We start from the raw sequence: 45,651 nt of genomic DNA, 5'->3' as shown, positions 1-45,651 counted from the left end.
CGGCTCAGTCTCCTGAACCTTCAACCCGTTTCCCGTTGCCGGTGTGCCGTGTCGATGGAGGCGCATTATAGGGAGTTTCCGCGGGCTGACAAGTGTTTCTTTGAATTAATTTGCTGAGCGCATCTTTTTTAAACGAACGGGTTAAAAACAGACGTTTCGCGCCTGAATAACGCACAAAAACCGCCATTAAACGTTGTAAAGAGACCTGCCGTGGCGGATTGCGGGTGCTATTATTTTGCTTCTTGTCGCAGGATAACCCCAGAAGGACACTCAATGATAAGATCCGCGCGCAGCATGGCCGGTTTGCCATGGATAGCTGCCATGGCCTTTTTCATGCAGTCACTCGACGCCACCATACTGAATACTGCACTGCCCGCCATCGCCTCCAGCCTCGATCGTTCTCCCCTGGCCATGCAATCCGCCGTTATCAGCTACACCCTGACTGTTGCTATGTTGATTCCGGTCAGCGGCTGGCTTGCCGATCGTTTCGGCACGCGTAAGGTGTTTATCGTTGCCGTGTCACTGTTTACCCTTGGCTCACTGGCCTGTGCGCTTTCGCCTACGCTGTCGGTGCTGGTTATGTCACGCATCGTGCAGGGCGTCGGCGGCGCCATGATGATGCCGGTTGCCCGGCTGGCGCTGTTGCGTGCCTATCCGCGCAGTGAGCTGCTGCCGGTGCTCAACTTTGTCACCATGCCGGGATTAGTGGGTCCGATACTGGGACCGATGCTGGGCGGCGTTCTGGTCACCTACGCCACCTGGCACTGGATTTTCCTGATCAACATTCCAATAGGCATTCTCGGTATTGTCTTTGCACGCAAATATATGCCGGACTTCACCACGCCCAAGCGCCGCTTCGACTTTGCAGGCTTCTTATTATTCGGGGCCGGACTGGTGATGATCTCAATCGGTATTGAGCTGTTTGGCGAGCGGATTGTCTCAGCCTGGCTGGCGGGCGGGATATTACTGGGCGGGATTGTGCTGTTGCTCCTCTATATAGTGCATGCCCGGCGTCACCCTTCACCGCTGATCAGCCTGCCGATGTTTAAAACCCGCACCTTCTCAGTCGGCATCGGTGGCAACATCGCGTCACGTCTCGGCACGGGCTGCGTGCCCTTTTTAATGCCACTGATGTTGCAGGTCGGTTTTGGCTATTCAGCGATTATCGCAGGCTGCATGATGGCTCCCACCGCGATAGGCTCTATCCTGGCGAAATCCACGGTGACCCAGCTGCTGCGCTGGCTGGGATACCGCCGCCTGCTGGTCGGCATTACCGCCATCATTGGCATTCTGATCGCCAGCTTCTCCCTGCAGTCGCCTGCTGAGAGCATTATTGTGCTGTTACTGCCGCTGTTTATTCTCGGCATGGCCATGTCGACACAGTTCACGGCCATGAACACGATCACGCTGGCCGATCTGGATGATGACAACGCCAGCGGCGGCAACAGCGTGCTGGCCGTGACGCAGCAGTTAGCGATCAGTTTTGGTGTGGCCGTCAGCGCCGCGGTACTGCGCTTCTATCAGGAGTTTGAAACCAGCACCATTTCACAGTTTCACGCCACGTTTCTGACTATGGGCGTGATAACCGTCTTCTCCGGGCTGACCTTTATGCTGCTGAAAAACGGGGATGGACGTAACCTGATCACCAATCGCGACAGGAAGAAAAAGGCTTAAGCCGACCCACGCACCACGAGCTCCGGCGTCAGCACCAGCGTCTGCTGGCTGGCGTCGGGATCGCTGAGACGATGGATCAAGGTGTCTATCGCCAGTTCGCCCAAGGCATCTTTTGGCTGATGAACGGTACTCAGTGGCGGAGAAAGATAGCGCGCCAGTTCGATATCGTCATAGCCCATGACCGCCATCTGCTGCGGAACCTGCAGTCCCGCCTGATAGAGCGCATGGTAAACGCCGACCGCCATGGCGTCGTTGCTGGTGAACACCGCATCCGGTGGCGTGTCCAGTGCCAGCAGCTCTACCATCCCGTTGTAACCGCCCTGAAATTCAAAGTCACCGCTCACCACGTAGCCCGGCAGGATCTCAAGGCCGCTTTTTGTCATGGCGTTGCGATACCCCTGCAGACGCATGCGGGCTGGAGTCTTATCCTGCGGGCCGGCGATGCAGGCGATGCGGGTATAGCCGCTGTCGATAAGATGCTGAGTTGCCAGTTCGCCTCCCAGCAGGGCGTTATCCTGAATAATGTCGCCCCGCCCTTCAAATGGCGCCCAGTCCATCATGACGGCCGGGATAGAGGGGTAGCGATTCAGAATGTCTGCGGAAGGAAGGTGACTTTCGGTGCACATAATCAGTAAGCCATCGACGCGCTTTTGCATCAGCGTCTCAAGGCTGCGGTTCATCCGCTCCTCATCCCCGGCGGTGTTACAGAGGATCAGGCTGTAGCCACGCTGATAGCAGCTCTCTTCTACGCCCCGCACCACCTCCGCATAGAACGGGTTACTACTGGTGGTCAGCAACATGCCTATCGTGTGGGTCTGGTTGATCTTCAGACTGCGCGCCAGTGCCGAGGGGGCGTAATTCAGATGACGTATCGCCTGCTCGACTTTTTCCCGCACGCCTTCACTGACAAAGCGATTGTTGTTGATGACGTGCGAGACGGTGGAAGTAGAGACGCCCGCCAGGCGAGCGACATCTTTCATGGTACTCAAGCGCTTAGCCCTGCTGCTGCAAAAATTCATCGATCTCCGCGCGCCACGGCACGGAGGGCTGTGCACCCGAGCGGGTCACGGCAATCGCGGCGGCGGCGTGGGCAAATCGTACGGCCTCATAAATCGGCTTCTGCTCCAGTCGCGCGGTAATAAACGCACCATTAAAGGTATCGCCCGCCGCGATAGTATCGATCGCCTTCACGCTGAAGCCTGCAATGCGCTGGCCCTCACCCTGTTCGCTCAGCCAGACGCCGCGGCGCCCCAGCGTAATTAACACCGTGCCGATGCCCTTTGCATGTAACGCTGCCGCGGCGCGGGCAGCATCTTCATCGCTGTTGACGGCGATGCCGGTCAGGATCTCCGCTTCGGTCTCATTCGGCGTAATAATGTCGACCAGCGCCAGCAGGTCGTCAGAGAGCGGGGTGGCCGGGGCCGGATTGAGAATCACCTGGGTCTGATGCTGTCGGGCAAACGTGGCCGCGGCCAGAACGCTCTCCAGCGGTGACTCCAGCTGCATAAGAAGCGCATCGGCTGCAGCGATGACCGGCTGATGACGCGCCACACAGGCAGGCGTTAACGCCGCGTTGGCACCGGCGTAGATACCGATACTGTTTTCGCCGTCACCGTTAACGAAAATCATCGCCACGCCGGTGGACTCACCCGCAACCACTTCAACCGGGGTGGTATCAATATTGTCCTGCGCCAGCTGCTGACGAATCCGTTCACCCATGTCGTCAGCGCCCACACAGGCGATAAAGGCGATATCGGCGCCTGCGCGACCGGCGGCAACCGCCTGATTCGCACCTTTACCGCCAAACGCAATCTGATAATTCTGCCCGATCACCGTTTCACCGGGACGAGGAAAGTGCGCCAGATTAAGGATGTGGTCAGCGTTAATGCTGCCAAGAACGGCCAGTTTTGCGTTTTTGCTCATTAGGGGAGTCCGGAATAAGTGCGCCACCGGAAGGGTGGCGCGGTGCCCTGCTTTTCTTTGAGTTATTGAGTGACCAGCTTCAGGTCGACCGGATTGATCGCCTGCACTTTTTCACCCTTCAGCACTTTATCAGCGGTATCCACGCCGATCATGCCAATTTTGTCCGGCATCTGTGCCACGGTCGCGGACAGTTTGCCACTTTCAACCGCTTTCACGCCATCCGCCGTGCCGTCAAAACCGACCACGATCACACCGGTTTTACCGGCGGTCTGCAGCGCGCGCAGAGCACCCAGAGCCATTTCATCGTTCTGCGCGAAGACGGCCTGCACATCCGGGTGGGCCTGCAGCAGGTTCTGCATAACGTTCAGCCCTTTGGTGCGGTCAAAGTCAGCGGGCTGGCTGGCGAGGATCTGGAACTTATGCGCATCGGCCGCCTGTTTGAAACCTTCGCCACGTTCACGGGCCGCGGAGGTCCCGGCAATGCCCTGCAGCTCAATAATTTTCGCGTTTTCACCGACTTTTTTGGCGATGAAGTCACCGGCCATTTTACCGCCGAACCGGTTATCGGAGGCGACATGGCTGACAACTTTGCCCTGTGACGCGACGCGATCCAGTGTGATGACCGGGATGTTCGCCTGATTAGCCATCTTCACGGCATTGCCTACAGCATCCGAGTCGGTAGGGTTGATCAGCAGCAGTTTAGTGCCGCGCACCGTCAGATCCTGCACGTTTGCCAGCTCTTTCGCCGGATTGTTTTGTGAATCCAGCACCACCAGGTTGTAGCCCAGCTTATCGGCTTCTTTCTGCGCACCCTCTTTCAGCGAAACGAAGAAGGGGTTATTCAGGGTCGAAACCACCAGGGCGATGGTCTCTTTTGCCATAGCGCTGGTACTGAGGGTTGCGCCAAGGATGATGGCCAGTGCGGTTAACTTTTTCATCTTATTATCCTGTGTAAGGTCAGAGTTATTTACTGCTTTTATTATCCACCAGCACCGCCAGCAGGATGACTACCGCTTTAACGATCATCTGGTAGTAAGAAGAGACGCCCATCAGGTTCAGGCCGTTGTTCAGGAAGCCGAGGATCAGCGCACCGATCAGCGTGCCGAAAATACGCCCTTTACCGCCCGCCAGGCTGGTGCCACCCAGCACCACCGCGGCAATCGCATCCAGCTCATAGCCGGTGCCCGCAGTAGGCTGTGCCGAAGAGAGACGGGCCACTTCAATCGTGCCCGCCAGCGCCGCCAGCATGCCACTCAGTGAATAGACGATGATTTTGACGCGATTCACATTGATGCCGGAGAGACGGGTAGCCGCTTCGTTACCGCCCAGCGCATAGATATAACGGCCCAGGCGGGTATGCTGCAGCATGTACCAGGCGGCGATAAAGACCAGCGCCATCAGCCAGACCGGTGCAGGCACACCCAGCGGGCGACCAATACCAAACCAGCCCAGCAAATCGGCATTGGCGCTGAATCCGGTGTTAATCGGGCTACCGTCGGTATAGACCATAGTGACGCCGCGTAACAGCAGCATCATGACCAGCGTGGCAATAAACGCCTGTACCCTGCCGCGCGCCACGATGGTGCCGGTCAGGGCACCGATTGCCGCCCCCAGCGCCAGCGAGGCCGCCACCGCCACCAGGGCATTGACCTCCATACCCACCAGCGACGCGCCTACCGCACCGGTCAGCGCCAGTAGCGATCCCACAGAGAGGTCGATACCGGAAGTCAGGATCACCAGCGTCATCCCGACCGCCATAATGGCATTCACCGAGGTCTGCTGCAGGATGTTGAACAGGTTCGCGACGGTAAAGAAGTTCGGACTCTGACTGGCGACCACGGCTATCAGCACCATCAGCGCAATCAGCGACTTCTGCTCCAGTAACCAGCTTTTGCTAAACCAGCGGCGGCTGGCAGGTAACGTTTGGGTTGTCATACCACTAAATCCTCGCTGTGTTGCTTGCCTACGGCGGCGGCCATCAGACGTTCCTGAGTGGCGTCTTCCCGGGTAAATTCGCCGCTGATACGGCCTTCATGCATCACCAGAATCCGGTCGCTCATGCCCAGCACTTCCGGCATTTCCGAGGAAACGAGGATGATGCTCAGCCCTTCGGCCTTGAACTGGTTAATCAGTTGATAGATCTCTTTCTTCGCGCCGACATCCACACCGCGGGTCGGTTCGTCCAGAATCAGTACGTTGGGCCGGGTCATCAGTCCGCGGGCAATCGCCACTTTCTGCTGGTTGCCCCCGGAAAGCAGGCCAATCGGCTGCTCCATTGAGGGCGTTTTCACATTGAACAGCCGGATAAAATCGCCGACCGCCAGCTGCTCTGCCGCGTGCTTCAGCGACCCGTTGCCGCGACTGAAATAACGTAACGCCGTCAGCGACATGTTCTCTTTTACCGACATGCCCAGCACCAGGCCGTCGCGCTTACGATCCTCGGAGATATAGACGATGCCGTTAGCCAGCCCATCCTGTGGCGAACGCGTTACCACTTCGCGGCCGCTGAGCCACAGTTTGCCTTCATGGCGCGGCAGCGCGCCGTAAAGCACCTTCATCAGTTCGGTACGGCCCGCGCCCATCAGGCCGGAGATACCCAGAATTTCGCCTTTGCGCAGGCTGAAGCTGACCTTATCCACGCCCGGTCCGCTGACGTTTTCCACTTTCAGGCGCACGTCGCCGGGCGCCTGATCCAGACGGGGATATTGATCTTCCAGTTTGCGCCCGACCATCATCTCGATCAGGCTCTCTTCGGTCAGCGCGCTGACCGGACGCTCCGCAATAAACTGCCCGTCACGGAACACCGTGACGTCATCGCAGATCTCAAAGATCTCTTTCATGCGATGCGAGATGTAGACGATGCCGCAGCCCTGCGCTTTCAGCTCATTGATCACCCGGAACAGCGACAGCGTTTCGGTGTCGGTCAGCGCGTCGGTCGGCTCATCCATGATGATCACCTGCGATTCAAAGCTCAGCACTTTGGCGATTTCGACCATTTGCTGATCGCCAATCGACAGCTCGCCCACCAGCTTGTGGCTGCTGAAGCGCAGATTGAGGCGTTTGAGCAGCGCGTCGGCTTCGGCATACATGCGTTGCCACTGAATGCGGCCAAACCGGCTGACATATTCGCGACCAAGAAAAATGTTCTCCGCCACGGTTAACTGCGGGATCAGGTTCAGTTCCTGATGGATGATGCCAATGCCCGCTTCCTGCGACGCTTTCGGCCCACTGAAGCGGGTCTCTTTGCCGAGCCAGCGCAGCGTACCGGCATCATACTGGTAGATCCCGGTCAGGACTTTCATCATGGTGGACTTGCCTGCGCCGTTCTCTCCGACCAGCGCCATCACGCGACCTGCGCGGACATTCAGCGAAGCACCCTTAAGGGCTTTCACCCCTGGAAAGGATTTTTCAATGCCGTCGAGTTGCAGTAAAGGTTGCATAGCGGCCTCAGAAGGTCACACCGGCGCTGAGGATGACATTGGCAAACGGAGAGCACTCCCCGCTGCGAATGACCGCCTGGCTACGCTGCGTGTGTTGTTTGAACTGTTCATGCGAGAGGTAGCGGATGGTGATGACGTTCCCCTGCTGCTGCTGCAGGGCTTCGAGTGCGGCAATCAGCGCACGGTGAAGAGGCGGATTGTGCTGCTGAATCTCCTCCGCCATCAGGGCGCTTTCTACCTGCATCTCCAGGGCAACCGCATTCACCACCTGCATAAAATCGGGCGTACCCGGTGTGAGCGCCAGATCAATACGCTGCGGACCGGCTGGAATCGGCAGGCCAGCATCCGCAATCGTCAGCGTATCCGTGTGTCCCAGGCGGGCAATCACATGAGAGAGTTCAGCGTTTAACAGGCGACCTTTTTTCATCTTTTCACTCCACAGCGAAACGTTTCGCTGACAGGAGTGTATGAAATGCCGCCATCAACTCAACCGGCAAAGAAGAAATCTGTGATCGCTATCGAAACGTTTCGCTTACGCGGGCGAGAATTTGAATCAGGGCAGGAGAGGGGCTGAAAAAAGGATCGTGAAGGCAGTCTCAGGCGGCTGGCAAACTTAACGCCGGAAAAAACGGGCAGCAAGGGTTCAGCACCAGACAGAGAGGAGATGGACAGAGGAGGAAAGCGTCCCGCGCCGGGAGAGGCGCGGGCCTGAAAAAAAGATTAAGGCAGTTTCTTAACCTGTTTGACGTCCATCTCAATGCTGTTGAAATCTTTATCCAGCTCACCCGTCAGCTCAACATTGTCTTTCGGTGAGATGGTCTGGCCGTTCCAGTGCTTGTGGTCGATTTCGACTTTCATCGTGCCGGTCTGGTCGCGGAACAGATAATCTTCATCGCCGATCTGTTTCTCCAGCTTGCCGCGCACGGTGATCCAGCTGTCATCTTTCATCTCTTCCGCCTGCTTCACCGTCACCACACTGGTCTGGTCGGCACGAAAACCGCCCTGGCCAGCGGCAGCCTTCGTCTGTGCGGCGGGCGCACTGGGATCAACAAATCCGCCCTGCTGTGCAGCAAAAACCGGCGCGGAAGCCAGCATAACGACGGTCAGAATAGCAGCGTGCTTTTTCATGGTGTACCCCTTTTTTAGTGGTCGGTCCGGGTGGAACAGGCCCAGTTGACCACAGAGTTCTTAACAGCTTCTTAAGCATTAAAAATAGACGATATTTGCCGGAATCCGCTGTACAAGCAGGAGGGGGCTTCGTATAAAACGCTATCGGAACAGGGAGACATCATGCGTATTTTACTGATTGAAGACGATCGCTTAATTGGTGACGGTATTAAGGCAGGGCTGAGCAGGCTGGGCTTCAGCGTTGACTGGTTTACCTCCGGTGAGGCGGGCTTTAACGCGCTGGACGCGGCCCCCTGGGATGCGGTGATTCTGGATCTCTCTCTGCCCGAACGCGACGGGCTCGATATTCTGCGACAGTGGCGGCAGCAGGGCAAAGATGTTCCGGTGTTAATCCTGACCGCGCGCGATGCACTCGACCAGCGGGTCGAAGGGCTGCAGCAGGGCGCCGATGACTATCTGTGTAAACCTTTTGCCCTGACCGAGGTGGCCGCGCGCCTGCAGGCGTTGATTCGCCGCCGGCACGGCCAGCTTCAGCCTGAACTTCGTCACGGCAATGTGGTGCTGATCCCCGGCGGTCACAGTGTGATGCGCGAGGGGGAAACCATTGCGCTGAAAAGCCGGGAGCTGGCGCTGCTGGAGCTGTTTATGCGAAATCCTGGCCGGGTGCTGACGCGCAGCCAGCTGGAGGAGAAGCTCTACAGCTGGGATGCCGATGTCTCCAGCAATGCGGTGGAGGTGCATATCCATCATCTGCGTAAAAAACTGGGCAGTCAGTTCATCCGCACGCTGCACGGCGTCGGCTATACCCTGGGAGCCGCCGAATGCGATCAATGAGCCTGTTTCTGCGGCTTGGCATCGGTTTTGTGCTGCTGGTCGCTCTCTGCTGGGTCAGCGCCAGCCTCAGTGCCTGGCATCAGACGCGTGAAACCCTGGATGAACTCTTCGATACCCAGCAGATGCTGCTGGCAAAGCGTCTGCTGACACTGAATTTTTCGACGCTGGAGAACACCACGCTGCCAAAAACCAAAGCGATCCTGCGCCACCATCGCGGCGAACAGGATGACGACGCCCTGGCGTTTGCCGTCTTCACGCATGACGGCAGGCAGGTGATGAACGATGGGGATAATGGCCGCTATCTGCCGTTCGACGCAGCGTCTCAGGGATTCCATGAAGGTCAGCTCACGAATGATGATGATCGCTGGCGATTTGTCTGGCTCACCACTCCCGACAAGCAGTTTCGCGTGGTGGTCGGCCAGGAGCTGGAATATCGGGATGACATGACACAGGACGTAATGAAAGCGAGCGTGCTGCCCTGGTTGATCGCGCTGCCGTTTATGTTGCTGCTGCTGATGGGGCTGATCTGGTCTGAACTGCGCCCGCTGAAGAGGCTGGCGAAGCAGCTGGCGCAGCGCGCGCCCGATGATGATACGCCGCTGCAGGCCGGGCGGGTGCCGAAAGAGGTCCAGCCGCTGATGGTGGCGCTGAATGGCCTCTTCCGCCGCATCAGCGCCATGATGCAGCGCGAACGGCGCTTTACCGCCGATGCGGCGCACGAGCTGCGCAGTCCGCTGGCTGCACTGCAGGTGCAAAGTGAGGTCATTCAGCTGACGGCGGATGATGAGGTGATGCGCACCCATGCGCTGCAGCAGCTGGATGCCGGGATCCTGCGCGCCACGCGGCTGGTGGATCAGCTGCTGACGCTCTCGCGGGTGGAAGCTGACGATGCGCGCAGTGCCTTCGGGCCGGTGGCGCTGAAGCGCACGGTTCAGGAGACGCTGGCCGCCCAGCTGCCGCTGGCGGATAAAGCGGGCGTGACGCTGCGGCTGCATGCCGACGCCGATCCGCAGATTCAGGGGCATGCGCTGCTGCTGTCACTGCTGGTGCGTAATCTGCTGGATAACGCCATTCGTTATACGCCAGCAGGCAGTGAAGTTGATGTGCGGTTACAGGCGAACAGCCTGGCGGTGGAGGATAACGGCGAGGGATTGAGTGAAGCCGACCGCCAGCGTCTTGGTGAACGTTTCTGGCGACCGCCCGGTCAGGAGAAGAGTGGCAGCGGACTGGGACTCTCGATTGTGCGTAATATTGCCCAGCTGCACGGGATGCAGGTGAGCTTCAGCCAGCGTCCCGGCAGCGGCCTGTGCGTCACGCTGCGCTGGTCCGCGCCCACCCCGTAAGGCGGGCGCGACCCGTCAAATCTCGACCTGGGTGCCCAGCTCGATAACCCGGTTTGGCGGGATCTCGAACTGGTCGGGTGCGCGCAGTGCGTTGCGCTGCAGCGCCAGGAAGAGTTTGCCGCGCAGGCGCAGATACCAGGGGCGTTTGCCGATGATCAGCGACTCGTGCGACATAAAGAACGACGTCTCCATCATGCGGCAGTTCAGCCCTTCCAGCCCGCAGCGATGGAAAATCTCCTCAACGTTAGGCGTTTCACGCCAGCCGTAACTGGCGACCACCCGCCAGAAGGTCGGTGAGAGCTGCTCAATCGTCACACGCCGCACGTTGTGAACGTAGGGCGCATCTTCCGTTCTCAGCGTCAGCAGCACCACGCGCTCATGCAATACCTTGTTGTGCTTGAGGTTATGCAGCATGGCGAACGGAATCACATTCAGCGCACGCGACATATAGACCGCGGTGCCCGGCACGCGAACCGGCGGCGACTTCTCCAGCGAGGCGATCATCGCCTCCAGGGAGTTACCGTGCTCATGCATGCGACGCAGCAGGCGGAAACGCTCGCTTTTCCACGTCGTCATAATGATAAACATCACCAGACCGAGGCAGAGTGGCAGCCAGCCACCGGAGAAGATTTTCACCAGGTTGGCGGTAAACAGCGGCACGTCGATAAAGAGCAGCAGCACCAGGATGAGGCCGACGGCCAGCTTTTGCCAGTGCCAGTTTTTAATGGCCACGGTGCAGACGAGGATCGAGGTCAGGACCATGGTGCCGGTCACGGCGATACCGTAGGCCGCCGCCAGGTTACTCGAATGCTCAAAGCTGATAATCACAATCAGCACGGCGAAATAGAGCACCCAGTTGATGGCCGGAATATAGATCTGACCCGACTCGCGCTCAGAGGTGTGGATGATACGCATCCCAGGCAGATAGCCCAGTCGCACCGCCTGACGCGTCAGCGAGAAGACGCCAGAGATAACCGCCTGTGAGGCGATCACGGTGGCCAGCGTCGCCAGAATCAGCATCGGGATTAGCGCCCAGTCCGGGGCCAGCAGGAAGAAGGGGTTTTTAATCGCTTTCGGATCGCTGAGCAGCAGCGCGCCCTGACCAAAGTAGTTCAGCACCAGCGACGGCAGCACCACCGAGAACCAGGCCAGCCGGATCGGCACTTTGCCGAAGTGGCCCATATCCGCATAGAGTGCCTCCACGCCGGTAATCGCCAGCACGACAGCGCCCAGCGCGAAGAACGAGACCGACTTGTAGTGCAGGAAGAACTCAATGGCATAGGCGGGATTGAGTGCGTGCAGCACTTCCGGGTTTTTCATGATGCCGCAGGCCCCCAGGACCGCCAGCACCAGGAACCAGATCAGCATCACGGGCGCGAACAGTTTGCCCACCATACCGGTGCCATGTTTCTGAATCACAAACAGCAGCGTCAGCACCGCAATCGACATCGGCACAATAAAAGGATCCAGTGACGGCGCGGCAATCTCCAGGCCCTCAATCGCGGACATCACCGAAATGGCCGGAGTGATCACCACCTCCCCATAGAAGAAGCTGCCGCCAATCAGTCCCATGATCACCAGCACCGCCGTGGCGCGCGCACCGGTGTGGCGGCCCGCCAGCGACATCAGGGTCAGAATACCGCCCTCTCCGGCGTTGTCGGCGCGCATCACATAACTGATATATTTGAGTGAGACCACCAGCACCAGCAGCCAGAAAATCAGCGACAGAAAGCCAAACACTGCTTCCCGTTCAACGCCGAAACCAAACTGTCCGGAGAGACATTCACGCAGGGTATAGAGCGGACTGGTGCCGATATCCCCGTAAACAACACCAATCGCGGCCAGCGTTAATCCGGGAAGGGACTGCTTATTATCTGAGCTCATAGAGTTATCTTTTGTTGGAGTCTGAGAGGCGCAAACACCCCTCGCTCAGGCCATCAAAAAGCGCACAGTATGCACGTATTGGTGAAAATTCCTATACCCGCTTCGCCTTGCTCGCCGGATAACGGGGGCGCTTCAGGCGGTAAAATGTCAGTGGATACCGCGTGATAGCAGGCAAACCTTCTGATACAAAAAAGCTGACAGCTATCAACGCTTTCACGCATGATGATCTATAGAGTAAGGCGCTTGCTTAAGCGCGGCGGCCCGTCGATCGTAAGGACATTGAAGTGATTATGGCTCAACCCCATCTTTTGGCAGAAAGAATTTCTCGCCTGAGCAATGCGTTAGAAAAAGGATTGTATGAGCGGCATCATGCCATTCGCCTTTGCCTGCTGGCGGCGCTGAGCGGTGAAAGCGTGTTCCTGCTGGGCCCGCCCGGCATCGCCAAGAGCCTGATAGCACGCCGCCTCAAATATGCCTTTCAGCACGCCCGCGCCTTTGAATATCTGATGACCCGTTTCTCGACGCCGGAAGAGGTGTTTGGCCCGCTCTCCATTCAGGCGCTGAAGGATGAAGGGCGCTATCAGCGCCTCACTAAAGGGTATCTGCCCGACGCAGAGATTGTGTTTCTGGATGAGATCTGGAAAGCCGGCCCGGCGATTCTGAATACCCTGCTGACCGCCATCAACGAACGCCGCTTCCGCAATGGTGACAGCGAAGAGACCATCCCGATGCGTCTGCTGGTCACCGCCTCCAATGAACTCCCGGAAGCGGACAGCGGTCTTGAGGCGCTCTATGACCGGATGCTGATCCGCCTGTGGCTGGATAACGTGCATGAGAAGCAGAACTTCCGCAGCATGCTGACTCACCAGCAGGATGAACACGCCAATCCGGTGGCGGAATCTCTGCGCATCAGCGATGAGGAGTATGCGCAGTGGCAGCTCAGCATCAGCCAGGTGGGGCTGCCGGATGCCGTTTTCGAGCTGATCTATCAGCTGCGTCAGCAGCTGGAGAGCCAGCCTGCCGCCCCCTACATTTCCGATCGTCGCTGGAAAAAAGCCATTCACCTGTTACAGGCCAGCGCCTTTTACAGCGGACGCAGCGCGATTGCGCCGATAGACCTGATCCTGCTGAAAGATTGCCTCTGGCACGACGTGGCGTCCATGCAGCTGCTGGAACGCGAAATCGACCATCTGATGACACAACACGCCTGGCAGCAGCAGCCGATGCTGCTGAAACTGCATCAGATCAAAGCCCGTCGTCTGGCGCTGCAGCAACAGCAGAGCGTGGCGCAGGCCATCACGCTGGAGAAGCACAGCGGCATGTTCAGCCGCAAGCCGCACTACGATATGCCCGAAAGCCTCACCGACGAGCAGCTGACGCTGATGCTGCAAAAGCCGCTGATGCTGCACGATATGCAGGTTACCCACCTGGTGATCGCGCGTGATGCGCTGAACCAGTGGCTGCAGAAAGGGGGCGAGGTGCGCGGCAAACTCAACGGCATCGGCTTTGCTCAGAGTCTGGATCTTCAGGTGGATGCGCAGCACTGCCTGGCGATCCGCGATGTCAGTCTGCAGTCGTCGCGGCTGACCCTGCCCGGCGTCAGCAACAGCGAGCCGCTGCCCGGTGAGATTACCGAGGCACTGGATGCACTGGAGAGTGAACTGCGCACCCAGCGGCATCTCTTCAGTCAGCATCAGCGCTGCCTGTTTATCAGCGACGACTGGCTGGCGCGGGTCGAAACCAGCCTGCAGGATGTGGCAGAGCAGATGAAACAGGCGCGTAAATGATCTCCGTGGAGACGCTCAGCACCCTGCTCTCGGTGGGTGAGACCGAACTGATTGAAGAGCTGATCGTCGCCCTGCTGGCCTCCCCACAGCTTGCGCTGTTTTTTGAAAAGTTTCCCGGGCTGAAAAAAGCGCTGCTACGCGATGTGCCGCGCTGGCGGGCCGAGATCAACGCGGAACTCAAAGCCACCCCGGTTCCGGCCACGCTGGCAGAGGAGTTTCAGCTCTTTCAGCGGGTTCAGCTCCTCAGCGATCGTGAATTCATCCACCAGCTGGATGCGACGCTTCAGGCGCTGCAAAGCCTGCCTTCGCCCTTCCTGGATGAAGCGAACCGGCTGTTGCAGCACACCGATATCCACCATCTCAGCAGCGCGCAGCACCAGCTTTTTCTGCAGCGCTGGCGGCTGAGTCTGACCTTACAGACCCTGACCCTGAATCAGCAGCTGCTGGAGCAGCAGCGCGAACGCCTGCTGGCGGAGCTGCAGCAGCGCATGGCGCTGAGCGGTCAGCTGGCCCCGATCCTGGGGGACGATGATGAAGCGGCGGCAGGCCGGTTATGGGACATGAGCAAAGCGTCACTGCAGCCCGGCGACTATCAGCTGATGCTGCAATATGGTGATTTTCTCGCGCAGCAACCGGAGCTGCTGAAGCTGGCACAGCAGCTGGGCCGCAGTCGGGAGGCTAAATCGGTGCCGTCACAGGATGCCCCGATGGAGGCCTTTCACCATCTGGTGCAGGAGCCCGCTTCCGTGCCGGAAGAGGTGAGCGGCATTCATCAGAGCGATGACGTACTGCGTCTGCTGCCGCCGGAGTTAGCCGCGCTGAGCATCAGCGAACTGGAGCTGGAGTTTTACCGGCGCCTGGTTGAGAAACGGCTGCTGACATATCGTCTGCAGGGCGAGGCCTGGCACGAAAAAGTGACGATGCGGCCGGCCAGCCATCAGCAGCATGAGGAGCAGCCCCGCGGGCCGTTTATCGTCTGCGTGGATACCTCCGGCTCCATGGGGGGCTTCAACGAGCGCTGCGCAAAAGCGTTTTGTCTGGCGCTGCTGAAAGTCGCGCTGGCTGACCGGCGTCGCTGCTACATCATGCTGTTTGCCCATGAAGTCATCGGCTACGAGCTGACCGGGGAAGATGGGCTGGAACAGGCGATTCGCTTTCTCAGCCAGCGCTTTCGTGGCGGCACCGATCTGGCCGCCTGCCTCTCCTCGGTGGTGAACCGGATGGAGGGCGCACTGTGGCAGGAAGCGGATGCGGTCATCGTCTCCGATTTCATCGGCCAGCGTCTGCCGGAAGAGGTGATCGGGGCGATAAAACAGCGCCAGCGACACAATCAGCAACGTTTTCACGCGGTGGCCATGTCGGCCCACGGGAAACCCGGTATTCTGCGCATCTTCGACCATATCTGGCGTTTCGATACCGGCATGAAAAGCCGCCTTCTGCGCCACTGGCGCCGTTAAAAGCCTGTCCCGACAGGCGTAATTGTTGCAGGCAGTCTGGACACGGACAGCGCGGAACAACCGGAGCGTACACGGAGTACGTGAGGATTGTGAGCACTGCCCAGGTTCAGAGTGGCAAATAAAATAGCCTGACGGGCAGGCTCTAAGTCATCTGGCAGAAAAGCTTCTTTGCTATAGTGAATTACCGTTTCACTTACTCAGCAATCTGGAGCTTCCTGTGACGCTTGCTCAACCCCACCGCGATCTGCCTGCACCTACGCGGACGTTATTGCTCTCCGGCCAGAATAGCGAACAAAAACGTGCCGATTTGCTGGCCTATTTCCATCAGACCTGGGACCAGTATGAGAGTCTGTTTACCTGTCTGGCGGATCCGCAGGCCTGGTTCACCAAAGCCATTCCGCTGCGCCACCCCCTGATTTTCTATTTCGGTCACACGGCGACCTTCTACATTAATAAGCTGATGGCCGGACGTCTCATCGACGCGCGTCTGAACGATCGCATCGAAGCGATGATGGCGATTGGGGTGGATGAGATGAGCTGGGACGATCTCAACGACAGTCACTACGACTGGCCCACCGTCGATGAAGTGCGTGAATACCGGGGACGCGTGAAAGCCCTGGTCAGCGATCTCATCCAGACCATGCCGCTCACTCTGCCGATCGACTGGGAAAGTCCGGCCTGGGTGATCCTGATGGGCATCGAGCATGAGCGCATCCATCTGGAAACCTCCAGCGTGTTGATCCGCCAGCTTCCGATTGAGTGGGTTAAGCCGCAGTCCGCATGGCCCATCTGTCCGCTGGCGCGCCACCAGCGTCAGGCTGTTCCGGCCAACGCCCTGCTGCCGATGCCTGGCGGCACGGTCACGCTGGGTAAAACTGACGACACCTACGGCTGGGATAATGAGTATGGCCGCCAGCAGATTACGCTGCAGCCGTTCCAGGCGAGCAAAATGCTGGTCAGCAACGCAGAATTTCTGGCCTTCGTCGAGGCGGGAGGATATCAGGATCGTCGCTGGTGGGATGATGAAGGCTGGGGCTGGTGTCAGTTTGCCAAAGCAGAGATGCCCACTTTCTGGGTTGGCACACCTGCGATGCCCGATCAGCTGAAACTGCGTCTGATGTGTGAAGAGGTGGCGATGCCCTGGGACTGGCCTGCCGAGGTCAATCAGCTGGAAGCCGCCGCCTTCTGCCGCTGGAAAGCAGAGCAGACGGGGCTGGCGATACAGCTTCCCTGCGAAGCGGAGTGGACTCAGCTGCGCGAACAGGTTGCCGGCGACCAGCCGCACTGGGAGCAGGCACCGGGCAACATTAACCTGGCTTACTGGGCCTCTTCGTCACCGGTCGATCTGTTCGCCCAGGGCGACTTCTTCGATATCGTCGGCAACGTCTGGCAGTGGACCACCACGCCAATTAACGGCTTCGAAGGCTTCCGGGTCCATCCGCTTTACGACGATTTCTCGACGCCGACGTTTGATGGCAAACACTCGCTGATCAAAGGGGGCAGCTGGATATCCACCGGCAACGAAGCCCTGAAATCGGCACGCTATGCGTTTCGCCGCCACTTCTTCCAGCATGCCGGTTTCCGCTATGTGGTGTCCGGGCACAGGGAGAGCATGGCGCTGAATCCGTATGAGTCTGACGCCATGGTGTCGCAGTATCTCGACTTCCAGTATGGCCCGCGCTATTTCGGCGTGGAAAACTATGCCGAAAGCCTGGTGAAGCTGGCGCTGAATTACACCCGCGCCCGGGGCGACGCCCTGGATATCGGCTGCGCGACCGGACGCGCCAGTTTCGAACTGGCCCGCCACTTCGAACGCGTCACCGGCATGGACTACTCGGCGCGCTTCATCGATGTGGCGCTGCAGCTGACCAGCGGTGAAGATTTCCGCTATCTCCTGCCTCAGGAGGGCGATCTGGTCGAGTATCGTCAGGTTCGCCTGAAAGATTTCGATCTGGAGAGCGATCTGGCGCAGCGAATCCGCTTTGTGCAGGGGGACGCCTGCAACCTGAAGCCGCAACCGGCCGGTTACGATCTGGTGCTTGCCTCCAATCTGATCGATCGTCTGCGTCAGCCCGCGCGCTTCCTGCAGGATGTGACGCCGATGCTGCGTCCGGGCGGCATTCTGCTGCTCTCATCGCCTTACACCTGGCTGGAAGATTTCACGCCGAAAGAGAACTGGCTGGGCGGCGTGCGGGAAAACGGAGAGGCCCTGACGACCCTGCAGGCGCTGCAACGGCTGCTGGCCGCCGACTTCGAGCTGATCGATGAACCGCAGGATGTGCCGTTCGTGATCCGCGAAACGGCCCGCAAGTTCCAGCATACGCTGGCGCAGGTCACCGTCTGGCGCAAACGCTAAGCAACCCGGCAGCGGCGCCCGTCGCTGCCGGGAGTTGCCTGAACCACTATTTTGCTGCACATTCACCCTTGTTCACTTAAGCAGACCCACAACGAGGATGGCCATGGCCGAACATCTGCAGCTCGACAATCTGGATCGCGGCATTCTGAATGCCCTGCTGGAGAATGCGCGCACCGCTTACGCCGAGCTGGCAAAGCAGTTTAATGTCAGTCCCGGCACCATTCATGTGCGCGTAGAGAAGATGAAGCAGGCGGGTATTATCCTGGGCACGCGGGTGGATATCGATCCGCGCCAGCTGGGGTTTGATGTCTGCTGCTTTATCGGCATTATCCTGAAGAGCGCGCGTGACTATCCGGCGGCGCTGAGCAAACTGGATGCGCTGGATGAGGTGGTTGAAGCCTGGTACACCACCGGTCACTACAGCATCTTTATTAAAGTGATGTGCCGGTCAATCGATGCCCTGCAGCAGGTGCTGATCAACAAGATCCAGACCATTGATGAAATTCAGTCAACCGAAACCCTGATCTCGCTGCAAAACCCGATCATGCGTACCATCAAGCCCTGATCGTTCCTTTCCCTGTGCATAATCTTATCCCTGACGAATGTGGCGGCTGACAACGGCTGCGTTCGCCTTTCCCGATCCATTAACCCTGTTGTCCACAGGTGGATCACCGCTTGATCACAGCGTACAATGCTCGCCTTACTGTCCGGGAGAGCAAGATGGCCGATATTACCTTAATCAGTGGCAGTACTCTGGGAAGCGCCGAGTATGTGGCTGAACATCTGGAAGAAAAATTACAGGACGCAGGCTTCTCCACGCAGCTGCTGCATGGCCCGGAGATGGATGAGGTGCCGCAGACCGGTATCTGGCTGGTGGTCTGCTCAACGCATGGTGCCGGCGATATTCCTGACAATCTGCTGCCACTCGCTGAAGCCATCCGCGACAGCCAGCCCGATCTTTCTCAGGTTCGCTTTGGCGCTGTCGGACTCGGCAACCATGAGTACGATCTCTTTTGCGGCGCGATCCGCCAGATTGATGCGCTGCTGACCGCACAGGGGGCGCAGCGGATAGGCGATCGTCTGGAGATTGACGTGCTGGAGCATGAGATCCCTGAAGATCCGGCAGAGGCCTGGCTGGAAACGTGGAAAAACGCGATCTGAATCGTGGACGGGGATCGCGAAATAGTGACGATCCCCAGTGGAAGATGCTGATTTTATCCTTTTCCGCTCGTTTATTTTGTGGATAACTACCCTCTTTTACTGCGTATAACCGGTAGTTATCCAAAGAACAACTGATGCATGTTTTTTGAGCTGTGTATAACCTAAGGTTTTGATCCCAGCTTATACGGATCAGGATCACCGATCACTCACAGCTAGTGATCCTGCCCATCCTGTTGTTTATGCAATGCTTCTGGCACATATCCACAGGAGGCCGGGATCCTAATAAGAGATCTAACAGAAAGATCATATACAGATCTAAGATCCTTTCTTTTAAAACCGGACGATCCCGCGGCTTTCACCCCAGACGGAATTTGAGTAGAATCCACGCCCCAGGACGACGATCCTGCACGTTCATCAACCGAGGTACCACTTCATGTTTTATCAGGATCCTTTTGACGTCATCGTAATTGGTGGTGGTCATGCGGGCACCGAAGCCGCAATGGCGGCAGCCCGAATGGGTCAGCAAACCCTGTTACTCACCCATAACATTGATACGCTTGGACAAATGTCCTGCAACCCGGCGATCGGTGGCATTGGCAAAGGACATTTGGTGAAGGAAGTGGATGCCCTGGGGGGTCTGATGGCCCATGCGATCGACCAGGCCGGTATCCAGTTTAGGATACTAAACGCCAGCAAAGGGCCGGCGGTGCGGGCCACCCGTGCTCAGGCCGATCGCGTGCTCTATCGCCAGGCGGTGCGCACTGCCCTGGAGAACCAGCCCAACCTGATGATCTTCCAGCAGGCGGTCGACGATCTCATCGTTGAAAACGATCGTGTGGTGGGTGCCGTGACTCAGATGGGACTGAAGTTCCGCGCGAAAACCGTGGTACTGACCGTAGGAACCTTCCTGGACGGCAAAATTCATATCGGTCTGGACAACTACAGTGGCGGTCGCGCAGGTGATCCCCCGTCCATTCCGCTGGCAAAACGACTTCGCGCGCTGCCGCTGCGGGTAAACCGCCTCAAAACCGGCACGCCGCCGCGCATTGACGCTCGCACCATCGATTTTTCAGTGCTGAGCCCGCAGCATGGGGATAACCCGATGCCGGTCTTCTCGTTTATGGGCAGTACCGCTCAGCATCCGCAGCAGGTGCCGTGCTGGATCACTCATACCAATGAGAAAACCCACAACGTGATCCGCGAAAACCTGGATCGCAGCCCGATGTACGCCGGGATCATCGAAGGGATCGGCCCGCGCTACTGCCCGTCGATCGAAGACAAAGTCATGCGCTTTGCCGATCGTAACTCGCATCAGATCTTCCTGGAGCCGGAAGGGCTGACCAGTAATGAGATCTACCCGAACGGTATCTCTACCAGCCTGCCGTTTGACGTGCAGATGCAGATCGTCCGCTCAATGAAGGGGATGGAGAATGCGAAGATCGTGCGTCCGGGTTATGCCATCGAGTATGACTTCTTCGATCCGCGCGATCTCAAACCGACGCTGGAGAGTAAGTTTATCGACGGCCTCTTCTTTGCCGGACAGATCAACGGCACAACCGGTTATGAAGAAGCCGCTGCGCAGGGGATGCTGGCCGGTCTGAACGCCGCGCGTCAGTCTGCTGACAAAGAAGGCTGGGCACCGCGTCGCGATCAAGCTTATCTGGGCGTGCTGGTTGATGACCTCTGTACGCTCGGCACCAAAGAGCCGTACCGGATGTTCACCTCCCGTGCCGAATACCGTCTGATGCTGCGCGAAGACAATGCCGATCTGCGTCTGACCGAAACCGGCCGTGAACTGGGTCTGGTCGATGATGCACGCTGGGCGCGCTTCAATCAGAAGCTGGAAGCGATTGAGCAGGAGCGTCAGCGTCTGCGCGATATCTGGGTTCATCCAAAATCCGAACACGTTTCCGACGTCAATACGGTGCTCAGCGCACCGCTGACCAAAGAAGCGAGTGGTGAAGATCTGCTGCGTCGTCCAGAGATGACCTATCTGAAGCTGATGGCGCTGGAGGCCTTCGGCCCGGCACTGGCTGATGAGCAGGCCGCTGAGCAGGTTGAGATTCAGGTGAAGTATGAAGGCTACATCGCGCGTCAGCAGGAAGAGATCGATCGTCAGTTGCGTAATGAGAACACGCTGCTGCCGGTTGAGCTCGACTATCGCCAGGTGAATGGACTCTCCAATGAGGTGATCGCCAAGCTGAACGATCACAAGCCGACGTCGATCGGGCAGGCGACGCGCATTTCCGGTATTACCCCGGCGGCCATCTCGATTCTGCTTATTTACCTGAAAAAACAGGGTCTGATGCGCAAAAGCGCCTGATCTTAAACGGGGCGAGGAGACTCGCCCCCGCTGAATGGACTTATGCTGTGATTAACACACTCACGTCGCTGCTCAATGCAGCCGGTATTTCCCTCTCCGATCAACAAAAACAGCAGCTGGTTGCCTATGTCGGCCTGCTGGATAAGTGGAACAAAGCCTACAACCTGACCTCCGTCCGCGATCCGCAGCAGATGCTGGTGCGTCATATCCTCGACAGTATCGTGGTGGCGCCGCATCTTCAGGGCGCACGCTTTATTGATGTTGGCACCGGACCGGGTCTGCCAGGCATTCCGCTGGCTATCGTCATGCCGGAGGCGCACTTTACGCTGCTCGACAGTCTGGGCAAGCGGGTCCGGTTCCTGCGTCAGGTTCAGCATGAGTTAGGACTTACTAACATCACGCCGGTCCAGAGCCGGGTAGAGACCTTCCCGGCGGAACCCCCGTTCGACGGGGTGATCAGCCGTGCTTTTGCCTCCCTGACCGATATGGTGACCTGGTGTCATCATCTGCCGGGAAGGGAAGGGCGCTTCTTTGCGCTGAAAGGGGTGCGACCAGACGATGAAATTGCCGCTTTACCGGCGGGCTTTGGGGTAGATTCCGTCATCAGACTGCAGGTGCCTCAGCTGGACGGTGACCGCCACCTGGTCATTCTGCGTCACCAGTAACCTTATCGTCAGCAGGGTCTTAGCGCGTTTCAGCCTCAGGCCCTCTCAGGCGGCTGATTAAAAAAAACGCAGACGAGATCGGTGTGATAAAAGTTTTTGATTAAACGCGCGCGGTAAGAAGGTTAAAAAGGCCGATGGAAATTATCCGAAAAGCTCTGTTACATTTAACCTTTAATTCACATTTGGTTATCAGAAATATCACTTGTATAGCCGGGTAGCGGAATAAAAATAGTCACGTCAGAAAATATATCGCGGTAATAACCTGCCGTGCGTAATATCAGTTTCACGATTCTCAGGCACAGTTCGATGTCAATAGCCTGTTTTCCGGGAAATTACGCTTTCCGCTACAGCGATCTAATTTTAAGTGGCTGATTCAACTAGCCTTAACCGATGCAGGCCGGGCGCTGAAATAGCGCCCCGATAAAACTCATTCTGGCGCAGGTGCTTATTATGTGATCTAAAGCACGCTTTAAAAGCAAGACGCCAGTGAATTTTCAGTCCGATTCAGATGAATTCCGGCAGGGTAATCTTTGGAAAAATAGCCCTCCGGAAAGAAATTTAAATAATTGTTCACCTTTTCGCTACTTACCGATTGAAATCGCAGGTGCGGCCCGTATAATTTGCACGGCTTTTGCTGCTTGACTCAACTGCGCAAAGGCAGTCTTATACGACACGCGACATACCCCTGATGGGGCAGGAGAGTATCAGCGTCATGTCAGTGTCTCTTTACAGTGTGAAATTCGCCCGAACGGTGCTGATGATTCAGCTGGTGACGATAGTCATCATCGGCGCACTCTTTGCTGTTAAAGATGTCACGTGGGGTGTCTCTGCTCTTGCTGGCGGAGCGGCAGCCTGGCTGCCAAACGTATTGTTTTTGTTTTTAGCCTGGCGCCTGCAGGGGCAATCCCCCGCTTCGGGGCGAGTCGCGTGGAGCTTCGCTTTAGGTGAAATAGCCAAAGTGTTTGCGACCATCATTTTGCTCATTGTGGCGTTGGGTCTATTCGGCGCGGTCTTCTGGCCGGTCGGAATAACCTGGTTATCGGTGCTGGTGGTACACATGCTGGCACCGGCGGTAATTAACAACAAAGGGTAAGAGGCATCATGGCTGCAGGAGAAATCTCTACTCCGCAAGAGTACATTGGTCACCACCTGACTCATCTTCAGTTGGACCTGCGTACCTTCGAGTTAGTGAATCCGCACGACGCTCCCGCGACGTTCTGGGTATTAAATATCGATTCCATGTTTTTCTCTCTGGTGCTGGGAGTTATCTTCCTGGTGTTGTTCCGTAGCGTGGCGAAGTCTGTCACCAGCGGTGTGCCAGGGAAAATGCAGGCGGCTATCGAACTGGTTGTCGGCTTCGTTGATAGTAACGTGCGCGACATGTATCACGGTAAGAGCAAACTTATCGCCCCGCTGGCTCTGACAATCTTTGTCTGGGTCTTCCTGATGAACTTCATGGATCTGCTGCCTATCGACCTGCTGCCGACAATCGCTGAGAAAGGTTTAGGCCTGCCGGCGCTGCGCGTCGTACCGTCTGCAGACGTGAACATCACGCTCTCTATGGCGTTGGGCGTATTTATTTTGATTCTGTTCTACAGCGTCAAAATGAAAGGCATTGGCGGCTTCACGAAAGAGCTGACGCTGCAGCCTTTTAACCACCCGATCTTCATCCCGATCAACCTGATTCTGGAAGGTGTAAGCCTGCTGTCTAAGCCTGTTTCACTGGGTTTACGACTGTTCGGTAACATGTATGCGGGTGAACTGATCTTTATCCTTATTGCCGGTCTGTTGCCGTGGTGGTCACAGTGGGTGCTGAATGTGCCGTGGGCCATTTTCCACATCCTGATCATTTCGCTACAGGCTTTCATTTTCATGGTCCTCACGATCGTCTATCTGTCGATGGCATCTGAAGAGCATTGATTTTTTTCTCAACACTACTTTCCCTCCTGATTCCGGGTGGCAGCGCACGCCGCTGAAGCCCGGAAGATGAAGGGAGCATTTAACTGAAACAAACTGGAGACTGTCATGGAAAACCTGAATATGGATCTGCTGTACATGGCTGCCGCTGTGATGATGGGCCTGGCGGCAATCGGTGCTGCGATCGGTATCGGCATCCTCGGAGGAAAATTCCTGGAAGGCGCTGCTCGTCAGCCTGACCTGATTCCTCTGCTGCGTACGCAGTTCTTTGTTGTAATGGGTCTGGTGGATGCAATCCCGATGATCGCTGTTGGTCTGGGTCTGTACGTGATGTTTGCTGTCGCCTAAAGCCCTGTGTTCACTCAGCGCACAATGTGCAGGGGTGAACGGATTCTGCCGCTTATCGCTGATAACGGCAGAAAAGTTAAATACTCAATCTAGAGGCATTGTGCTGTGAACATTAATGCAACAATCCTCGGCCAGGCTATCGCGTTCATCCTGTTTGTCGCGTTCTGCATGAAGTACGTATGGCCGCCGATTATGGCTGCCATCGAAAAGCGCCAGAAAGAAATTGCTGAAGGCCTTGCTTCTGCTGAACGTGCGAAGAAAGATTTGGATCTCGCGCAGGCTAATGCGACCGACCAGCTGAAAAAAGCCAAAGAAGACGCTCAGGTCATTATCGAGCAGGCGAACAAGCGTCGCACGCAGATTCTGGACGAAGCCAAAACCGAAGCTGAAAACGAACGTAATCGTATCGTGGCACAAGCGCAGGCGGAAATTGACGCCGAACGTAAACGTGCACGTGAAGAACTGCGTAAGCAAGTCGCGTTGCTGGCTATGGCTGGCGCCGAGAAGATCATCGAACGCTCCGTGGATGAAGCTGCTAACAGCGACATCGTTGATAAACTGGTCGCTGAACTGTAAGGAGGGAGGGGCTGATGTCTGATCTGATTACTGTAGCTCGCCCCTACGCCAAAGCAGCTTTTGACTTTGCTGTTGAGCATCAAAGTATTGAACGCTGGCAACAGATGCTGGCGTTCGCCGCAGAAGTGGCTCGCAATGAACAGATGGCTGATCTTCTCTCTGGTGCGTTAGCACCGGAAGCGCTGGCAGCGTCGTTTAACGCAGTCTGTGGTGATCAACTGGATGAACCCGCGCAGAACCTGATTAAGGTGATGGCGGAAAACGGACGTTTGACAGCGCTTCCGGCTGTACTGGCCCAATACATCGAACTGCGTGACGCTCATGAAGCCACCGCTGAAGTTGATGTTATCTCCGCCAGTACGCTGAGTGACGACCAGCTGAATAAAATCAGCGCCGCGATGGAAAAACGTCTGTCACGCAAAGTTAAGCTGAATTGCAAAATTGATAAGTCTGTGATGGCAGGCGTGATCATCCGTGCGGGTGATCTGGTTATTGATGGCAGCGTACGCGGCCGTCTTGACCGTCTGGCTGACGTCTTGCAGTCTTAAGGGGACTGGAGCATATGCAACTGAATTCCACCGAAATCAGCGAACTGATCAAGCAGCGCATTGCTCAGTTCAATGTCGTGAGCGAAGCTCACAACGAAGGTACGATTGTTTCTGTAAGTGACGGTATCATCCGCGTACACGGCCTGGCCGATGTCATGCAGGGTGAGATGATTGCCCTGCCGGGTAACCGTTACGCTATCGCCCTGAACCTCGAGCGTGACTCGGTTGGTGCTGTGGTGATGGGTCCTTACGCTGACCTCGCCGAAGGCATGAAGGTTAAGTGTACTGGCCGTATTCTTGAAGTACCGGTAGGCCGTGGCCTGCTGGGCCGCGTCGTGAACACCCTGGGTGCTCCTATCGACGGTAAAGGCGCAATCGACAACGACGGTTTCTCACCGGTTGAAGTGATTGCTCCTGGCGTTATCGATCGTCAGTCAGTCGACCAGCCGGTTCAGACCGGTTATAAGTCGGTCGATGCGATGATTCCAATCGGCCGTGGCCAGCGTGAGCTGATCATCGGTGACCGTCAGACCGGTAAAACCGCGATGGCGATCGATGCGATCATCAACCAGCGCGACTCAGGCATCAAGTGTGTCTACGTTGCGATTGGTCAGAAAGCCTCAACCATCTCTAACGTGGTTCGTAAGCTGGAAGAGCATGGCGCACTGCAGAACACCATCGTTGTTGTGGCGTCTGCATCTGAATCTGCTGCACTGCAGTATCTCTCTCCGTACGCAGGTTGTGCGATGGGCGAATACTTCCGTGACCGCGGTGAAGATGCGCTGATCGTCTATGATGACCTCTCCAAGCAGGCTATCGCATACCGTCAGATCTCTCTGCTGCTGCGTCGTCCACCAGGTCGTGAAGCATTCCCTGGCGACGTGTTCTATCTCCACTCTCGTCTGCTGGAACGTGCATCACGCGTAAGCGCTGAATATGTTGAGCGTTTCACCAATGGCGCGGTGACAGGTAAAACCGGTTCACTGACTGCACTGCCGATCATCGAAACTCAGGCGGGCGACGTTTCTGCGTTCGTTCCGACCAACGTAATCTCGATTACTGACGGTCAGATCTTCCTGGAATCGAACCTGTTCAACTCCGGTATTCGTCCGGCGGTTAACCCAGGTATTTCGGTATCCCGTGTTGGTGGTGCTGCACAGACCAAGATCATCAAGAAACTGTCCGGTGGTATCCGTACCGCGCTGGCACAGTATCGTGAACTGGCGGCGTTCTCGCAGTTCGCTTCTGATCTGGATGATGCAACCCGTAAACAGCTGAGCCACGGTCAGAAAGTGACCGAGCTGCTGAAGCAGAAACAGTATGCGCCGATGTCTGTCGCGCAGCAGGGTCTGGTTCTGTTCGCTGCCGAGCGTGGCTACCTGAACGACGTTGAACTGGCAAAAATTGGTAGCTTTGAAGCTGCACTGCTAGCCTTCGCCGATCGCGACCACGCTGAGCTGATGGCTGAAATCAACCAGTCGGGCAACTTTAACAACGATATCGAAGCGAAGCTGAAAGGCCTGATCGATACGTTTAAAGCAACCCAGTCCTGGTAATGTCTGGCGGCTTGTCTGAAAAGGCAGGCCGCAAGGCTTTGAGGAGAAGCTAATGGCCGGCGCAAAAGAGATACGAAGCAAGATTGGAAGCGTGAAAAACACGCAGAAAATCACCAAAGCGATGGAAATGGTCGCCGCCTCCAAGATGCGTAAAACGCAGGAACGCATGGCGGCCAGCCGTCCGTATGCAGACACCATGCGCAAAGTGATTGGTCACCTTGCGTTGGGTAATCTGGAATACAAGCACCCTTACCTGGAACAGCGCGACGTCAAGCGCGTCGGCTACCTGGTCGTTTCAACAGACCGCGGGCTTTGTGGTGGTTTGAACATTAACCTGTTCAAAAAATTACTGGCGGATATGAAGTCCTGGTCCGATAAAGGCGTGCAGAGCGATCTGTCGATTATCGGTTCAAAAGGGGCGTCATTCTTCAGTGCTGTGGGTGGCAACATCGTGGCGCAAGTCAGCGGCATGGGCGATAAACCTGCCCTGTCTGACCTGATTGGCCCGGTAAAAGTGATGTTGCAGGCTTATGATGAAGGCCGCATCGACAAACTGATGATCGTCAGTAACAAGTTCAATAACACCATGTCTCAGACTCCGACCATCACCCAACTGCTGCCGTTAGCGCCAGCGGAAGGTGAAGAAGAGATGAAGGCGAAGACCTGGGATTACCTGTACGAACCCGATCCGAAAGCGCTGCTGGATACCCTGCTGCGTCGTTATGTCGAATCGCAGGTTTATCAGGGTGTGGTGGAAAATCTGGCCAGTGAGCAGGCCGCACGTATGGTGGCGATGAAAGCCGCAACCGATAACGGCGGAAATCTGATCAAAGAGCTGCAGTTGGTGTACAACAAAGCTCGTCAGGCCAGCATCACCCAGGAACTTACCGAGATCGTCTCGGGGGCCTCCGCGGTTTAACCAGGTTTGGAATTAGGTAGAGGATTCAAGATGGCAACTGGAAAGATTGTCCAGATTATCGGCGCCGTTGTTGACGTCGAATTCCCTCAGGACGCGGTACCGCAAGTGTACAGCGCCCTCGAGGTGATGAATGGTGATGCACGTCTGGTGCTGGAAGTTCAGCAGCAGCTGGGCGGCGGCGTTGTGCGTACCATCGCAATGGGTACGTCTGACGGCCTGAAGCGTGGTCTGAGCGTCAACGACCTGCAGAAACCGATTCAGGTTCCAGTCGGTAAAGCGACCCTGGGCCGTATCATGAACGTTCTCGGCGAGCCAATCGATATGAAAGGCGAGCTGAAAGAAGAAGATGGCAGCGCAGTAGAGATCGCCTCTATTCACCGCGCGGCACCTTCTTATGAAGATCAGTCTAACTCGCAGGAACTGCTGGAAACCGGCATCAAGGTTATCGACCTGATGTGTCCGTTTGCGAAAGGCGGTAAAGTCGGTCTGTTCGGTGGTGCGGGTGTGGGTAAAACCGTCAACATGATGGAACTGATCCGTAACATCGCGGCTGAGCACTCAGGTTACTCTGTGTTTGCCGGTGTGGGTGAGCGTACTCGTGAGGGTAACGACTTCTACCACGAAATGACCGACTCTAACGTTATCGATAAAGTTGCGCTGGTCTATGGCCAGATGAACGAGCCGCCGGGTAACCGTCTGCGCGTTGCACTGACCGGTCTGACCATGGCGGAAAAATTCCGTGATGAAGGCCGCGACGTTCTGCTGTTCATCGATAACATCTACCGTTATACCCTGGCCGGTACAGAAGTTTCTGCACTGCTGGGTCGTATGCCATCTGCGGTAGGTTACCAGCCAACGCTGGCAGAAGAGATGGGTGTGTTGCAGGAGCGTATTACCTCCACCAAGACCGGTTCAATCACCTCCGTACAGGCTGTTTACGTTCCTGCGGATGACCTGACTGACCCGTCACCAGCGACCACCTTCGCGCACCTGGACTCAACCGTTACGCTGAGCCGTCAGATCGCCTCTCTAGGTATCTACCCGGCCGTTGACCCGCTGGATTCTACCAGCCGTCAGCTGGATCCGCTGGTTGTGGGTCAGGAGCACTATGATGTTGCACGTGGCGTTCAGTCACTGCTGCAGCGTTATCAGGAGCTGAAAGACATCATCGCCATCCTCGGTATGGATGAGCTGTCTGAAGAAGACAAACTGCTGGTGGCACGTGCGCGTAAGATTCAGCGCTTCCTGTCTCAGCCGTTCTTCGTTGCGGAAGTATTCACCGGTTCACCGGGTAAATACGTTTCCCTGAAAGACACTATCCGTGGCTTTAAAGGCATCATGGAAGGTGAGTTTGACCACCTGCCAGAGCAGGCCTTCTACATGGTTGGTGCCATCGAAGAAGCCGTGGAAAAAGCGAAGAAACTGTAATAACGGTTTCCCGGGAGGAAGATTATGGCTATGACTTATCACCTGGATGTGGTCAGCGCAGAGGAGCAGTTGTTCTCTGGTCTGGTACAGAAAATTCAGGTGTCAGGTAGCGAAGGTGAACTGGGGATTTTCCCTGGCCATGCGCCGCTGCTGACTGCCATTAAGCCTGGAATGATCCGTATCGTGAAACAGCACGGCGAAGAGGAGTATATCTACCTCTCTGGCGGCGTGCTGGAAGTGCAACCGGGCAGCAGCACCGTTCTGGCCGATACCGCGATTCGCGGTACCGATCTGGATGAAGCGCGTGCTCTGGAAGCAAAACGCAAAGCAGAAGAGCACATGAACAGCAGCCACGGCGACGTGGACTATGCTCAGGCCTCTGCCGAGCTGGCGAAAGCCATTGCTAAACTGCGCGTGATCGAACTGACCAAAAAAGCGATGTAATCCAGCTTTATGCGTCACGAAATGCCAGCCCTCGGGCTGGCATTTTTTTTGTCTGCTATGGCAAATCGGCCTCTTCGCCTAATTTCGGCCTGAGAAAAATGTAGTAATCTCCCCCCTAAACCGTTTTACTTTCACCCGTAAAAATTCACCCAGGATAGTTATGTCTAACAGTGCGATGAGTGTGGTGATCCTTGCTGCTGGCAAGGGCACCCGTATGTATTCCGATCTGCCGAAAGTTCTGCATACGCTGGCAGGCAAACCGATGGTTCAGCATGTCATTGACGCCGCCAAAGGGCTGGGCGCACAGCACATCCATCTGGTTTATGGTCACGGCGGCGACCGCCTGAAAGCAACCCTCACTGATAGTGCACTCAACTGGGTGCTGCAGGCTGAACAGCTTGGCACCGGCCACGCGATGCAGCAGGCTGCGCCTGCGTTTGCCGATGATGAAGAGATCATGATGCTGTATGGTGACGTGCCGCTGATCTCCCAGGAGACCCTGAAGCGGCTGCGCGAAGCCAGACCGCAGGGCGGTATCGGGTTACTCACCGTGGTGCTGGACGACCCCACCGGATACGGGCGCATTGTGCGTGAGAACGGCACCATCACCGGCATCATCGAACAGAAAGATGCCAGCCCGGCACAGCTTGCCATTACCGAAATCAACACCGGTATCCTGATCGCCAACGGCGGCGATTTAAAACGCTGGCTGGCGCAGCTCACCAACAATAATGCGCAGGGCGAATATTACATCACCGACATTATTGCGCTGGCGCATCAGGAAGGGCGGACGATCAATGCCGTTCATCCGGCGCGTATCAGTGAAACCGACGGGGTGAACAACCGGCTGCAGCTGGCAACCTTAGAACGCACTTATCAGGCGGAACAGGCGGAAAAACTGCTGCTGGCGGGCGTGATGCTGCGCGATCCGGCCCGTTTTGACCTGCGCGGAACGCTGACGCATGGACGGGATGTGGAGATCGACACCAACGTCATTATTGAAGGCCAGGTGACGCTGGGCGCACGCGTGAAAATCGGTGCGGGCTGCATCATCAGAAACAGCGTAATCGGCGACGATTGCGAAATCAGCCCCTATAGCGTGATCGAGGATGCCACCCTCGCGACCGCCGTTACCGTCGGGCCGTTTGCCCGTCTGCGTCCCGGCAGCGATCTGGCGCACGCCGCCCATGTGGGTAACTTCGTCGAAATGAAAAAAGCGCGTCTGGGCAGAGGATCGAAAGCGGGTCACCTCTCCTATCTCGGCGATGCGGAGATCGGCGACAACGTAAATATCGGTGCAGGCACCATCACCTGTAACTATGACGGCGCGAACAAATTCAAAACCGTGATTGGCGATGACGTCTTTGTCGGCTCAGATACCCAGCTGGTGGCCCCGGTCAGCGTGGCAGCAGGCACCACTATCGCGGCAGGCACCACCATCATGAAGGATGTGACCGAAGCCGGGCTGGTCTACAACCGCAAAGAGCAGAATCACAAAGCGGACTGGCAGCGTCCGGTGAAGAAAAAATAAATTTTTAACGGCCCGCTTTATGCGGGCCGGTACAGTGCAGTGCCAAAACTATAATCCCCACTCTCTACAAGGCTCGGGGAACCGGCAAAGCCGGATATCAGGTCGCATGACAACGAAAGTGGCGAAAAGCCATGTAGTCAGGAAAACATCATTATGTGTGGAATTGTTGGTGCAGTAGCACAGCGCGATATCGCAGAGATTCTGCTGGAAGGTCTGCGTCGTCTTGAATATCGCGGATATGATTCGGCCGGTCTGGCCGTGGTTGATCGTCAGGGGCACGTTACGCGCCTGCGGCGTTTAGGGAAGGTGCAGAAACTGGCGGAAGCTGCTGAACAGCAGCCGCTGATTGGGGGCACCGGCATCGCGCACACGCGCTGGGCAACCCATGGCGAGCCGTCGGAAGCGAATGCGCATCCGCACGTCTCAGAACACATCATCATCGTGCACAACGGCATTATCGAAAACCATGAGCCGCTGCGCGCGGAGCTGATCGAACGCGGCTACGTTTTTGTTTCTGAAACCGACACGGAAGTGGTGGCGCATCTGGTTCACTGGGAGCAGAAGCAGGGTGGATCGCTGCGTGACGTGGTGCTGCGCGTGATCCCGCAGCTGCGCGGTGCCTATGGCATGGTCATCATGGACAGCCGCGATCCTTCACGGCTGGTGGCGGCCCGTTCCGGCAGCCCGCTGGTCATCGGTCGCGGCGTGGGTGAAAACTTTATCGCCTCCGATCAGCTGGCGCTACTGCCGGTCACCCGTCGCTTCATCTATCTGGAAGAGGGCGATATCGCCGAGATCAGCCGCCGCGACGTGACGGTAATCGATCGTGAAGGCAACAGCGTGACGCGCGCCGAAATTGAGTCGAACCTGCAATATGATGCCGGTGACAAAGGCATTTACCGTCACTACATGCAGAAAGAGATCTATGAACAGCCGATGGCGCTGAAAAGTACCCTGAGCGGTCGCTTCAGCCAGGGGCAGGTGGATCTCAGCGAGCTGGGTGCGGGTGCCGAGGCGCTGCTGAGCCAGGTCGAGCATATCCAGATTATCGCCTGCGGCACCTCCTATAACTCTGGCATGGTGTCACGCTACTGGTTTGAGTCGCTGGCCAACATCCCCTGTGATGTTGAGATCGCCTCGGAGTTCCGCTACCGCAAGTCAGCGGTGCGCAAAAACAGCCTGCTGATCACCCTGTCGCAGTCGGGCGAGACCGCCGACACCCTGGCGGCGCTGCGCCTCTCGAAAGAGCTGGGCTACCTGGGATCGCTGGCGGTCTGCAACGTGGCCGGTTCGTCGCTGGTGCGCGAGTCGGACCTGGCGCTGATGACCAAAGCGGGCACGGAAATCGGCGTCGCGTCGACCAAGGCGTTCACCACGCAGCTCGCCGTCCTGCTGATGCTGGTGGCGAAACTGGGCCGTCTGAAAGGGATGTCCGCCGACACCGAGCATGAGATCGTGCACGCGCTGCAGGCGCTGCCCAGCCGGATTGAGCAGATGCTGGCGCAGGATAAGCTGATTGAGAATCTGGCCGAAGGCTTCTCTGACAAGCATCACGCGCTGTTCCTGGGACGTGGCGATCAGTATCCGATCGCTATGGAAGGGGCGCTGAAGCTCAAAGAGATCTCCTACATCCATGCGGAAGCTTACGCCGCTGGCGAACTGAAGCATGGCCCGCTGGCGCTGATTGATGCCGATATGCCGGTAATCGTTGTGGCACCCAACAACGAACTGCTGGAGAAGCTCAAATCCAACATCGAAGAGGTGCGCGCCCGTGGCGGCCTGCTCTATGTCTTTGCCGACCAGGATGCCGGCTTCAGCGACAGTGACGGGATGAAGATTATCCCGCTGCCGCATGTCGAAGAGGTGATTGCGCCGATCTTCTACACCGTGCCGTTGCAGTTACTTTCCTATCACGTCGCCCTGATCAAAGGCACCGACGTCGACCAGCCCCGTAACCTGGCCAAATCGGTTACCGTGGAATAATCAGGTGGGCCCCAGAGTGGGCCCACTTCATTTTTGCGCACTGTCATATAACTGTCATATTTCGTACATTTCACTGTCATCAAACTGTCCTATTTTCCCTCCTGCAGCAATCACTGACTCTTACTAAAACGGCCCCGAGCCTGACTTTTCTCCCCTGGAGGGAACATGACACTGATGCGTAGCACCGTAGCCCGAATTCTTGCCACCACCTTCGCCGTCAGCGCGGTATCTGCTTTTGCGGCCACCGATCTCACGGGCGCTGGCGGGACATTCCCGGCACCGGTTTATGCCAAGTGGGCAGCAGAATATCAGCAAGCCACCGGTAGCAAAATTAACTACCAGGGCATCGGTTCATCCGGTGGTGTCAAACAGATCATCGCCAAAACCGTAGATTTCGGTGCGTCCGATGCGCCTATGAAAGAGGAAGATCTGCAGAAAAATGGCCTGTTCCAGTTCCCGACCGTCATCGGTGGCGTGGTACTGGCGGTTAACCTGCCAGGCATCAAGTCAGGCCAGCTGACGCTGGATGGCAAAACCGTCGGTGATATCTACCTCGGCACCATTAAAAAGTGGAACGACCCGGCGATTGCCAGACTTAACCCGGGCGTAAAACTGCCAGAGACCAACATCAACGTGGTGCGCCGCGCTGATGGTTCAGGCACCTCGTTCGTCTTCACCAGCTATCTGGCGAAGGTGAACCCGGAGTGGAACAGCAAAATCGGTAAAGGGAACACCGTTAACTGGCCGGTCGGTCTGGGCGGGAAAGGCAACGACGGTGTCGCCGCCTTTGTTCAGCGTCTGCCGGGTTCAATCGGCTACGTGGAATATGCCTACGCCAAACAGAATAACCTGACCTACACCAAACTGATGGATGCCGATGGCAAAGCGGTCGCGCCAGACGAAACCAGCTTCAGCAATGCTGCGAAAGGCGCTGACTGGAGCAAATCGTTTGCCCAGGATCTGACCTTCCAGAAGGGTGCAGATGCCTGGCCTATCTCCTCCACCACCTTCATTCTGATCTACAAGGATCAGGCGAATGCGGCCAAAGGCGCTGAAGTGCTGAAGTTCTTCGACTGGGCTTACAAAAGCGGCGGCAAAACGGCTAACGCGCTGGATTATGCGGCGCTGCCTGCGAGCGTAACCGAACAGATCCGTGCCGCATGGAAAGCCAACATCAAAGACAGTTCTGGTAAAGCGCTTTATCAGTAATTGAACGACCCTGACCGGACGGTAGTCCGGTCAGACCCAGCGGGCGGCGTCATGCCGCCCCGATAACCTCTGAAGACTGAGACTTCTATGGCTGCAACGAAGCCGGCTTTCAAAGCCCCAGGCAAACAGGGTGACAAAATTTTCGGTGCACTGGTCCGGCTGGCTGCGCTGATTGTCCTGTTACTGATGGGCGGCATTATCGTCTCCCTGATCATCTCCTCATGGCCCAGCATCCAGAAGTTTGGTTTCGCCTTTTTGTGGACCAAAACCTGGGATGCGCCCAATGAAGAATTTGGTGCTCTGGTGCCGATCTACGGCACGCTGGTGACCTCCCTTATCGCGCTGATTATCGCCGTGCCGGTCAGTTTTGGTATCGCGCTGTTCCTGACTGAACTCGCACCCGGCTGGCTGCGTCGTCCGCTGGGCACCGCTATTGAGCTGCTGGCGGCGATTCCGAGCATCGTTTATGGCATGTGGGGCCTGTTTGTTTTCGCCCCGCTGTTTGCCGAATATTTTCAGACGCCGGTCAACGACGTCATGTCAGGCATTCCGATTGTCGGCGCGCTCTTCTCCGGCCCCGCTTTCGGTATCGGTATTCTCGCGGCGGGGGTGATTCTGGCCATCATGATCATCCCTTACATCGCCTCCGTGATGCGCGACGTCTTTGAGCAGACGCCGGTCATGATGAAAGAGTCCGCCTACGGCATCGGCTGCACCACCTGGGAAGTGATCTGGCGCATCGTCCTGCCGTTTACCAAAAACGGCGTGATTGGCGGCATCATGCTGGGACTGGGGCGTGCACTGGGTGAGACCATGGCGGTCACCTTTATTATCGGCAACACCTACCAGCTCGACAGCCCGTCACTGTTTATGCCGGGTAACAGCATTACCTCGGCACTGGCCAACGAGTTTGCGGAGGCGGAGTCGGGCGTGCATGTTGCCGCGCTGATGGAGCTGGGGCTGATCCTGTTTGTGATTACCTTTATCGTTCTGGCGATTTCCAAGCTGATGATTATGCGCCTGGCGAAAAGTGAAGGAGCGCGCTCATGACCACGATTGAAATTCAGGCGCGTGCCGAACTGGACGCTTCACGCCGTAAAATGCAGTCCTGGCGCAGCACCAAAAATAAGATCGCGCTGACGCTGTCGCTGCTGACCATGGCGTTTGGCCTGTTCTGGCTGGTGTGGATCCTCTTCACCACGGTTTCCCGCGGCGTGGATGGCCTCTCCTGGTCCCTGTTTACCGAATCGACCCCGCCACCGAACACCGCGGGCGGCGGGCTGGCGAATGCCCTGGCCGGGAGTGGATTACTGATTTTCTGGTCGACCTTCTTTGGCACGCCGCTGGGCATTCTGGCCGGTATCTATCTGGCGGAATATGGACGCAAGTCGGCCCTGTCAGAGGTGATCCGCTTCATTAACGACATTCTGCTGTCGGCACCGTCGATTGTGGTCGGCCTGTTCGTCTACACCCTTGTGGTGTCGCAGATGCAGCACTTCTCCGGCTGGGCCGGGGTGATAGCGCTGGCGCTGCTGCAGGTGCCGATTGTGATCCGTACCACCGAAAACATGCTGCGTCTGGTGCCAGACAGCATGCGTGAAGCGGCTTACGCCCTGGGCACGCCGAAGTGGAAGATGATCTCGGCCATCACCCTGAAGGCGTCCGTCTCCGGCATCATCACCGGCGTACTGCTGGCCATCGCCCGCATCGCCGGGGAAACGGCTCCGCTGCTGTTTACCGCGCTCTCGAATCAGTTCTGGAGCACCGACATGATGCAGCCGCTGGCCAACCTGCCGGTCACCATCTTTAAGTTCGCCATGAGCCCGTTCGCCGAATGGCAGAGCCTGGCCTGGGCGGGCGTGCTGATTATTACCCTGTGCGTGCTGCTGCTGAACATTGTCGCGCGGGTGATTTTCGCCAAAGGCAAACACGGTTAACTTCCGGCGCGGCCCGCTGCGGCGCCGTATAAGAGAGATGAATGATGAGTATCGCGACGGCATCAGCCGATAAAATTCAGGTCCGTAATCTGAACTTCTATTACGGTAAGTTTCATGCGCTGAAGAACATCAACCTGGATATCGCTAAGAATCAGGTGACGGCATTTATCGGGCCATCGGGCTGCGGTAAATCGACCCTGCTGCGTACCTTTAACAAAATGTACTCCCTCTATCCTGAGCAGCGGGCCGAAGGGGACATTCTGCTGGATGGCGAAAATATTCTGACGGCCCAGCAGGATATTGCGCTGCTGCGCGCCCGCGTCGGCATGGTCTTTCAGAAGCCGACCCCGTTCCCGATGTCGATCTATGACAACATCGCCTTTGGCGTGCGCCTGTTTGAAAAGCTGTCACGTGCCGATATGGATGAGCGCGTGCAGTGGGCGCTGACCAAAGCGGCACTGTGGAATGAAACCAAAGACAAGCTGCATCAGAGCGGTTACAGTCTCTCCGGCGGTCAGCAGCAGCGTCTCTGCATTGCGCGCGGCATCGCGATTCGCCCGGAAGTGTTACTGCTCGATGAGCCCTGCTCGGCGCTGGACCCGATCTCGACGGGGCGTATCGAGGAGCTGATCACCGAGCTGAAGCAGGACTACACCGTGGTGATCGTGACGCACAACATGCAGCAGGCGGCGCGTTGCTCTGACCATACGGCCTTTATGTATCTGGGCGAGCTGATTGAGTTCAGCGACACCGACACGCTGTTTACCAAACCGGCGCAGAAGCAGACTGAAGACTACATTACCGGCCGCTACGGCTGATCTGACAGGAGATCGACATGGATAATCTGAATCTGAACAAACACATCTCCGGTCAGTTCAATGCCGAGCTGGAGCATATCCGCACTCAGGTGATGATCATGGGCGGGATGGTCGAGCAGCAGCTGACCGACGCGATTACCGCGATGCACAACCTGGACGGCGAGCTGGCGCAGCGGGTGATCGACGGTGACCAGAAGGTCAACATGATGGAGGTGGAGATTGATGAAGCCTGCGTGCGCATCATCGCCAAACGTCAGCCAACCGCAATCGATCTGCGGCTGGTGATGGCGATCATCAAAACCATCTCTGAGCTGGAGCGCATTGGCGATGTGGCAGAGAAGATCAGCCGCACGGCGCTGGAGAAGTTTGGTCAGCAGCATCTGCCGCTGCTGGTCAGCCTGGAGTCGCTGGGCCGCCACACCGTACAGATGCTGCATGATGTGCTGGACGCCTTTGCCCGCATGGATCTCAATGAGGCGATCACTATCTACCGTGAAGATAAAAAGGTGGATAAAGAGTATGAGGGCATTGTGCGTCAGCTGATGACCTACATGATGGAAGATCCCCGCACCATTCCCAGCGTGCTGACGGCGCTGTTCTGCGCCCGTGCGATTGAGCGCATCGGCGATCGCTGCCAGAACATCTGCGAAATCATCTTCTATTTCGTCAAAGGTCAGGATTTCCGCCACGTTGGCGGTGACCGTCTCGACGAACTGCTGTCGGGTGATGACGGCAGCAATCGCCCTTCCTGATCCCGCTTACCCTGCGCCTGCCCGGCGCAGGGATAAGCCTTTTCAATTGGTCACACCCTGAACACTCTTTATAATTGCGGCACTTTTCTCTCTGAGGTGCGCAAAGATGTCCCCTTCTCCCCAATCTAAGCCAGGCGTCACACCCGGCAAAGCGATGCTGGCTGCGGTCAGTGGTTATGCCATGGATGGATTCGACCTGCTGATACTCGGCTTTATGCTGCCGGCTATCTCCGTTTCGCTGGCGCTCAACCCCTCACAGGCGGGATCGCTGGTGACCTGGACGCTGATTGGCGCGGTAATCGGTGGCATCGTGTTTGGTCATCTCAGCGACCGTTTTGGCCGCATCCGTATGCTCACCGTCACGATTCTGGTCTTTTCTGTCTTCACCGGTCTGTGCGCGGTGGCGCAGGGCTACTGGGATCTGCTCGCCTGGCGCACGCTGGCGGGCGTCGGACTGGGCGGCGAGTTTGGTATCGGCATGGCGCTGATTGCCGAAGCCTGGCCGGTGGAGAAGCGCAATCGCGCGTCAGCGTGGGTCGGCATTGGCTGGCAGCTCGGCGTGCTGATGGCGGCCTTTATCACGCCGCCGCTGCTGACGCTCATCGGCTGGCGCGGCATGTTCCTGGTCGGGCTGCTGCCAGCGCTGGTCTCGTTTGCTATTCGCCGCGGCATGGGCGAGCCGGAAGCGTATCAGCGTCAGGTTAAGCAGGTGCCGTCGCTCTCTTTCCCGGCGCGCCTGAAGCTGCTGGTGCGCGATCGCACCACCGCCAAAGCCAGCCTCGGCATTTTTATTCTCTGTTCCGTGCAGAACTTTGGCTACTACGGGCTGATGATCTGGATGCCAAGCTACCTCTCCTCCAGCTTTGGCTTCAGCCTGACCAAATCGGGTCTCTGGACGGCGGTCACCGTCGTCGGGATGACCTTTGGCATCTGGCTGTTTGGCGTGCTGGCCGACCGCTTTGCGCGCTGGAAAATCTTCCTGCTCTATCAGTTTGGTGCCGTGGTGATGGTGGTGGTCTACGCCCAGCTGCGCGATCCCACCATTATGCTGGTGACCGGCGCGATCATGGGGATGTTCGTTAACGGCATGATTGGCGGCTACGGTGCACTGATTTCCGATACCTTCCCGCCGCAGGTGCGGGCCACCGCGCAGAATGTCCTGTTTAACCTGGGTCGTGGCGTGGGCGGCTTTGGGCCGGTGGTGATAGGGCTGCTGGCCAGTCAGTTTTCGTTCACGGCGGCGATTACCCTGCTGGCGCTGATTTATCTGCTGGATATTGTGGCGACGCTGTTCCTGCTGCCGAAGAAGCAGGGTCAGGAAGATACGCTGGGCGCAATTGGCTGACAGACGGTGGCCGGGGGATCGCTCTCCCGGCCATCAGGGCTTTCTGATACTGCTCAGCGTGCGCCGGGCAGGCACGATCAGTTCATCAGCGGCAGGAGCTGCCGATAGAGGGTTGCAAAGGTTTCCCGGCGTGAGCGGTACTCCGCCATTCTGCCGGGATCCGGCTGATGCCGCTGCACCCGCACCGGTGTCGGGACGGTGACGCTGGCATCCAGCGCCTGCTGTGCCAGCCTGGCCGCGCCCAGGGCCGGGCCAACCTCGCCGCCATGACAGTAATCCAGCGTCTGGCCGCTGATATCCGCCAGCATCTGACGCCACAGCGCACTGCGTGCCCCGCCGCCGATCAGCATAATGCTCTCCGGCTGAACGCCACACTCATGCAGCACATCCATGCCCTGCGCCAGCGCAAAGCCGACCCCCTCCAGCACCGAGCGCGCCAGCTCGGGACGACCATGCTGGTGGGTAAAACCAAAGAAGGCGCCGAGGGCGTTGGGATTGTTGTGCGGCGTGCGTTCACCGGAAAGATAGGGCAGAAACCAGAGTGGCGGCACGTCATCACGCGCCCGCGCGGCTTCATCCAGCAGCTCAGGCACATCCCGGCAGCCGGTCAGCGTCGCGGCCCAGTCCAGACAGGAGGCCGCACTCAGCATCACCGACATCAGATGCCAGCGCTGCGGCAGCGCGTGACAGAAGCTGTGAACGGCCTGCTGCGGATTGCTGAGATAGCCATCGCTCACCACAAAATAGACGCCGGAGGTGCCCAGCGACAGCATCCCCTGGCCGGGTTCGGTCATGCCGACGCCTGCGGCGCCGGCGGCATTGTCGCCCCCGCCAGCGGCCAGCGGCACCGCGTTCATCTTCCAGCGTGTCGCCAGGTCAGCATGTAAGGTGCCGGTCAGGGCATTGCCCTCATAGAGTTGCGGCATCTGGTCGCGACTGAGATCGCAGGCGTGCAGCATCACATCGCTCCAGTCACGCTGCGCCACATCCAGCCACATCGTGCCTGCGGCATCTGACATATCCGTGGCGAAGTCGCCACTCATCCGCCAGCGCAGGTAATCCTTGGGCAGCAGCACGTGCGCGATCTGACGGAAGATGGCCGGTTCATGCTGCTGCACCCACAGCAGTTTGGGGGCCGTGAAGCCGGGCATCATCAGATTTCCGGTGATCGCCCGTGAATCCGGCACCTTCTGCTCCAGCTCACGGCACTGCGCCTCACTGCGTCCATCATTCCAGAGCATGGCCGGGCGTAAGACCTGGTTTGCGCTGTCGAGCAGCGTCGCTCCATGCATCTGTCCGCTCAGCCCGATGGCCTGCACGGCATCCAGATCCTGCTGTGCGCTCAGCGCCTGCATCGCCTGATCCAGCGCCTGCCACCAGCTTTCGGGATCCTGCTCGCTCCACAGGGGGTGTGGACGCGAAACCTGCAGCGGCGAGGTTTCTGTCGCCACCACGTTGCCCTGTGCATCCATCAGCACCACTTTGACGCCAGAGGTGCCTAAATCGATCCCGATATACATGCTCCGCTCCTGAAGGTTCAGAAATCAAACAGATAGTGATTCACCAGATTTTCCAGCTGCTCCTGACGCCCGCTCTGATGCTGCGGATTGAGCTGCTGCTGCTGAGCATGCGCCGCCAGCGCGTCGAGGGAAAACTCGCCTTTCAGAATTTGCTGGCCGAACTCACCATTCCAGCCGCTGTAGCGCTGCGCCACACGCTTATCCAGCTCGCCGTCGCTGATCATGCGCGCCGCCACCTTCAGTGCCAGCGCCATCGTATCCATTGCGCCGATATGACCGTAGAAGAGGTCATATTTGTCGGTGCTCTGACGACGCACTTTGGCATCAAAGTTTAAACCGCCGGTGGTAAAGCCGCCCGCTTTAAGGATTTCATACATCACCAGCGCGTTCTCTTCCACGCTGACCGGGAACTGGTCGGTGTCCCAGCCACACTGCGGATCGCCACGGTTCGCATCCACCGAACCGAAAATGCCCAGCGCAATGGCGGTGGCTATTTCGTGATGGAAGGAGTGACCGGCCAGCGTGGCGTGGTTCGCCTCCACGTTCACCTTGATCTCTTTCTCCAGCCCGAACTGTTTCAGGAAGCCATAAACCGTGGCGACATCGTAGTCATACTGATGTTTGGTCGGCTCCTGCGGTTTCGGTTCGATCAGCAGCGTGCCCTGGAAGCCGATTTTATGTTTATGCTCGACGACCATCTGCATAAAGCGGCCAATCTGCTCGCGCTCCTGCCGCAGATCGGTATTCAGCAGCGTTTCATACCCTTCACGTCCCCCCCACAGCACATAGTTTTCGCCGCCCAGCGTTTTCGTCGCCTGCATGGCGCTGCAGACCTGTGTCGCTGCCCAGGCAAAGACCGCCGGATCGGGGTTGGTCGCCGCGCCTGCGCCATAGCGGGGATGGGTAAAGCAGTTAGCGGTGCCCCACAACAGTTTCACGCCGGTCTCCTGCTGTTTCTCCAGCAGCTTATCGGTCATGGCGGCAAAGTTTTCTTTGTAGCTTTGCAGCGAATCCCCTTCCGGTGAGACGTCCACGTCGTGGAAGCAGTACCAGGGCACATTCAGCTTGTGGAAAAACTCAAAGGCCACATCCGCCTTCTGCTTTGCCAGCTGCAATGCATCGCCGCTTTTCTGCCAGGGACGATCAAAGGCGCCGACACCAAACATATCCGCGCCGTTCCAGCAGAAGGTGTGCCAGTAGCAGGCGGCAAAGCGCAGATGTTCCGCCATCGTCTTGCCGAGGATCACCTCATCAGGATTGTAGTGGCGGAAAGCGAGAGGATGCGTCGACTGGGGACCTTCATAACGAACCCGATCGATCTGATCGAAATAAGCGTGCATGGTTTGCTCCTTAGCATCAGTACCCGAATGGTCTGCGTTGAAGCCATATTTGATATGGGTGACTGACTCAGCTCAATTACGATATTTCACTCCGGGTTTCAGATAATTATTATTTGTGCGCTGGCTCGCAAAATAAGGCTATTCCACGCGGAGCGTCGCGCGCGGCATGGTTTCTCCGAAAAGGATGAAAATCCGATCGCGCTCATAAAAAAACAAATAAACCAAAAAACGTAATAGCCGGATAAAAATCAGTAATTGCTGTCGTTCAGAAATAAGGGCAACAATTCATCCGCCTGGTTTATCGGCCTGAAACGAAAATAGCCTCAACCTACAGGATGATCACAATGAAGATGAAACATGCACTGTTTGCTGCCTGTGCGGCGCTGGCGCTGTTCAGCCAGACCAGCCTGGCAAAAGAAGTGAAGATCGGCATGGCAATTGATGATTTGCGCCTGGAGCGCTGGCAGAAAGATCGCGATATCTTTGTAAAACAGGCCGAGTCGCAGGGCGCTCAGGTGTTTGTTCAGTCTGCGAACGGCAATGAAGAAACCCAGATGTCGCAGATTAAAAATATGATCAATCGCGGTGTCGATGTGCTGGTCATTATTCCTTACAACGGTCAGGTGCTGAGTAACGTCGTCGCAGAAGCGAAGCGGGAAGGCATTAAAGTGCTGGCCTATGATCGCATGATAAATAATGCCGATATCGATTTTTATATCTCTTTCGATAATGAAAAAGTGGGTGAACTGCAGGCCGAAAGCATTGTGAAACAGGTGCCTAAGGGCAACTATTTTTTAATGGGCGGATCGCCGGTGGATAATAACGCCCGCCTGTTCCGCGCCGGACAGATGAAAGTGTTAAAACCCTATATCGATAACGGCAGCATCAAAATTGTTGGCGATCAGTGGGTCGATGCCTGGCTGCCGGAAAATGCGCTGAAGATTATGGAAAATGCCCTGACCGCCAATGGTAACCATATCGATGCGGTGGTCGCCTCCAACGATGCCACCGCCGGGGGAGCGATTCAGGCGCTGAGCGCGCAGGGACTGGCAGGGAAAGTGGCCATCTCCGGCCAGGATGCCGATCTGGCGGCGATTAAGCGCATTAAAGCGGGCACTCAGACCATGACCGTTTACAAGCCGATCACCGAGCTGGCGACCGAAGCGGCGAAAATCGCGGTCGAGCTGGGCGATGGCAAAACACCCGCCAGCAACAGCACGCTGAACAACGGCCTGAAAGATGTGCCGTCGCGGCTGCTGAAGCCGATTCCGGTTAACAAAGACAATATCGAAAGCACCGTGGTGAAAGACGGTTTCCACAAACAGAGCGAACTCTGACCGCGCAAAGCGTGAGGGAGAACAGTCGATGCTGCTGGAAATGAAAAACATCACCAAGCGTTTCGGTGCCGTGAAAGCGCTGAATGATGTCAGCCTGCACCTGGAGGCGGGCGAAGTGATGTCGCTGTGCGGTGAGAATGGTTCAGGCAAATCGACCCTGATGAAAATCCTGTGCGGACTCTATCCGCACGGCGATTTCGAGGGGCAGATCCACTTCTCTGGCGACGAAATTCAGGCACAGACGATTCGCGATACCGAGCGTAAAGGCATCGTGATCATTCATCAGGAGCTGGCGCTGGTGCGGCAACTGACGGTGATGGAGAACATCTTCCTTGGTGCCGAACTGAGCCGGTTCGGCATGGTGGATGATGAAACCATGACCCTGCGCTGCCAGCAGCTGCTGGCGCGGGTCGGGCTCAACGTCTCTCCTGCCACCCGCGTGGGGGAGTTAGGTCTGGGCCAGCAGCAGCTGGTGGAGATTGCCCGAGCCCTTAACAAACAGGTCCGGCTGCTGATTCTGGATGAGCCGACCTCCTCCCTGACCGAGCAGGAGACGGAGGTGCTGCTCGGTATCATCCGCAATCTGCGTGAACACGGCATCGCCTGCATCTACATTTCGCACAAGCTGAATGAGGTGAAGGCGATCTCCGACACCATCTGCGTTATCCGCGACGGTCAGCACATTGCCACCCGTCCGGCGGCGGGCATGAGCGAAGATGACATCATCACCATGATGGTCGGCCGCGAGCTGACCGCGCTCTATCCACATGCACCGCATGAGATCGGCGACCCGGTGCTGAAGGTGGAAAACCTCACCGCCTGGCATCCCGTCAACCGCCATATCCGCCGCGTCAACAACGTCTCTTTTACGCTGCGCCGCGGTGAAATCCTCGGCATCGCCGGGCTGGTGGGCGCGGGCCGAACCGAAACGGTGCAGTGTCTGTTTGGTGTCTGGCCGGGCCGCTGGCAGGGCGACATCTGGATCAATGGTCAACAGGTCAGCATCACCGACTGCCGCGCCGCGATTGCGCACGGCATCGCGATGGTACCGGAAGATCGTAAAAAGGATGGCATCGTGCCGCTGATGGCGGTGGGCAAAAATATTACCCTGGCGGCGCTGGATCAGTTCAGCCATCGGCTCTCGACCCTGGATGAAGCGCAGGAGCAGCAGGCCATCAACGACGCGATCGGCCGGCTGCGGGTCAAAACCTCCTCGTCAGAACTGCCGATTGGCCGGTTAAGCGGCGGCAATCAGCAGAAAGCCATTCTGGCGAAATGCCTGCTGCTGAACCCGAAAATCCTGATTCTGGATGAGCCGACGCGCGGCATCGATGTGGGCGCGCGTCAGGAGATCTATCTGCTGATCAATGCGCTGGTTCAGCAGGGGATCGCCGTCATTGTGATTTCGTCTGAGCTGCCGGAAGTGCTGGGCCTGAGCGATCGGGTGCTGGTGATGCATGAAGGGCAGATCAAAGCCGATTTAGTTAACGATAACCTGACTCAGGAGCAGGTGATGGAAGCTGCCCTGCGGAGTGAACATTATGCTTAAAAGTGAAAGTACCCAAAGCCGCCTCTCCGGCACGCCGGGCAAACCGTCACCGGGCAGGTTCACGCTGCCTGACCTGCAGGTGCTGGTAATGCTGGGCGCGATTGTCGTGATTGCGCTGTTCTTTACCTGGACCACCGATGGCGCATGGCTCAGTGCGCGTAACGTCTCTAACCTGCTGCGTCAGACCGCCATCACCGGCATCCTGGCCGTCGGCATGGTGTTCGTGATTATCTCGGCGGAGATCGACCTGTCGGTGGGTTCGATGATGGGCCTGCTCGGCGGAGCCGCGGCGATATTCGACGTCTGGCTTGGCTGGCCGCTGCCGCTGACTATCGTTGTGACGCTGGTGATGGGGCTGCTGCTCGGCACCTGGAATGGCTGGTGGGTGGCCTACCGCAAAGTGCCGTCGTTTATCGTCACACTGGCGGGGATGCTGGCGTTCCGCGGCATCCTGGTCGGGATTACCGACGGCACCACGGTGGCGCCGATTACGCCGGGAATGTCGCAGATTGGTCAGAGCTATCTGCCGGACGGCGTCGGTTTCGGCTTTGGTTTTGTCGGTCTGGCGCTGTTTATGCTGTGGCAGTGGCGTCTGCGGCTGCGCCGTCAGCAGCTCGGG

40 protein-coding genes (1 of these 40 cut by a window edge) are annotated in these 45,651 nt (G+C 57.4%); 30 read left to right on the top strand and 10 right to left on the bottom strand.

Translation table 11 applies throughout. The features are described 5' to 3' along the window. Nucleotides 1-273 precede the first annotated feature (273 nt). Complete coding sequence (gene mdtD / locus HFD92_RS19510; RefSeq protein ID WP_009088174.1) at nt 274-1,674, top strand: multidrug transporter subunit MdtD; 1,401 nt, start codon at nt 274-276, stop codon at nt 1,672-1,674. Here the strand turns inward: mdtD and rbsR are convergent. The 7 genes from rbsR to HFD92_RS19475 form a co-directional block, all read right to left on the bottom strand. Continuing rightward, the gene (gene rbsR, locus HFD92_RS19505) at nt 1,671-2,663 is read right to left on the bottom strand and encodes a ribose operon transcriptional repressor RbsR (protein WP_009088175.1); all 993 of its coding nucleotides are present in this window, start codon (nt 2,661-2,663) and stop codon (nt 1,671-1,673) included. The genes mdtD and rbsR overlap by 4 nt on opposite strands. 4 nt (nt 2,664-2,667) lie before the next feature. Beyond that, nucleotides 2,668-3,597, bottom strand: a complete 930-nt coding sequence (gene rbsK / locus HFD92_RS19500) for a ribokinase (protein WP_167429527.1) — start codon at nt 3,595-3,597, stop codon at nt 2,668-2,670. 62 nt (nt 3,598-3,659) lie between these two features. Beyond that, nucleotides 3,660-4,535: a ribose ABC transporter substrate-binding protein RbsB gene (gene rbsB, locus HFD92_RS19495; protein ID WP_009088177.1), complete on the bottom strand. Its 876-nt coding sequence runs from the start codon at nt 4,533-4,535 to the stop codon at nt 3,660-3,662. A gap of 25 nt (nt 4,536-4,560) precedes the next feature. Further along, nucleotides 4,561-5,532, bottom strand: coding sequence for a ribose ABC transporter permease (gene rbsC, locus HFD92_RS19490; RefSeq protein ID WP_009088178.1), 972 nt, complete (start codon nt 5,530-5,532; stop codon nt 4,561-4,563). Next, nucleotides 5,529-7,037 carry a ribose ABC transporter ATP-binding protein RbsA gene (gene rbsA / locus HFD92_RS19485; RefSeq protein WP_167429526.1) on the bottom strand — a complete coding sequence of 503 codons (1,509 nt, stop codon included), beginning with the start codon at nt 7,035-7,037 and terminating at the stop codon, nt 5,529-5,531. The genes rbsC and rbsA overlap by 4 nt, the downstream gene beginning before the upstream one ends. A 7-nt stretch (nt 7,038-7,044) precedes the next feature. Next, nucleotides 7,045-7,464 carry a D-ribose pyranase gene (rbsD, locus tag HFD92_RS19480; protein ID WP_058957197.1) on the bottom strand — a complete coding sequence of 140 codons (420 nt, stop codon included), beginning with the start codon at nt 7,462-7,464 and terminating at the stop codon, nt 7,045-7,047. A gap of 293 nt (nt 7,465-7,757) precedes the next feature. Further along, entirely contained in the window at nt 7,758-8,165 is a 408-nt protein-coding gene (locus HFD92_RS19475; RefSeq protein WP_009088181.1) for a YgiW/YdeI family stress tolerance OB fold protein, read from the bottom strand. Between the two features lie 162 nt (nt 8,166-8,327). Here HFD92_RS19475 and qseB point away from each other — a divergent pair, with 162 nt between their 5' ends. After that, nucleotides 8,328-8,999, top strand: coding sequence for a quorum sensing response regulator transcription factor QseB (gene qseB, locus HFD92_RS19470; RefSeq protein WP_009088182.1), 672 nt, complete (start codon nt 8,328-8,330; stop codon nt 8,997-8,999). Then, nucleotides 8,987-10,342, top strand: coding sequence for a quorum sensing histidine kinase QseC (qseC, locus tag HFD92_RS19465; RefSeq protein ID WP_185185214.1), 1,356 nt, complete (start codon nt 8,987-8,989; stop codon nt 10,340-10,342). Before qseB ends, qseC begins: the two co-directional genes overlap by 13 nt. Before the next feature lie 15 nt (nt 10,343-10,357). Here the strand turns inward: qseC and kup are convergent, their stop codons facing one another. Further along, nucleotides 10,358-12,226 carry a low affinity potassium transporter Kup gene (gene kup / locus HFD92_RS19460; RefSeq protein ID WP_009088184.1) on the bottom strand — a complete coding sequence of 623 codons (1,869 nt, stop codon included), beginning with the start codon at nt 12,224-12,226 and terminating at the stop codon, nt 10,358-10,360. Nucleotides 12,227-12,516: 290 nt separating this feature from the next. On the opposite strand from kup, the gene ravA reads away from it, so the two are divergent. The 24 genes from ravA (at nt 12,517) to HFD92_RS19340 (ending at nt 39,286) form a co-directional block, all read left to right on the top strand. Then, complete coding sequence (ravA, locus tag HFD92_RS19455; RefSeq protein ID WP_167429525.1) at nt 12,517-14,013, top strand: ATPase RavA; 1,497 nt, start codon at nt 12,517-12,519, stop codon at nt 14,011-14,013. Continuing rightward, a complete protein-coding gene (gene viaA, locus HFD92_RS19450; protein WP_167429524.1) occupies nt 14,010-15,470 on the top strand; it encodes an ATPase RavA stimulator ViaA in 1,461 nt (486 codons plus the stop codon). Before ravA ends, viaA begins: the two co-directional genes overlap by 4 nt. A gap of 217 nt (nt 15,471-15,687) precedes the next feature. Next, nucleotides 15,688-17,826: a 5-histidylcysteine sulfoxide synthase gene (gene ovoA, locus HFD92_RS19445; protein WP_154929064.1), complete on the top strand. Its 2,139-nt coding sequence runs from the start codon at nt 15,688-15,690 to the stop codon at nt 17,824-17,826. Between the two features lie 103 nt (nt 17,827-17,929). Further along, nucleotides 17,930-18,391, top strand: coding sequence for a transcriptional regulator AsnC (gene asnC / locus HFD92_RS19440; protein WP_009088190.1), 462 nt, complete (start codon nt 17,930-17,932; stop codon nt 18,389-18,391). Nucleotides 18,392-18,546: 155 nt separating this feature from the next. Then, nucleotides 18,547-18,987 (top strand): FMN-binding protein MioC, encoded by a 441-nt coding sequence (gene mioC, locus HFD92_RS19435; protein ID WP_167429523.1) that lies wholly within the window; start codon nt 18,547-18,549, stop codon nt 18,985-18,987. Between the two features lie 433 nt (nt 18,988-19,420). After that, the gene (mnmG, locus tag HFD92_RS19430) at nt 19,421-21,310 is read left to right on the top strand and encodes a tRNA uridine-5-carboxymethylaminomethyl(34) synthesis enzyme MnmG (protein ID WP_167429522.1); all 1,890 of its coding nucleotides are present in this window, start codon (nt 19,421-19,423) and stop codon (nt 21,308-21,310) included. Between the two features lie 47 nt (nt 21,311-21,357). Then, nucleotides 21,358-21,975 (top strand): 16S rRNA (guanine(527)-N(7))-methyltransferase RsmG, encoded by a 618-nt coding sequence (gene rsmG / locus HFD92_RS19425; protein ID WP_167429521.1) that lies wholly within the window; start codon nt 21,358-21,360, stop codon nt 21,973-21,975. Nucleotides 21,976-22,687: 712 nt separating this feature from the next. Further along, nucleotides 22,688-23,068 (top strand): F0F1 ATP synthase subunit I, encoded by a 381-nt coding sequence (atpI, locus tag HFD92_RS19420; RefSeq protein ID WP_009088196.1) that lies wholly within the window; start codon nt 22,688-22,690, stop codon nt 23,066-23,068. A gap of 8 nt (nt 23,069-23,076) precedes the next feature. Continuing rightward, nucleotides 23,077-23,895, top strand: coding sequence for a F0F1 ATP synthase subunit A (gene atpB, locus HFD92_RS19415; protein ID WP_046100889.1), 819 nt, complete (start codon nt 23,077-23,079; stop codon nt 23,893-23,895). Nucleotides 23,896-24,000: 105 nt separating this feature from the next. Beyond that, nucleotides 24,001-24,240, top strand: a complete 240-nt coding sequence (atpE, locus tag HFD92_RS19410) for a F0F1 ATP synthase subunit C (protein WP_003849523.1) — start codon at nt 24,001-24,003, stop codon at nt 24,238-24,240. Nucleotides 24,241-24,345: 105 nt separating this feature from the next. Then, nucleotides 24,346-24,816: a F0F1 ATP synthase subunit B gene (atpF, locus tag HFD92_RS19405; RefSeq protein ID WP_009088200.1), complete on the top strand. Its 471-nt coding sequence runs from the start codon at nt 24,346-24,348 to the stop codon at nt 24,814-24,816. Nucleotides 24,817-24,830: 14 nt separating this feature from the next. Beyond that, nucleotides 24,831-25,364: a F0F1 ATP synthase subunit delta gene (gene atpH / locus HFD92_RS19400; RefSeq protein ID WP_009088203.1), complete on the top strand. Its 534-nt coding sequence runs from the start codon at nt 24,831-24,833 to the stop codon at nt 25,362-25,364. A gap of 14 nt (nt 25,365-25,378) precedes the next feature. After that, on the top strand, nt 25,379-26,920 hold the full coding sequence (gene atpA / locus HFD92_RS19395) for a F0F1 ATP synthase subunit alpha (protein WP_009088205.1): 1,542 nt from the start codon (nt 25,379-25,381) through the stop codon (nt 26,918-26,920). 52 nt (nt 26,921-26,972) lie between these two features. Next, complete coding sequence (gene atpG, locus HFD92_RS19390) at nt 26,973-27,839, top strand: F0F1 ATP synthase subunit gamma (RefSeq protein WP_003849534.1); 867 nt, start codon at nt 26,973-26,975, stop codon at nt 27,837-27,839. A 30-nt stretch (nt 27,840-27,869) separates the two neighbouring features. Beyond that, the gene (gene atpD, locus HFD92_RS19385; protein WP_058957193.1) at nt 27,870-29,267 is read left to right on the top strand and encodes a F0F1 ATP synthase subunit beta; all 1,398 of its coding nucleotides are present in this window, start codon (nt 27,870-27,872) and stop codon (nt 29,265-29,267) included. Nucleotides 29,268-29,291: 24 nt separating this feature from the next. Beyond that, nucleotides 29,292-29,711: a F0F1 ATP synthase subunit epsilon gene (locus HFD92_RS19380; RefSeq protein ID WP_008926374.1), complete on the top strand. Its 420-nt coding sequence runs from the start codon at nt 29,292-29,294 to the stop codon at nt 29,709-29,711. A gap of 160 nt (nt 29,712-29,871) precedes the next feature. Then, a complete protein-coding gene (glmU, locus tag HFD92_RS19375; protein WP_111208005.1) occupies nt 29,872-31,242 on the top strand; it encodes a bifunctional UDP-N-acetylglucosamine diphosphorylase/glucosamine-1-phosphate N-acetyltransferase GlmU in 1,371 nt (456 codons plus the stop codon). Between the two features lie 153 nt (nt 31,243-31,395). Beyond that, the gene (glmS, locus tag HFD92_RS19370) at nt 31,396-33,225 is read left to right on the top strand and encodes a glutamine--fructose-6-phosphate transaminase (isomerizing) (protein ID WP_009088215.1); all 1,830 of its coding nucleotides are present in this window, start codon (nt 31,396-31,398) and stop codon (nt 33,223-33,225) included. A gap of 165 nt (nt 33,226-33,390) precedes the next feature. Further along, nucleotides 33,391-34,434, top strand: coding sequence for a phosphate ABC transporter substrate-binding protein PstS (pstS, locus tag HFD92_RS19365; protein ID WP_009088217.1), 1,044 nt, complete (start codon nt 33,391-33,393; stop codon nt 34,432-34,434). A gap of 87 nt (nt 34,435-34,521) precedes the next feature. Beyond that, the gene (gene pstC, locus HFD92_RS19360; protein ID WP_009088219.1) at nt 34,522-35,484 is read left to right on the top strand and encodes a phosphate ABC transporter permease PstC; all 963 of its coding nucleotides are present in this window, start codon (nt 34,522-34,524) and stop codon (nt 35,482-35,484) included. Then, the gene (gene pstA / locus HFD92_RS19355; protein WP_009088221.1) at nt 35,481-36,371 is read left to right on the top strand and encodes a phosphate ABC transporter permease PstA; all 891 of its coding nucleotides are present in this window, start codon (nt 35,481-35,483) and stop codon (nt 36,369-36,371) included. Before pstC ends, pstA begins: the two co-directional genes overlap by 4 nt. Before the next feature lie 44 nt (nt 36,372-36,415). Next, nucleotides 36,416-37,189, top strand: coding sequence for a phosphate ABC transporter ATP-binding protein PstB (pstB, locus tag HFD92_RS19350; RefSeq protein ID WP_009088223.1), 774 nt, complete (start codon nt 36,416-36,418; stop codon nt 37,187-37,189). 17 nt (nt 37,190-37,206) lie between these two features. Then, nucleotides 37,207-37,941 carry a phosphate signaling complex protein PhoU gene (gene phoU / locus HFD92_RS19345; RefSeq protein ID WP_009088225.1) on the top strand — a complete coding sequence of 245 codons (735 nt, stop codon included), beginning with the start codon at nt 37,207-37,209 and terminating at the stop codon, nt 37,939-37,941. A 106-nt stretch (nt 37,942-38,047) separates the two neighbouring features. Further along, nucleotides 38,048-39,286 carry an MFS transporter gene (locus HFD92_RS19340; protein WP_009088226.1) on the top strand — a complete coding sequence of 413 codons (1,239 nt, stop codon included), beginning with the start codon at nt 38,048-38,050 and terminating at the stop codon, nt 39,284-39,286. Between the two features lie 77 nt (nt 39,287-39,363). Here HFD92_RS19340 and xylB read toward each other — a convergent pair whose 3' ends face one another. Beyond that, nucleotides 39,364-40,806 carry a xylulokinase gene (gene xylB, locus HFD92_RS19335; RefSeq protein WP_167429520.1) on the bottom strand — a complete coding sequence of 481 codons (1,443 nt, stop codon included), beginning with the start codon at nt 40,804-40,806 and terminating at the stop codon, nt 39,364-39,366. A 17-nt stretch (nt 40,807-40,823) separates the two neighbouring features. Then, the gene (xylA, locus tag HFD92_RS19330; protein ID WP_009088230.1) at nt 40,824-42,146 is read right to left on the bottom strand and encodes a xylose isomerase; all 1,323 of its coding nucleotides are present in this window, start codon (nt 42,144-42,146) and stop codon (nt 40,824-40,826) included. 344 nt (nt 42,147-42,490) lie between these two features. Here xylA and xylF point away from each other — a divergent pair, with 344 nt between their 5' ends. The 3 genes in view from xylF to xylH are tightly spaced (at most 28 nt apart) and all read left to right on the top strand, a layout consistent with a single transcriptional unit that may run on beyond the window. Continuing rightward, nucleotides 42,491-43,483, top strand: a complete 993-nt coding sequence (gene xylF / locus HFD92_RS19325; RefSeq protein ID WP_167429519.1) for a D-xylose ABC transporter substrate-binding protein — start codon at nt 42,491-42,493, stop codon at nt 43,481-43,483. Between the two features lie 28 nt (nt 43,484-43,511). After that, complete coding sequence (locus HFD92_RS19320) at nt 43,512-45,032, top strand: xylose ABC transporter ATP-binding protein (RefSeq protein ID WP_046100894.1); 1,521 nt, start codon at nt 43,512-43,514, stop codon at nt 45,030-45,032. Then, nucleotides 45,025-45,651, top strand: the 5' portion of a protein-coding gene (gene xylH / locus HFD92_RS19315; RefSeq protein WP_167429518.1) for a xylose ABC transporter permease XylH. It continues 558 nt past the right edge of the window; only the first 627 of its 1,185 coding nucleotides appear in the window; its start codon is at nt 45,025-45,027; its stop codon lies beyond the right edge, outside the window. Before HFD92_RS19320 ends, xylH begins: the two co-directional genes overlap by 8 nt.

Source organism: Pantoea sp. EKM101V, from assembly GCF_011800325.1.
Lineage (GTDB): Bacteria > Pseudomonadota > Gammaproteobacteria > Enterobacterales > Enterobacteriaceae > Pantoea > Pantoea anthophila.
Note: the sequence above shows the minus strand (reverse complement) of the source record. Positions and strands in the feature narration are given on the sequence as shown.

Bases quoted from the DNA above. Each gene is read 5' to 3' on its own strand.
- mdtD (WP_009088174.1), top strand. From the start codon at position 274: ATGATAAGATCCGCGCGCAGCATGGCCGGTTTGCCATGGATAGCTGCC.
- rbsK (WP_167429527.1), bottom strand. From the start codon at position 3,597: ATGAGCAAAAACGCAAAACTGGCCGTTCTTGGCAGCATTAACGCTGAC.
- rbsB (WP_009088177.1), bottom strand. From the start codon at position 4,535: ATGAAAAAGTTAACCGCACTGGCCATCATCCTTGGCGCAACCCTCAGT.
- rbsC (WP_009088178.1), bottom strand. From the start codon at position 5,532: ATGACAACCCAAACGTTACCTGCCAGCCGCCGCTGGTTTAGCAAAAGC.
- rbsA (WP_167429526.1), bottom strand. From the start codon at position 7,037: ATGCAACCTTTACTGCAACTCGACGGCATTGAAAAATCCTTTCCAGGG.
- rbsD (WP_058957197.1), bottom strand. From the start codon at position 7,464: ATGAAAAAAGGTCGCCTGTTAAACGCTGAACTCTCTCATGTGATTGCC.
- HFD92_RS19475 (WP_009088181.1), bottom strand. From the start codon at position 8,165: ATGAAAAAGCACGCTGCTATTCTGACCGTCGTTATGCTGGCTTCCGCG.
- qseB (WP_009088182.1), top strand. From the start codon at position 8,328: ATGCGTATTTTACTGATTGAAGACGATCGCTTAATTGGTGACGGTATT.
- qseC (WP_185185214.1), top strand. From the start codon at position 8,987: ATGCGATCAATGAGCCTGTTTCTGCGGCTTGGCATCGGTTTTGTGCTG.
- kup (WP_009088184.1), bottom strand. From the start codon at position 12,226: ATGAGCTCAGATAATAAGCAGTCCCTTCCCGGATTAACGCTGGCCGCG.
- ravA (WP_167429525.1), top strand. From the start codon at position 12,517: ATGGCTCAACCCCATCTTTTGGCAGAAAGAATTTCTCGCCTGAGCAAT.
- viaA (WP_167429524.1), top strand. From the start codon at position 14,010: ATGATCTCCGTGGAGACGCTCAGCACCCTGCTCTCGGTGGGTGAGACC.
- asnC (WP_009088190.1), top strand. From the start codon at position 17,930: ATGGCCGAACATCTGCAGCTCGACAATCTGGATCGCGGCATTCTGAAT.
- mioC (WP_167429523.1), top strand. From the start codon at position 18,547: ATGGCCGATATTACCTTAATCAGTGGCAGTACTCTGGGAAGCGCCGAG.
- mnmG (WP_167429522.1), top strand. From the start codon at position 19,421: ATGTTTTATCAGGATCCTTTTGACGTCATCGTAATTGGTGGTGGTCAT.
- atpI (WP_009088196.1), top strand. From the start codon at position 22,688: ATGTCAGTGTCTCTTTACAGTGTGAAATTCGCCCGAACGGTGCTGATG.
- atpB (WP_046100889.1), top strand. From the start codon at position 23,077: ATGGCTGCAGGAGAAATCTCTACTCCGCAAGAGTACATTGGTCACCAC.
- atpE (WP_003849523.1), top strand. From the start codon at position 24,001: ATGGAAAACCTGAATATGGATCTGCTGTACATGGCTGCCGCTGTGATG.
- atpH (WP_009088203.1), top strand. From the start codon at position 24,831: ATGTCTGATCTGATTACTGTAGCTCGCCCCTACGCCAAAGCAGCTTTT.
- atpA (WP_009088205.1), top strand. From the start codon at position 25,379: ATGCAACTGAATTCCACCGAAATCAGCGAACTGATCAAGCAGCGCATT.
- atpG (WP_003849534.1), top strand. From the start codon at position 26,973: ATGGCCGGCGCAAAAGAGATACGAAGCAAGATTGGAAGCGTGAAAAAC.
- atpD (WP_058957193.1), top strand. From the start codon at position 27,870: ATGGCAACTGGAAAGATTGTCCAGATTATCGGCGCCGTTGTTGACGTC.
- HFD92_RS19380 (WP_008926374.1), top strand. From the start codon at position 29,292: ATGGCTATGACTTATCACCTGGATGTGGTCAGCGCAGAGGAGCAGTTG.
- glmU (WP_111208005.1), top strand. From the start codon at position 29,872: ATGTCTAACAGTGCGATGAGTGTGGTGATCCTTGCTGCTGGCAAGGGC.
- glmS (WP_009088215.1), top strand. From the start codon at position 31,396: ATGTGTGGAATTGTTGGTGCAGTAGCACAGCGCGATATCGCAGAGATT.
- pstS (WP_009088217.1), top strand. From the start codon at position 33,391: ATGACACTGATGCGTAGCACCGTAGCCCGAATTCTTGCCACCACCTTC.
- pstC (WP_009088219.1), top strand. From the start codon at position 34,522: ATGGCTGCAACGAAGCCGGCTTTCAAAGCCCCAGGCAAACAGGGTGAC.
- pstA (WP_009088221.1), top strand. From the start codon at position 35,481: ATGACCACGATTGAAATTCAGGCGCGTGCCGAACTGGACGCTTCACGC.
- pstB (WP_009088223.1), top strand. From the start codon at position 36,416: ATGAGTATCGCGACGGCATCAGCCGATAAAATTCAGGTCCGTAATCTG.
- phoU (WP_009088225.1), top strand. From the start codon at position 37,207: ATGGATAATCTGAATCTGAACAAACACATCTCCGGTCAGTTCAATGCC.
- HFD92_RS19340 (WP_009088226.1), top strand. From the start codon at position 38,048: ATGTCCCCTTCTCCCCAATCTAAGCCAGGCGTCACACCCGGCAAAGCG.
- xylB (WP_167429520.1), bottom strand. From the start codon at position 40,806: ATGTATATCGGGATCGATTTAGGCACCTCTGGCGTCAAAGTGGTGCTG.
- xylA (WP_009088230.1), bottom strand. From the start codon at position 42,146: ATGCACGCTTATTTCGATCAGATCGATCGGGTTCGTTATGAAGGTCCC.
- xylF (WP_167429519.1), top strand. From the start codon at position 42,491: ATGAAGATGAAACATGCACTGTTTGCTGCCTGTGCGGCGCTGGCGCTG.
- HFD92_RS19320 (WP_046100894.1), top strand. From the start codon at position 43,512: ATGCTGCTGGAAATGAAAAACATCACCAAGCGTTTCGGTGCCGTGAAA.